Origin of the sequence: Streptomyces sp. NPDC087422 (assembly GCF_044744145.1) — a bacterium.
Classification (GTDB): Bacteria; Actinomycetota; Actinomycetes; order Streptomycetales; family Streptomycetaceae; genus Actinacidiphila.
Map to the genome: position 1 here is coordinate 112,756 of NZ_JBIUXT010000013.1, position 57,671 is coordinate 170,426.

Annotated in this window: 36 protein-coding genes, 1 tRNA gene, 1 other RNA gene and 2 pseudogenes (2 of these 40 only partly in view); 15 read left to right on the forward strand and 25 right to left on the reverse strand. The window is 73.2% G+C overall.

Annotated features, from left to right (window positions below; genetic code table 11):
• Positions 1–421, reverse strand: the start of a protein-coding gene (locus ACIO6U_RS31180) for an MFS transporter (RefSeq protein ID WP_401724283.1). The gene continues 1,004 nt to the left of window position 1, outside the view; 421 of the gene's 1,425 nt are visible here — the first part of the coding sequence; its start codon is at positions 419–421; its stop codon lies beyond the left edge, outside the window.
• A 312-nt stretch (positions 422–733) separates the two neighbouring features.
• Here ACIO6U_RS31180 and ACIO6U_RS31185 point away from each other — a divergent pair.
• Positions 734–808: transfer RNA gene (locus tag ACIO6U_RS31185), tRNA-Cys, on the forward strand.
• Positions 809–933: 125 nt separating this feature from the next.
• Here the strand turns inward: ACIO6U_RS31185 and ACIO6U_RS31190 are convergent.
• Positions 934–1,920, reverse strand: a complete 987-nt coding sequence (locus ACIO6U_RS31190) for a twin-arginine translocation signal domain-containing protein (RefSeq protein ID WP_401724177.1) — start codon at positions 1,918–1,920, stop codon at positions 934–936.
• Between the two features lie 201 nt (positions 1,921–2,121).
• Here ACIO6U_RS31190 and ACIO6U_RS31195 point away from each other — a divergent pair.
• The 4 genes and pseudogenes from ACIO6U_RS31195 to ACIO6U_RS31210 all read left to right on the forward strand — a co-directional run.
• Positions 2,122–2,277: pseudogene (locus ACIO6U_RS31195) on the forward strand (protein-L-isoaspartate(D-aspartate) O-methyltransferase); the annotation flags it as partial.
• Between the two features lie 231 nt (positions 2,278–2,508).
• Positions 2,509–3,192, forward strand: a complete 684-nt coding sequence (locus tag ACIO6U_RS31200; RefSeq protein WP_401724179.1) for an NADPH-dependent F420 reductase — start codon at positions 2,509–2,511, stop codon at positions 3,190–3,192.
• Between the two features lie 109 nt (positions 3,193–3,301).
• Positions 3,302–3,748 carry a carboxymuconolactone decarboxylase family protein gene (locus ACIO6U_RS31205; RefSeq protein WP_355343018.1) on the forward strand — a complete coding sequence of 149 codons (447 nt, stop codon included), beginning with the start codon at positions 3,302–3,304 and terminating at the stop codon, positions 3,746–3,748.
• Positions 3,749–3,792: 44 nt separating this feature from the next.
• Positions 3,793–4,548, forward strand: a complete 756-nt coding sequence (locus ACIO6U_RS31210) for an isocitrate lyase/phosphoenolpyruvate mutase family protein (protein WP_401724182.1) — start codon at positions 3,793–3,795, stop codon at positions 4,546–4,548.
• A gap of 194 nt (positions 4,549–4,742) precedes the next feature.
• Here the strand turns inward: ACIO6U_RS31210 and ACIO6U_RS31215 are convergent, their stop codons facing one another.
• From ACIO6U_RS31215 to ACIO6U_RS31245, 7 genes are all read right to left on the reverse strand, one after another.
• Entirely contained in the window at positions 4,743–7,052 is a 2,310-nt protein-coding gene (locus ACIO6U_RS31215) for a xanthine dehydrogenase family protein molybdopterin-binding subunit (protein WP_355343012.1), read from the reverse strand.
• Positions 7,049–8,803: a (2Fe-2S)-binding protein gene (locus ACIO6U_RS31220; RefSeq protein WP_401724186.1), complete on the reverse strand. Its 1,755-nt coding sequence runs from the start codon at positions 8,801–8,803 to the stop codon at positions 7,049–7,051. Before ACIO6U_RS31220 ends, ACIO6U_RS31215 begins: the two co-directional genes overlap by 4 nt.
• Positions 8,800–9,672 (reverse strand): FAD binding domain-containing protein, encoded by an 873-nt coding sequence (locus ACIO6U_RS31225; RefSeq protein ID WP_355343006.1) that lies wholly within the window; start codon positions 9,670–9,672, stop codon positions 8,800–8,802. The genes ACIO6U_RS31220 and ACIO6U_RS31225 overlap by 4 nt, the downstream gene beginning before the upstream one ends.
• A gap of 267 nt (positions 9,673–9,939) precedes the next feature.
• Positions 9,940–11,571, reverse strand: coding sequence for a beta-N-acetylhexosaminidase (locus ACIO6U_RS31230; protein ID WP_355343003.1), 1,632 nt, complete (start codon positions 11,569–11,571; stop codon positions 9,940–9,942).
• Positions 11,572–11,882: 311 nt separating this feature from the next.
• Positions 11,883–13,154, reverse strand: coding sequence for a hypothetical protein (locus ACIO6U_RS31235; RefSeq protein WP_355343000.1), 1,272 nt, complete (start codon positions 13,152–13,154; stop codon positions 11,883–11,885).
• A gap of 36 nt (positions 13,155–13,190) precedes the next feature.
• Positions 13,191–13,490 (reverse strand): DUF3039 domain-containing protein, encoded by a 300-nt coding sequence (locus ACIO6U_RS31240; protein ID WP_093716639.1) that lies wholly within the window; start codon positions 13,488–13,490, stop codon positions 13,191–13,193.
• Between the two features lie 11 nt (positions 13,491–13,501).
• Positions 13,502–14,080, reverse strand: a complete 579-nt coding sequence (locus ACIO6U_RS31245; RefSeq protein WP_188284071.1) for a YqgE/AlgH family protein — start codon at positions 14,078–14,080, stop codon at positions 13,502–13,504.
• A gap of 279 nt (positions 14,081–14,359) precedes the next feature.
• Between ACIO6U_RS31245 and murA the strand changes: the two genes are divergently transcribed.
• A complete protein-coding gene (murA, locus tag ACIO6U_RS31250) occupies positions 14,360–15,709 on the forward strand; it encodes a UDP-N-acetylglucosamine 1-carboxyvinyltransferase (RefSeq protein ID WP_391117355.1) in 1,350 nt (449 codons plus the stop codon).
• 101 nt (positions 15,710–15,810) lie between these two features.
• Here murA and ACIO6U_RS31255 read toward each other — a convergent pair whose 3' ends face one another.
• From ACIO6U_RS31255 to ACIO6U_RS31285, 7 genes are all read right to left on the reverse strand, one after another.
• Positions 15,811–16,092 (reverse strand): HU family DNA-binding protein, encoded by a 282-nt coding sequence (locus ACIO6U_RS31255; protein ID WP_355342991.1) that lies wholly within the window; start codon positions 16,090–16,092, stop codon positions 15,811–15,813.
• 222 nt (positions 16,093–16,314) lie between these two features.
• Positions 16,315–17,760, reverse strand: a complete 1,446-nt coding sequence (locus ACIO6U_RS31260) for a malic enzyme-like NAD(P)-binding protein (RefSeq protein ID WP_391047160.1) — start codon at positions 17,758–17,760, stop codon at positions 16,315–16,317.
• A 419-nt stretch (positions 17,761–18,179) separates the two neighbouring features.
• Positions 18,180–20,444: a UvrD-helicase domain-containing protein gene (locus tag ACIO6U_RS31265; protein ID WP_391047162.1), complete on the reverse strand. Its 2,265-nt coding sequence runs from the start codon at positions 20,442–20,444 to the stop codon at positions 18,180–18,182.
• A gap of 161 nt (positions 20,445–20,605) precedes the next feature.
• A complete protein-coding gene (locus ACIO6U_RS31270; RefSeq protein WP_355342982.1) occupies positions 20,606–21,223 on the reverse strand; it encodes an ABATE domain-containing protein in 618 nt (205 codons plus the stop codon).
• A 272-nt stretch (positions 21,224–21,495) separates the two neighbouring features.
• Complete coding sequence (locus ACIO6U_RS31275; RefSeq protein WP_401724194.1) at positions 21,496–22,671, reverse strand: uroporphyrinogen-III synthase; 1,176 nt, start codon at positions 22,669–22,671, stop codon at positions 21,496–21,498.
• 491 nt (positions 22,672–23,162) lie between these two features.
• Positions 23,163–24,167, reverse strand: coding sequence for a helix-turn-helix domain-containing protein (locus tag ACIO6U_RS31280; RefSeq protein ID WP_391117364.1), 1,005 nt, complete (start codon positions 24,165–24,167; stop codon positions 23,163–23,165).
• Between the two features lie 239 nt (positions 24,168–24,406).
• Positions 24,407–28,318 (reverse strand): S8 family serine peptidase, encoded by a 3,912-nt coding sequence (locus tag ACIO6U_RS31285; RefSeq protein ID WP_401724197.1) that lies wholly within the window; start codon positions 28,316–28,318, stop codon positions 24,407–24,409.
• Between the two features lie 277 nt (positions 28,319–28,595).
• On the opposite strand from ACIO6U_RS31285, the gene ssrA reads away from it, so the two are divergent.
• Positions 28,596–28,965: a transfer-messenger RNA gene (gene ssrA, locus ACIO6U_RS31290) on the forward strand.
• A gap of 126 nt (positions 28,966–29,091) precedes the next feature.
• Here the strand turns inward: ssrA and smpB are convergent.
• From smpB to ftsE, 4 genes are all read right to left on the reverse strand, one after another.
• A complete protein-coding gene (gene smpB / locus ACIO6U_RS31295) occupies positions 29,092–29,571 on the reverse strand; it encodes an SsrA-binding protein SmpB (RefSeq protein ID WP_355342970.1) in 480 nt (159 codons plus the stop codon).
• A gap of 18 nt (positions 29,572–29,589) precedes the next feature.
• On the reverse strand, positions 29,590–30,873 hold the full coding sequence (locus ACIO6U_RS31300) for a S41 family peptidase (RefSeq protein ID WP_391163982.1): 1,284 nt from the start codon (positions 30,871–30,873) through the stop codon (positions 29,590–29,592).
• A 159-nt stretch (positions 30,874–31,032) separates the two neighbouring features.
• Positions 31,033–31,950: a permease-like cell division protein FtsX gene (gene ftsX / locus ACIO6U_RS31305; RefSeq protein ID WP_188284085.1), complete on the reverse strand. Its 918-nt coding sequence runs from the start codon at positions 31,948–31,950 to the stop codon at positions 31,033–31,035.
• Positions 31,951–32,022: 72 nt separating this feature from the next.
• Positions 32,023–32,712 (reverse strand): cell division ATP-binding protein FtsE, encoded by a 690-nt coding sequence (ftsE, locus tag ACIO6U_RS31310; RefSeq protein ID WP_188284086.1) that lies wholly within the window; start codon positions 32,710–32,712, stop codon positions 32,023–32,025.
• Positions 32,713–33,043: 331 nt separating this feature from the next.
• Between ftsE and ACIO6U_RS31315 the strand changes: the two genes are divergently transcribed.
• The gene (locus ACIO6U_RS31315) at positions 33,044–33,235 is read left to right on the forward strand and encodes a hypothetical protein (protein WP_355342964.1); all 192 of its coding nucleotides are present in this window, start codon (positions 33,044–33,046) and stop codon (positions 33,233–33,235) included.
• 143 nt (positions 33,236–33,378) lie between these two features.
• On the opposite strand, the gene ACIO6U_RS31320 is transcribed toward ACIO6U_RS31315, so the two are convergent.
• From ACIO6U_RS31320 to ACIO6U_RS31335, 4 genes and pseudogenes are all read right to left on the reverse strand, one after another.
• Positions 33,379–34,020 carry a hypothetical protein gene (locus ACIO6U_RS31320; protein ID WP_401724203.1) on the reverse strand — a complete coding sequence of 214 codons (642 nt, stop codon included), beginning with the start codon at positions 34,018–34,020 and terminating at the stop codon, positions 33,379–33,381.
• A gap of 285 nt (positions 34,021–34,305) precedes the next feature.
• A complete protein-coding gene (prfB, locus tag ACIO6U_RS31325) occupies positions 34,306–35,424 on the reverse strand; it encodes a peptide chain release factor 2 (protein WP_355342958.1) in 1,119 nt (372 codons plus the stop codon).
• Between the two features lie 1,023 nt (positions 35,425–36,447).
• Positions 36,448–37,770 (reverse strand): annotated as a pseudogene (locus ACIO6U_RS31330) (serine/threonine-protein kinase); the annotation flags it as partial.
• 1,956 nt (positions 37,771–39,726) lie between these two features.
• On the reverse strand, positions 39,727–41,403 hold the full coding sequence (locus tag ACIO6U_RS31335; protein WP_401724206.1) for a serine/threonine-protein kinase: 1,677 nt from the start codon (positions 41,401–41,403) through the stop codon (positions 39,727–39,729).
• Between the two features lie 710 nt (positions 41,404–42,113).
• Between ACIO6U_RS31335 and ACIO6U_RS31340 the strand changes: the two genes are divergently transcribed.
• The 6 genes from ACIO6U_RS31340 to ACIO6U_RS31365 all read left to right on the forward strand — a co-directional run bounded on the left by ACIO6U_RS31340 (position 42,114) and on the right by ACIO6U_RS31365 (position 53,434).
• Positions 42,114–45,380 (forward strand): FtsK/SpoIIIE domain-containing protein, encoded by a 3,267-nt coding sequence (locus tag ACIO6U_RS31340; protein WP_401724209.1) that lies wholly within the window; start codon positions 42,114–42,116, stop codon positions 45,378–45,380.
• A 524-nt stretch (positions 45,381–45,904) separates the two neighbouring features.
• Entirely contained in the window at positions 45,905–47,305 is a 1,401-nt protein-coding gene (locus tag ACIO6U_RS31345) for an extracellular solute-binding protein (protein WP_355342949.1), read from the forward strand.
• A gap of 292 nt (positions 47,306–47,597) precedes the next feature.
• A complete protein-coding gene (locus tag ACIO6U_RS31350; RefSeq protein WP_355343277.1) occupies positions 47,598–48,878 on the forward strand; it encodes a sugar ABC transporter permease in 1,281 nt (426 codons plus the stop codon).
• A gap of 17 nt (positions 48,879–48,895) precedes the next feature.
• Entirely contained in the window at positions 48,896–49,819 is a 924-nt protein-coding gene (locus ACIO6U_RS31355; protein WP_355343274.1) for a carbohydrate ABC transporter permease, read from the forward strand.
• 172 nt (positions 49,820–49,991) lie between these two features.
• Entirely contained in the window at positions 49,992–51,020 is a 1,029-nt protein-coding gene (locus ACIO6U_RS31360; RefSeq protein WP_401724285.1) for a class I SAM-dependent methyltransferase, read from the forward strand.
• A 101-nt stretch (positions 51,021–51,121) separates the two neighbouring features.
• Positions 51,122–53,434, forward strand: coding sequence for a CDP-glycerol glycerophosphotransferase family protein (locus ACIO6U_RS31365; RefSeq protein WP_401304962.1), 2,313 nt, complete (start codon positions 51,122–51,124; stop codon positions 53,432–53,434).
• A 121-nt stretch (positions 53,435–53,555) separates the two neighbouring features.
• On the opposite strand, the gene ACIO6U_RS31370 is transcribed toward ACIO6U_RS31365, so the two are convergent.
• Entirely contained in the window at positions 53,556–55,847 is a 2,292-nt protein-coding gene (locus ACIO6U_RS31370; RefSeq protein ID WP_401724213.1) for a CDP-glycerol glycerophosphotransferase family protein, read from the reverse strand.
• A 225-nt stretch (positions 55,848–56,072) separates the two neighbouring features.
• On the opposite strand from ACIO6U_RS31370, the gene ACIO6U_RS31375 reads away from it, so the two are divergent.
• A protein-coding gene (locus tag ACIO6U_RS31375) for a CDP-glycerol glycerophosphotransferase family protein (protein WP_401724216.1) crosses the window boundary here: on the forward strand, positions 56,073–57,671 show its 5' portion. 2,103 nt of this gene lie beyond the right edge of the window; the window shows 1,599 of its 3,702 coding nt (coding positions 1–1,599); it begins with the start codon at positions 56,073–56,075; its stop codon lies off the right edge, out of view.

Consider the following 57,671-nt stretch of genomic DNA (forward strand, 5'->3'; position numbering starts at 1 on the left):
CCACCCACGAGGCCGCGAAGGCGGCCATCACCGAGGGCCGCAGCCGTTCCGGATACGCCCGGCCGACCACCACGTACAGCGCGACGATCACGAGCCCGCCGCCGAGCCCCTGCACGGCCCGGCCGAGCACGAACGGCCACATCGACTGCGCGGTCCCGCTGATCACCAGTCCCGCCGCGAAGCCGCCGATGCCCGCCGCCAGCGGCGGCAGCGGCCCCGACCGGTCGCACCACTGCCCGCTGACCACCATCGCGAGCAGCGACGTCGTGAAATACCCCGAGAACGCGAACGCGTACAGCCCGAGACCGTCCAGCTCCCGCGCCGCGATCGGCATCGCCGTCCCCACCGCGGTCGCCTCGAACGCGATCATCAGCACCACCGACACGATGCCCAGGGTCAGCGCGCGGTACGACCGCCCCATCACGCCTTCCGGCGCGTCCGGGGCGGTCTCGGGGTCGATTCCAGGAAGCCGCTGGTCACGGCGAGTGTCGGAGGCAGTCACCAGCCAAGGGTAAGGGGCATCAGCCCCTTTCACCCCTGCCCTGCGACCCCCTTTCCCTCCGCCTTTCGCCCTACGCCCCGCCCTCGTCCCACCTCCGTCCCGGCCGCGTTCCCGCCCCGGCCCGCGCCCCCGTTCATGAACGCCGTATGGCAGTCCCGTTGCACCCCCTCCCCCACCCTTGACCCACCCCCGCCCCACCCGCGAAGGTCGAACCACACCGCACACACACCTGGCCGTGTGCCCGAGTGGTTGAGGGACTCGCCTGCAAAGCGAGTTACGCCGGTTCGATTCCGGTCACGGCCTCCAGTCGCCTTTGACCAGGCAAACAGAAGGGCGGCACCCGATGAGGGTGCCGCCCTTCTGGTTGTCCGTTCCCGTCTCAGTCCCGGACCCGCCGAACGTCTCAGCCTCTCGGCCACGTCTCCCGGTCATCAGCTCGCGAGTGCTTCGCCGAGCCTGGCGTGGGCGGCGCCGGGAAGCACTTGGTGCAAGGTCTCGGCGCGGGCTCGGACGAGGCCGTCGCGGTACGCCTCGGGGAGCCGTTCCCAGACGGCGACCGCCTTGTCGGCTGCCCCGGTGGGGTCGCCGTCGGTGTGGAGGCAGAGCGCGGCGTCCATCTCCAGCAGGGCGCGGGTCATGACGGACGGGGTCCGGGTGAGGGCGAGGGCGGCCTCCTGCTCGGCGTACGCCTCCCGTGTGCGGCCGAGGAGGGTGAACGCCTGGGAGAGGTGGACGTGGTGCTTCTGGAGCGGGTAGCCGAACCAGGTGTCGGCGGCCTGGGTGCCGTCCAGGTGTTCCGCGATGAGGCGGGCGTCGGCGACGGAGCGGAGTGCTCCCTGCCGGTCGCCGATGGCGGCGAGGGCGCGGGCGCTGACGGCCGCCGCCAGGGCCGCAGCGGCGGACGGACTCTGCCCGGCCTCGGCGCGGGCACGACCCGCGAGATCGGCGGCGGCTTTCGGAGCACCGTAGTTGAGGGGCACCATCGCGTGCCGTGCCAGTGCCCAGGCGAGCATCTGCCGGTCGCCGGACTCGCGGGCGGCCTGCTCGGCGGTGCTGAACCAACCGTGCGCGTCGCGCTGATCGCTGCGGTCGTGCTGGATGATCGCCACAAGCCCGGTGATGCCAGCGGCCGTTCGGGCAAGGTCGGCTCGCGCGGCAGCCGCGTGCGGACGGCTCAGGACATCGCGCAACAGGTCGAGGTCGTCGCGCATCTGCGTCAGGACAACGGTGGGAGGACGGCCGCGATAGCCGCCGCGGTGCCGCTCGATAGCACCGTCGAGATAGGCGAGGTCACCGGCATCGGAGCCAGTCAGCGCCGCGTTGATGCCCTGGCGCGCTTCCGCGATGCCGGGCAGAGCCACCGCACCCGTCGCCGCCGCTGCCGCTGCCGCCGCGCCGAGGAACTTTCGTCGGTCCACCTCCGTGCCCTCCTCTCCCCCCTCACCACTATCCGGGCGGTTCCGAAGTCTGCGCCACTGCTTACTCGCCGCGACCGCCCGGACGATCTTCTCCACCGGCAGGCCGTACGCCTTCGCCAGCAGGGGGTGCCAGGCGGGGACGGGTAAACGGCGTTCGGTTTCCCAGCGTTTGAGGTTCTCCCGGTCGAACCAGCGGCCGTCCAGTACGGGCCGCGTCGGCTGTGGGACGAGGTGGAGGCCGCCTTCCGCTGGTGGACGGGCCGGGGAAAGCCGGGGGTCGAGCGCTTCGGGCTGACGGTCGACGCCGACGGGCAGTACGTGTGGCTGGACGATCCGGCCGAGTCCTGGGGTATCTGAGCGACATCACTCTCCAGGCACGAAGCGGGGAGAGGCTCCTGGACGGCTTCCGGGCCGGGCCGGAGCCCCTGCCGAAGACGCCGCCGAAGGCGAAAACCCTGCCCGCGCCACCCCTGACCGCCGCCCAGCTCGGCGACGTGCTCCTCGCACTCGGGCCGCACCGGCGCCGCTGACAGGGTGAACGACCGGACCGGCGGAAATACTGACGTGGCCGTGGCGGTTGCCGCCGGTATGGCGACTTTGGGACTGATCGGCAGCGGAAACATCGGCGGCACCCTGGCCCGGCTGGCGGTCGACAGCGGGCTCGATGTGGTGCTCAGCAACTCACGGGGGCCGGAAACCCTCGCGGACCTCGTCGCGGAGCTCGGTCCACGAGCCCGCGCGGGCACGGCGGCGGAGGCCGCCGCCGCCGGGGACTGGGTGGTGGTGACGGTCCCGGTCAAGGCGTACCCGCGGATTCCGCGGGAGCCGCTGGCGGGCAAGACCGTGATCGACACCGGCAACTACTACCCGCAGCGCGACGGCGACATCGCCGACCTGGTCGAGAAGAAGACCACGGACAGCGGGCTGCTCCAGGGGTATCTGGACGGTGCCCACGTGGTGAAGGCGTTCAACAACATCTTCTTCAAGCACCTGGCGGCGCTGCCGCGTCCGGCGGGAGCGGCCGACCGCAGCGCCCTGCCCATCGCCGGTGACGACGCCGACGCGAAGGCGCACGCCGCTGAGCTGCTCGATCTGCTCGGCTTCGACACGGTGGACGCCGGGCCGCTCGCCGAGGGCCGGCGGTTCCAGCCCGGCACGGCGGCGTACGGGCTGCCCTACGCGGACAAGTCGGTCGCCGACTTCATGGCCGAGCCCCCCGCGCCGGCCTCCGTCGCCGACATCGAGGCGGCCCTGGCGGCGGCGGAGAGCTGAAGCCGGGCCCGAAGCCGGGCCGCCCGTCCGCTCCCGCCGCGATTGGCCCAGGGATTTGGGGCGGGAGTGGTACAACGGCGCGGGGCGATCAGGCCGTAGCGTCGTCGGTATGAGTGAGCGAGTGGATTACGCGAAGCACGCGCCGGACGCGTTCCGGGCGATGCTGGGGTTCAGCCAGGCGGCGGCGAAGGGGCTCGACCCCGTGGTCGCGGAACTGGTGAAGATCAGGGCGTCGCAGATCAACCGGTGCGCGTTCTGCCTGGACATGCACATCAAGGACGCGCGGAAGGCCGGGGAGAGCGACCAGCGGATCTTCCTGCTGAGCGCGTGGGAAGAGGTCGACGGCGTCTACAGCGAGAAGGAGCGGGCGGCGCTGGCGCTGACGGAGGCGGTGACGCTGCTGACGGACGGGTTCGTGCCGGACGAGGTGTACGCGCGGGCGGCGGAGCACTTCGACGCGGACGAGTTGGCGCGCCTGGGGGCCGCGATCGTGGCGATCAACGCGTGGAACCGGTTCAACGTGACGTTCAGGACGCAGCCGGCGGCGAGCGCGTGAGCGGCGCGGGGGCCGGGGCCGAGGTCGGGGCCGGGGCGGGAGGCGTGGCCGGGGCGGGGGGCGTGGCCGGGGCCGGGGCGGGGGGCGCGAAGGCGCTGCTGGCGCTGCATCACGGGCGGGACGCCGCCGATCCGTTGGTGCTGCCCGGGCCGTGGGACGCGGCCAGCGCGCGGGTGTTCGCGGACGCGGGCTTCCCGGCGCTGGCGACGCCCAGCGCCGGGGTGTCGGCGTCGCTGGGGTACGAGGACGGCGAGGCGCCCGCCGACGAGATGTTCGCCGCGATCCGGCGGATCACCCGCGCCGTGGACGTCCCCGTGTCGGCCGACGTCGAGGCCGGATACGGGCTGGCGCCCGAGGAGTTGGTCGAGCGGCTGCTGGAGGCCGGGGCCGTCGGGTGCAATCTGGAGGACTCCGAGCCGGGGTCCAGGGGGCTGGTCGAGCCCCGGCGGCAGGCGGACCGGCTCGCGGCCGTACGCGCCGCCGCCGGGGACGCGTTGGTCGTCAACGCGCGCATCGACACGTTTCTGCGCGGCGACCGTACGACCGGCGCCGCCGTCGAGCGCGGGCTGCTCTACGCCGCCGCCGGAGCCGACTGCGTCTACCCGATCCTCGCCCCGCCCGCCCTCCTCGCCGAGATCGCCGAAGCCGTCCCGCTCCCCCTCAACGCCCTCTGCCGTCCCGGCGGGCCCTCCCCCCGCGAGCTGGCCTTCCTCGGCGCCACCCGCGTCACCTTCGGCGGCGGCCTCCAGCAACAAGCCCTGGAAGCCGTCCGCGACATGGCGACCGGCATGCGCCTGTGACCCGCCTGGCGTGCGCCGCGTAAAGGCGCCGGGCCACGTTGTCCAGGGCCGCGGTGGACCGGCACGCTCAGCCGCGGCCGCGCCCCTGACAAGCTCAACCCGCCCCGGATAGCTCCGCTACGAGGCCGCCCCGGCGCCTTGCGCTCGCACGTACCAGGCGCCGCCTGGACCGCCCATGATCCGCCGGACAGGCGCTAGTTCTGGGGTTTGACCACCGCGGCTTGGGGGCGGATGGGGAGGCGGGGGATGGGGCGGGCGGTGGCGGCGCGGACGGCGGCGGCCACCGCGGCGGGGGCGGTGACGACGGGGACCGCGGAGACGGCCTTGGCGCCGAAGGGGGCGAGGACGTCGCGCTCCTCGACCAGCCGGATGATGCGGACCGTGGGGGCGTCGAGGGCGGTCGGCAGGGAGTATCCGGTGAGGCTGGGGCGTTTGACGATGCCTCGGGGGGCGCGGAGGTCCTCCATCAGGGCGAGGCCGACGCCCTGGGTGATCCCGGCCTCGATGCGGGCGGCGAGCTGGCGGGGGTTGAGGATGCGGCCGACGTCCTGGGCGACGGCCATCTCGACCACGCGCACGGCGCCCAGTTCGATGTCGACGTCGACCACGGCGCGAATCGCGCAGAAGGTGAGGCCGACGAAGGCGTCGCCCTGGCCGGTGTCGTCGAGCCGGTCGGTCGGGTGCGGGCGGCACTGCGCGGTGGCCCACAGCTCCTTGCCGTCGAGGGTCTCGGCGACGGTGGTGGACAGCACACCGTCGTACGAGGTGATCTTGCCGTCGGCGATGGACAGCAGCTCCACGGACATGCCGAATTTGGCGGCGAGCGGCTGGAGCAGCTGGGTGCGGACCATCTTGGCCGCGCGCTCGACCGCGCCGCCGGACACCCAGGTGTGGCGTCCGCGCGCGGAGGGTCCCGACGGCGGCTGGTCGGTGTCGGACGGCAGCACCTGGACGTCGTCGATGCCGAGGACTTCCTGGACGATCTGCCGCGCCAGCGTGGTGAATCCCTGGCCGGTCTCGACGGCGGCGCAGATGACGGTGGCGCGGCCGTCGTGGACGCGTACGGTCGCGGTCGACACCTCGTCGGCGCCCTCGGCGCCGAGCACGTGGACCATGCCGAGCGCGTAGCCGACCCCGCGCCGTACCGCGCCCGGCTCGCCCGCGCCCGAGGTGCCGCCGGGCAGCAGCCACTGCGACTCGTCGTCGCCGTCGGGCAGCGGGGGCAGCTCGGCGTCGCGTACGGCCTTCAGCAGCTCGCCGACGGGCGCGGGGCAGGTGACGGTCTGGCCGGTGGGCAGCAGGTCGCCGGTGGCCAGGACGTTGCGCATCCGGATCTCGGCCGGATCCAGGCCGACCTTCGCGGCGAGCTTGTCCATCTGGCCCTCGTACGCGGCGCAGACCTGGAGCGCGCCCTCGCCGCGTACGTGGCCGGACGGCGGGTTGTTGGTGCGTACGGCCCAGCCCTCGACGAAGACGTGCGGGACGACGTAGGGACCGGCCGCGAAGGCCACGGCGGCGGCGAGCGCGTCGGAGGAGGCGTCGGCGTACGCGCCCGCGTCGAGCAGGATCTGCGCCTCGACCTTGACCAGGCGGCCCTCGGCGTCGGCGTGGTGCCGGTAGCGCAGCAGGGTGGGGTGGCGGTGGGCGTGGCCGAGGAAGGACTCCTCGCGGGTGGCCACGAATTTGACCGGGCAGCCGGTCTTGAGCGCGAGCAGGCCGAGCGGGAGCTGGACGCCGGAGTCCTCGCGGTCGCCCATCGCGCCGGGCACGCCGGTGACGACGACCTTGACGCGGTCGGGTTCGAGGCCGAAGCAGGCGGCGGCCAGGTCGCGGTCGGCGTGCGGGTCGGTGGAGGCGACGTACAGCTCGACGCCGCCGTCCGGGCGCGGGACGGCGAGTCCGGCCTCGGCGCCGATCGGGGCCGGGTCCTGGCGGCCGACCCGGTACAGGCCCTCCACGATGACGTCGCCGATCGCGTCGGGGTCGCCGAAGCGCAGCGGGATGTGCCGGATCAGATTGCCGTCGGGGTGCAGCGGCTCGGCGGCGAACGCCTTCTCGGGGTCGGTGACCGGCTCCAGCACCTCGTACTCGACGAGGATCGCGGCGGCGGCCAGCCGGGCGGTGTCGGGGTGGTCGGCGGCGACGGCGGCGATCGGCTCGCCGTGGTGCCGCACCAGGTCCTCGGCGAAGACCGGGCGGTCCGCGACCCGGCGGCCGTGCATCGCGTCGCCCGGCACGTCCTCGTGCGTGACGACGGCCCGCACGCCGGGCATCGCGACGGCCTCGCTGGTGTCGATCCGGGTGATCCGCGCGTGCGGGTACGGCGAGCGCAGCACGGCCGCCCACAGCAGCCCCTCGGCCCACAGATCCGCCGCGTACGGGTAGGTGCCCTGCGCCTTCTGGAGCGCGTCGGCCGAGGGCAGCGACGCGCCGATCCCCCGTACCGCCCCGGCGCCCGCCAGGGTCTCCGCGACGGGCCCCGGTCCGTCGATGATGCCGGTCATACGGCGCCTCCCGAGGGGCCGCCCTGGTGCGGGACGCGGGCGGCGGTGGAGGAGGCCGCGGACGCCGGGTTGTCGGGGTCGTCGGCGGCGGCCTCGCGGGCGGCGATGACCTGGTCGACGGCGTCGAGGACGCCGCGGTAGCCGGAGCAGCGGCAGAGGTTGCCGCACAGCGCCTGGCGGGTCTCCAGGTCGGTGGGTTTGTGGTTGCCCTCCAGCAGGTCGTGCACCGTCATCGCCATGCCGGGGATGCAGAAGCCGCACTGTACGGCGCCGGATTCGGCGAGCGCGCGCTGGACGTCGGAGGGGCGGCCGTCCACGGTCAGGCCCTCGACGGTACGGACCTCGCTGCCCGCCGCGGTGGCCGCGGGCACCAGGCAGGAGGCGACCAGACGGCCGTCGACCTGGACGGAGCAGGCCCCGCACTCGCCCTGTTCGCAGCCGTCCTTGGCGCCGGCGAGGCCGAGGCGTTCGCGCAGCACGTAGAGCAGCGACTCGCCGAGCCAGGCGTCGGTCACCGGGCGGTCGGCGCCGTTGACGCGCAGAACGTAGGAGGCGAGGGGGTGTTCGCTGTGGGTCTCCTCGACGGGTTCCGGCTCCGGCTCCCGCTCGGCCTCGTCGGCCGCGAGGTCGCCGTCCGCCTCCGCCGTACCGGAATCCGGGGCGAGGGGGTCGGGGGCGAGGCCGTCGGGCGCGGGGCCGTCCACGGCGTCGGGGAGCGGCCCGGCCGGGGGCAGTTCGCCCGGCGCGAGTCCGTCCGGTACGTGGCCGTCCGGTGCGAGGCCGTCCGGTACGTGGCCGTTCGCCACCAGTTCCTCGCCGCCGTCGAGCGCGGGCAGCGCGGACAGGCCGTCCAGGCCGCCCGGCAGGGCGTCGAGGCCGCTGAGACCGTCGAGCGCGGACAGGCCGTCGACGCCGTCGAGCGCGCCGATCCCGGTGAGCGGGGTGAGGCCGTCCGACAGGCCCTCGGGGTCGTGCAGCGCGCCCGCGCTGCCGGGGCTCTCGGGGTCGCCGGGGGCGCGCGTCCTGGCCGCCGGGTCGTGGCCGGTGCCGTAGTCGGCGTCGTGGCCGGTGTGCGTGAACGCGCTGTCGGCGGTGGCCTGGTGGCCCGCGCCGGGCGGCGGGCCCTCCGGGTCGTCGACGGCGGCGGACCAGGCGGCCTGGGTGGGCGGCCAGGGCAGCCCCTCGTCAACTCCCGCGCCCAGGCCCGTGCCCAGGCCCGTGCCGGGGTCGATGCCGGTGCCGACGCCGCTGAAGTCCCACTGCCCGGTGAGCTGGTCCTGCGGTGTGCCCTGCCCGGCCTGCGCCTGGGCGGCGGCCTGAGCGGCCGCCTGGGCCTGCGCGGCGGCCGCCGCGCCCTGCCCGAACATCCCGGCGGGGAAGGACTGCGTGGGCGCGGGCGACGGCGCCTGGTCCCACGGCGAGGCGAAGGAGCCGACGGAGAACTCCCCCGAGTCGCCGTCCGCGTCGTCCTTTATGACCGGGATCGACCACTGGGTGACCGGGTCGCCCTCACCGGTGACGGGCGGTCCCGCCGGGCCGTGCGCGCCGAGCGGGTCCTCGCCCGGCCGCGGCTCCGGCGGCAGTTGGGCCGCGAAGGAGACGTGCATGGTCTGGTCGGGGTCGTAGTCCCCGCCGCCGGGCACGGGCTGCCAGGTCCCCGACGTGCCGGGCGACGTGCCGGACCCGCCGGACGTGCCCGACCTGTCGTCGGTGCCGGGTGCGCCCGGCTGCGGCTGCGGCTGGTCGGTCATGCCAGTGCCCTCCCGAGCGCTCGACGGGACAGTGCGGCCACGGTACGGCGTAGCTGGACGGCGGCGGGCGGCAGTTCGACACCTTCCTGGTCCGGGATGCACGCGGCGGCCACGTACTCGCCGAAGGCCGTGCACGCCTCGGGGGCGAGATTGCGGTCGCCGTCCCAGTCGATGAGGCCAGCGACCCACTGCTCGGCCTCCAGGGGCCGCAGCGGCACCGGCGCGACCGCGCCCACCGAACAGCGCACCTGGCGGCGCGCGGGGTCGACCACGAGCGCGACGGAGGCCACCGCGCGCCCCGGCCCGGTGCGCCCGGTGGCCTTGAGGAAGGTCTGCGGCGCGTGCAGCAGCGGAATCCTCACGAAGGCGAGGAGTTCGCCGGGGCGCAGCGGGTCCATGCCGGTGAGCAGGTGGCTGACCGGGAGTTCGCGGTCGCCCTCGGGTCCGGCGACGATGACGCTGGCCTCCAGCGCGGCGAGCACCGGGAGGGCGTCGCCGGTCGGGGCCGCGGTCGCGATGTTGCCGCCGAGGGTGCCCGCGTTGCGGATCTGCGGCGGTCCCGCGGAGCGGGCGGCGGCGGCGAGCGCGGGGATGAGGGCGGCGAAGTCCGGCCGCCCCATCCGCGCGTGGGTCAGTCCGGCGCCGAGCAGCGCCGCGCCGTCCGCGTACTGCCAGCCGCGGATCTCACTGATCCGGCCGAGGCCGACCAGCGCGTCCGGGCGCAGCAGCCCGGAGTTCACCGCCGCCATCAGGTCGGTGCCGCCTGCGACGGGCACGGCGCTGGGCATGGCGGCGAGCGCCTCCACCGCCTCGTCGAGCGAGGACGGCAGCGTCACGTTCTCCGCCGTCCGCCGTGCATACGTGCTCACGCAGCCTGCCCCTTCCCGGCCTTCCTCCGTCGCGCGGTAGCCGTACCGTACGTGCTCACAGCCTGGACGTGGCAACTCTGGCACATGTTCCACGGTGGTCAACGCGAGGGTCCACGAAGTACCGATCCGTCCGTCACGGGCGCGATCGTACGGCTCTGACGGAATCAACCGCTGTGCCGGAATTGCCATCCTTCGGGTGTGTTGCGACGGTACGCCACTCCACCGTGCCAGCTCCGCCCGCGCCGGGTGCGGAAGTTGCGGAATCAGTCACACGATCGGGGGCGGACCGTCCTTGGGACGGCCGAGGACGCCGGGGCGGCGCTGCCACGGCAGCGGGCCGCCCGGCGGCCGGTACTCCACGCCCAGGGCGTCCAGTCGGGCGTAGTGGGTCCGCATCCGGGCTTCGAATTCCGGCCAGTCGCGCTCGTCGGCGGCGGGCAGGTCCGACCAGGCGACCTCGGCGAAGGCGGCGAGCCGCGGGAAGGCCATGTAGTCCAGCACCCGTACGGAGTCCATGACTTCGGTCCAGATGTTGGCCTGGGTGCCGATGACGTGCGCCGCCTCCTTCTCGGTGAGCTGCGGCGGAACCGGCTCGAAGCGGAAGACGTCCTCCAGGCCGCGGGCGTGCGCGATCGGCACCGGCTCCTCGGGGTCCTCCGACTGCCGCCAGTCCAGGTAGACATGGGTCTGGGGGCACATCACCACGTCGTGCCCGGCCTTGGCCGCCGCGATGCCGCCGGCGTATCCCTGCCACGACGACACGGCGGCGCCCTCGGCGAGGCCGCCCTCCAGGATCTCGTCCCAGCCGATCAGCCGCCGGCCGCGCTCGGTCAGCCAGTGGTCGAAGTGGCCGATCATCCAGCTCTGCAGCTCGTCCTCGTCCTCCAGGCCCAGCTCCTGCATCCGCTCCTGCGCCGAACGCGAGGCGCGCCACTGGTCCTTGGGGCACTCGTCGCCGCCGACGTGGAAGAACTCGCCGGGGAACAGCTCCAGCAGCTCGGCGAAGACGTTCTCGTAGAAGCGCAGGGTGCTCTCGGCGGGCGAGAGCACATTGGGGTTGACGCCCCACGTGGTCAGCACGGAGAGGGCCGAGGTGTCGACGACGTCGGTGTTGCCGAGCTCCGGGTACGCGGCGATGGCGGCCTGCGAGTGGCCGGGGATGTCGACCTCGGGGACGACGGTGATGTGCCGCTCGGCGGCGTACGCGACGATCTCGCGGATGTCGTCCTGGGTGTAGTAACCGCCGTGCGGGCGCTCGTCCCACAGCGGCGACTCGCGCAGCCCGACCTTCGTGCGCTCGCGCCACGCGCCGACCTCGGTCAGCTTCGGGTAGCGCTTGATCTCCACCCGCCAGCCCTGGTCGTCGGTGAGGTGGAAGTGCAGCACGTTCAGCTTGTGGGCGGCCATCAGGTCGAGGTACTTGAACACGACGTCCTTCGGCATGAAGTGCCGTGCCACGTCGAGCATGAAGCCGCGCCAGGCGAAGCGGGGGGCGTCCTGTATCTGGCAGGTCGGCACGCGCCACTCGCGCTCCCCCAGGGGCGCCCGGCGGAAGGCGTCGGCCCCCAGGAGCTGGCGCAGGGTCTGCGCGCCCCAGAAGACGCCGGCGGGGCTCCCGCCGAAGACGTGCACGCCGGAGTTGGGCGCGGCCATGATGCGGTAGCCCTCGGGGCCCAGGTCCCTGGCCACCGCGTCGTCCACCGCCAGCCGGATCACGTCCTTCCCGGACGGCTCCACCGGCGCCAGCGGCAGGCCCGTCGCTGCCGCGAGCACTCCGCGCAGCCAGCGCGCGGCGCCTTCGGCGCCGGGGGTCGCGGTGAGGGTCGTCTCGGGCCCGAGGACGAAGGCGTCGTCGGTGCCGTACGGGGTCTGATGGCGCGGGGCCGGAATGAGGTCCATGGGGGCCATCCTGACCCGTAATCCGCGATTGGCATAGACCAATCCCGCAGCTGCCTGGCCGAGGACCGTTCTCCGACCGCGGAAGCGTCATGCCTGGTCGCGCAGTTCCCGCGCCCCCGAAGAGCCCGGCTCACCCGCCCGCGGCAGACTTGCCCCGCCCGGGCGCGGGCAAAGACGACGGGCGCGGGCCCCGAGGGGCGCCGGGGGCACCTCCCAGCGGTAGCTGGGGGAGGAACCGCGCGGCCAGCCCCCACCGGCGGGGAGTGCGGGGGCTGCCGGAGCGGGGCACCGCGTACCCGGCCCGGGAAAGGCTAGAAGGCGGCAGCCGCCCTCTCGCGTTGGGCGCGCACGGCCAGCAGCACGGTGAGGGTCACACCGAGGAGCAGCCACGCCAAGTGGGCGATGGTGAGGGCCTGCCACGCGGAGTGGGGCACGTCGGGGGCGGAGGCCAGGGCGAGGGTGGCGCCCAGCAGCGCGAACACGGCCGCGAGCTGCACACGCCCGTTCCAGCTCCGCAGGAACGCGCGCTCGGCGAAGGGCCCGCCGTACCACCAGCGGACGGCGAGGCCGACGACGACCACGGCGGCCAGACCGGCCGCGGTCACGGCGGAGACCGCCCACAGCGGCCACGGCGCGCGCTGCCGTTCCTTGTCGCAGGGCAGCACGGTGGTGACCAGCGGCACCAGCGGGAGTACGGCGACGGCGTTGATCTCCCGGACCCGCCGCAGCCAGGGATCGGCGGCCAGCTCCGTACGGACGGTGGCACGGATGCCCCGCAGCCGGGCGGGCAGCGGCGTACCGGAGCGGCGCCCGGCCACCGTCAGCAGGACCACGATCAGGACCAGGGCCGCCGCGGCCCCGGCGGCGGTGGCGATGATCTGCCAGACGTCACCGGTCGCGATCCGGAAGAGCTGCACGCCCACCAGCAGGGCCACGGCGATGATCCCGGCCAGTGCCCCGCCGCGCGGCGCGGTGAGCTGGCTGGGGTCGGCGCCGAGCATCAGCGCCCGCTCCACCGCGCTCTGGTGCTCGGCGCGGTGCCGCTTGGGCACCCGGCCGAGCAGCCCGCGCCCCGAGGTCAGCGAACGGGCCAGCGCGACCTGCGCCTCGGCCTCCTGCGGGGCGAGCGCGACCGCGCGGCGGGCGGCGGCCACCGCGTCGGGCACCCGGCCGAGCCGCCGGTAGACGTCGGAGAGCAGCACCGACGGCTCCCAGCCGTCGGGGTCGGCGCCGGTGGCCCGCAGCGCGACGGTCAGCGCCGCGTGCGGCTCGTCCAGCGAGAGCAGCACGACCCCGGCCAGCACGAAGACGTCGGCCGCCTCCGCGGGCCCGGCGAGCGCCAGTGCCCAGTCGACCGACTCGCGGGCCTCGGGGCGCCGCTTCTCCTGCGCGAGGATCCAGGCGCGCAGCAGGTAGCCCGCGCTGCCGTTGCGCTCCACGAAGGCATCGCTGACGAGGGCGTGCGCCTCGGCGAACCGGCTCTGCGCGACGAGCGAGTGCACCCGCTCGCCGTCGCTCGCGTCGTCGTCGCCGGGCGCGTCCGCCGCGCCGAACGCGCCGTCGTCACCCTGACCGCTGTCCACGTCCGCCCCTGTTTCCGCCGGCGAGGAGCGCGGACGTCAGCTCTTGCCGCCGCTGCCCTTGCCGGACTTGTCCTTGTCCCCGCCGCCCAGCGGCATGCCCTCGTAGATCTCCTTGCACATCGGGCAGACCGGGTACTTCTTCGGATCGCGTCCCGGGACCCAGACCTTGCCGCAGAGCGCGACGACGGGCGTGCCTTCCAGCGCGCTCGCCATGATCTTGTCCTTCTGGACATAGTGCGCGTAGCGCTCGTGGTCGCCGTCACCATGGGAGAGCTGCGGGGTCGGCTCGACCAGAGTGCCGGTGCCCGCCCCGCGCTCGGGCTCAAGAGTGCTCATAAGACTCAAGACTAGTTGAGAGACGGATCGTCGGGATACGTGGCCACCATGGCCAGCTCATTGCGCTGCCTGCGCAGCACCGAGCGCCACAGTTGTTCGGGATCGGGCGAGGACACGTCGCCCGGCTCGGACTCGATCACGTACCAGGCGCCGTCGACCAGTTCCTTCTCCAGCTGGCCGGGCCCCCAGCCGGAATATCCGGCGAAGATCCGCAGCGAGCCCAGCTCGGCGGCGAGCAGTTCGGGCGGCGCCTCCAGGTCGACCAGGCCGATCGCGCCGTGCACCCGCCGCCAGCCCAGCGGGTCCGCGTCCTCGCCCTCGCGGACGTCGCCCGGCACCACGGCCAGGCCCAGCGCGGAGTCCAGCGAGACCGGGCCGCCCTGGAAGACCACCGGGGGCGCGCCCGCCAGCGGCGCCCAGGGCAGCAGGACGTCGCCGACGCCGACCGGCGTGGGCCGGTTCAGGACGACGCCGAGCGACCCCTCCGCGTCGTGGTCGAGGAGGAGCACCACCGCCCGGTCGAAGTTGGGGTCGGCGAGCGCCGGCGTGGCGACGAGCAGTCTTCCGGTGAGCGAGGACACCTCGGTCATGGGACACATGATCCCGCACAAACCCGCTGGGCGGAGCGGCAACCGCCACTCCCGGACATCCGCCGCTACGGCGCGACACGCGGTACGGCGCGCGCGGCAGCGGACGGTGTGCGGTCCGCCACGCACCGCGCTGTAGCGAAGTCATGACACTGGCCGAGGTTCACGGCAGCCGGGACGGGTCAGTAGGCGCATTACCATTTCTTCCTGCGCTCCGCGCGGCGAGCACCCCGGCCGCGCCCGGCCTCCCCCGTACCAACCGTTCCGAAGATCGCGAGATCCATGACCGACATCGCCGATGTACTGCTTGTTCATGGCGGAACCCCCCTCGAGGGCGAGATCCGTGTCCGCGGTGCGAAGAACCTCGTGCCCAAGGCCATGGTCGCCGCCCTGCTCGGCAGCGGACCGAGCAGACTCCGCAATGTCCCCGACATCCGTGACGTACGCGTCGTACGCGGGCTGCTCCAGCTCCACGGCGTGACGGTGCAGAGCGGTGAGGAACCGGGCGAGCTGGTCCTCGACCCGACGCGCGTCGAGAGCGCCAACGTGGCCGACATCGACGCCCACGCGGGCTCCTCCCGGATCCCGATCCTGTTCTGCGGCCCGCTGCTGCACCGGCTCGGCCACGCCTTCATCCCGGGCCTGGGCGGCTGCGACATCGGCGGCCGGCCGATCGACTTCCACTTCGACGTGCTGCGGCAGTTCGGCGCCACGATCGAGAAGCGCGCCGACGGCCAGTACCTGGAGGCGCCGCAGCGGCTGCGCGGCTGCAAGATCCGGCTGCCGTACCCGTCGGTCGGCTCGACCGAACAGGTGCTGCTCACCGCGGTGCTGGCCGAGGGCGTCACGGAGCTGTCCAACGCGGCGGTCGAGCCGGAGATCGAGGACCTGATCTGCGTCCTGCAGAAAATGGGCGCGATCATCTCGATGGACACCGACCGGACGATCCGGATCACCGGCGTCGACAAGCTCGGCGGCTACAACCACCGGGCGCTCCCCGACCGCCTCGAAGCCGCCTCCTGGGCGAGCGCGGCGCTGGCCACCGAGGGCAACATCTACGTCCGCGGCGCCCAGCAGCGGTCGATGATGACCTTCCTCAACACCTTCCGCCGGGTCGGCGGGGCCTTCGAGGTGGACGACGACGGCATCCGCTTCTGGCACCCGGGCGGCCCGCTCAACGCCATCGCGCTGGAGACCGACGTGCACCCCGGTTTCCAGACCGACTGGCAGCAGCCGCTGGTGGTGGCGCTCACCCAGGCGTCGGGCCTGTCCATCGTGCACGAGACGGTGTACGAGTCCCGGCTCGGCTTCACCTCCGCGCTCAACCAGATGGGCGCGCACATCCAGCTCTACCGCGAGTGCCTGGGCGGTTCCGCCTGCCGCTTCGGGCAGCGCAATTTCCTGCACTCCGCGGTCGTGTCGGGCCCGACCAAGCTCCAGGGCTCCGACCTGGTCATCCCCGACCTGCGCGGCGGCTTCTCGTACCTGATCGCGGCGCTGGCCGCGCAGGGCACCTCGCGCGTGCACGGCATCGACCTGATCAACCGGGGCTACGAGAACTTCCTCGCCAAGCTGGAGAGCCTGGGCGCCCACATCGAGCTGCCCCAGCCCGCGGGCGCGGTCGCTTCCTGAGCGGTACGGCGGGAGTACGGCAGCCGTACGCCCGCCGTGCGGCCCGCCCCATGCGAAAGGGCGGCTTCTCCCCCGGGAGAAGCCGCCCTTTGGCGATGTGATTACTTGCCCTTGGCGGCTTCCTTGAGCTTGGAGCCCGCCGAAACCTTCACGCTGTAGCCGGCCGCGATGTTGATCGGCTCACCGGTCTGCGGGTTACGCGCGGTCCGAGCGGCACGGTGGGTGCGCTCGAAGGTCAGGAAGCCGGGGATGGTGACCTTCTCGTCGCCCTTGGCCACGATCTCACCGACGGTCTCAGCGAACGCGGCCAGTACGGCGTCGGCGTCCTTGCGGGTCACCTCGGCGCGCTCGGACAGAGCGGCCACCAGCTCACTGCGGTTCATATCTGTACTCCCGTGTTCTTTCTGCCATGGGGGCGCGAGCTCGAAGCTGTTGCTGTGTGCCTCACTGCCCAGGTGTGCATCCTGCCCCCATATATGGGGGGAAAGCCAATCCACCGACCGCGCGAGTCGCACAAAAAACGATGCGATTGCACGGGGACACCACGGGGATGACGGATTGTCGTCACATGGTCGACGCATCGAATCCGTTTGTCGGACGGATTGTCAGACCGCCCCCGGCGCGGTCGCCGCGGCGGCCACCGCCGGTCCCTGCGCCTTGGCCGCGTCGCGTACGGCGTCGGCGACCGCGCCCGCGACCTTGTCGTTGAAGACGCTGGGGACGATGTAGTTGGCGTTCAGCTCGCCCTCCCCCACCACGTCCGCGAGGGCGTGCGCGGCGGCCAGCATCATCTCGGTGTTCACAGTGCGGGACTGGGCGTCCAGCAGGCCGCGGAAGACGCCGGGGAAGACCAGGACGTTGTTGATCTGGTTGGGGAAGTCGCTGCGCCCGGTGGCGACCACGGCGGCGGTCTCGCGGGCCACGCCCGGGTCCACCTCGGGGTCGGGGTTGGCGAGCGCGAAGACGATCGCGCCGTCCGCCATCCGCGCCACGTCCGTACCGTCCAGGACGTTGGGCGCGGAGACGCCGATGAAGACGTCGGCGCCGGTCACGGCCTCCTTCAGGGTGCCGCTGACGCCCTCGGGGTTGGTGTTGTCGGCGATCCAGCGCAGCGGCGAGTCCGGCGACGCCTCCACCAGGTCGTCGCGGTCGCAGTGCACCACGCCGTGGATGTCGGCGACCACCGCGTGCTTCACTCCGGCGGCCAGCAGCAGCTTGAGGATGGCCGTACCGGCCGCGCCCGCGCCGGACATGACGACGCGTACGTCGCCGATCTGTTTGCCGACCACGCGCAGCGCGTTGGTGAGCGCGGCGAGCACCACGATGGCGGTGCCGTGCTGGTCGTCGTGGAAGACCGGGATGTCCAGCGCCTCGCGCAGCCGGGCCTCGATCTCGAAGCAGCGCGGCGCGGAGATGTCCTCCAGGTTGATGCCCGCGAAGCCGGGGGCGATGGCCTTGACGATCGCCACGATCTCGTCGGTGTCCTGGGTGTCGAGGCACAGCGGCCAGGCGTCGATGCCGGCGAAGCGCTTGAAGAGGGCCGCCTTGCCCTCCATGACCGGCAGCGCGGCCTTCGGGCCGATGTTGCCGAGGCCGAGGACGGCGGAGCCGTCGGTGACGACGGCCACGCTGTTGCGCTTGATGGTCAGGCGGCGCGCGTCCTCGGGGTTCTCCGCGATGGCCATGCAGACCCGGGCGACGCCGGGGGTGTAGATCATGGAGAGGTCGTCACGGTTGCGGATCGGGTGCTTGGACTGCATCTCGATCTTGCCGCCGAGGTGCATGAGGAACGTACGGTCGGAGACCTTGCTCACGGCGACGCCCTCGATGCCGCGGAGCTTGCCGACGATCTCGTCGGCGTGCGCGGTGGAGCTGGCGGCGACGGTGACGTCGATGCGGAGCATGTCGTGGCCCGACGCGGTGACGTCCAGGCCGGTGACCGAACCGCCCGAGGACTCCACCGCGGTGGTGAGCTGGCTGACCGCGGTCCCGCTGGCGGGGACCTCCAGCCGTACCGTGATCGAGTACGAGACGCTTGGCGCCGTTGCCATGACGGACCTTCTTCCGGTTCCTCTGCTGCTGGTGGTGCTGCCCGTCGATCGTTGCACCTACCGACGGGTACGCGTAAACCCGCGTGGGGTGAAGATTGGAAGAATACTTCCGCGATGCGGGAGCGGCGCAACCGGGTGGACCGAAGAAGAGATTTTCGTCCGCCGGGAAGAGGTTCCCGTAGCCGTTTGTTAGCCTGAGTACGGCACCGGTTCGATCCAAGCCCCCGGGCCCAACCTTAGGCGCTTCGAGCGCCCACTTGCCGCGAGGCGAGCATGGCGGGCCGGTGTCGTGAACGTCACGTGGGCGCCCCCTCTTCCGGAGGGGGCGCCCACGGCGTTTTCGGACCCGTGCCAGGACCCGTTGCCGGGCCCGTGCCAGGACCCGCTTCTCGGACCCGTTGTCGGACCCCGGCGCCCGGTCAGGGGCGCAGCAGGTCCGGCACTCCCTCGGCGTCCGGCAGATCGCCCTCGGCCGCGAGGACCATCAGGCGTTGCGTCGCCCGCGTCAGGGCCACGTACAGCACCCTCAGCCCCGCGGGCGACTCCTCCGCGATCTCGGCGGGGGACACCACGAGCGTGGCGTCGTACTCCAGGCCCTTGGCCTCCAGGCTGCCGAGCGCCACGACGCGCTCGCCGAGCCCTTCGAGCCAACCGCGGGCCTGGGCGCGGCGGTTCATGGCGACGACGACGCCGACCGTGCCGTCCACCTCCTCCAACAGCCGCGCGGCGCACCGGCGTACGTCCGCGCCGAGGTCGTCGCCCGCGACCGCGTACTGCGGCAGGACACCGGTGGAGCGCACGGCGCGCGGCGACTGCATGCCGGGCATGGCGAGCGCCAGCACGGTGGCGGCGACCTCCGCGATCTCGGCGGGGTTGCGGTAGTTGACGGTGAGGGTGAAGCGCCGCCGGGGCCGGGTGCCGAGCGCCTCGTCGCGCGCCCGCGCCGCCTCGTCCACGTCCGTCCAGGAACTCTGCGCCGGGTCGCCGACGATCGTCCAGGTGGCCGTACGGCCGCGGCGCCCGACCATCCGCCACTGCATCGGCGTCAGGTCCTGCGCCTCGTCCACGATGACGTGCGCGTACTCGGTGCGCTCCTCGTCCAGCCGCTCGGCCCGGCTGCGGCGGCCCGCGTCGTGCCGGTCGGCGAAGGTCGTCACCTCGTCCAGGCCGGTGAGCTGGTCCAGCGGGTCCGCCTCGCGGCGCTTGGGGCGCGGCACCGGGCCGAGCAGCGTGTCGAGTTCGTCCAGCAGCGCCACGTCGTGCGCGGTGGCGCCGGTCCTGCGCAGCGAGCGCGCCACCCGGCGGACCTCCGGCGGGGACAGCACCCGGCGCGCCCAGCGGGCCAGCCGCTTCTCGTCGGCGAGCGCGGCCAGCACGGCGCGCGGCTGGAGCACCGGCCACCAGGCGTCGAGGAAGTCGGTGAAGTCCTGCTCGGTGCTGATGTCCTCGTCGAAGCCCTGGCGTTCCTCCGCGGCCAGCTCCGGATCGTCGAAGCGGCGGCCGGTCTTGCGCCACAGCGCGTCCAGCAGCAGGCGGCGGGCGCGCGGGCGCAGCAGATTGACGGGCGCGGTGCCGCCGAGGGTGTTGTGGCGGATGCCCGCCAGTTCCTGCTCGGACAGCTCCACGCGGCGGCCGAAGGCGACCACGCGCAGCGTCGCCGGGCGGCCGGGCGTCAGGTCGAGCGCGCCGCGGGCCGCGTTGCGCAGCACCTTCTGCATCCGCAGCGAGCCCTTGATCCGGGCGACCGCGGGCTCGTCGTACAGATCGGCGGAGACGCCGTCGACCAGCGAGCCGACGGCGCGGATCGCGACCTGGCCCTCCTCGCCGAGCGACGGCAGCACGCCCTCGGTGTACGACACCAGCAGCGGGGTCGGGCTGACGCACAGGATGCCGCCCGCGTACCGCCGCCGGTCCTGGTAGAGCAGGTACGCGGCCCGGTGCAGGGCGACCGCGGTCTTGCCGGTGCCGGGGCCGCCGGTCACCTCGGTGACGGACGCGGCGGGCGCCCTGATCACCATGTCCTGCTCGGCCTGGATGCTCGCCACGATGTCCCGCATGGTGTGGCTGCGGGCCTGGCCGAGGGCCGCCATCAGGGCGCCGTCGCCGACGACCGGCAGCCCGGTGGTCAGCTCGGGTCGCAGCAGGTCGTCCTCGACGCCGAGCACCTTGCGGCCCTTGGAGCGGATCACCCGGCGGCGCACCACCCGCCCCGGCGCGACCGGGGTGGAGCGGTAGAAGGGCGCGGCGGCCGGGGCCCGCCAGTCGATGACCAGCGGCGCGTACTCGCTGTCCAGGACGCCGATCCGGCCGATGTGCAGGGTCTCGGCGATGTCGGCGGTCCGGTCCTCGCGGACGGCGTCGTCGGCGGGTTCGACGGAGGTGAAGGCGCCGTCGGCGCCCTTCTTGCCGTCCTTGCCCCGCAGCAGGTCGATCCGGCCGAAGAGGAAGTCCTCGAACTCGCTGTTCAGCCGGTTGAGGTGGACCCCCGCGCGGAAGACCTGCGCGTCGCGTTCGGCGAGCGCGCCCGGCGTGCCGACGTGGCCGCGCTGGGCGGCGTCCTTCATCAGGAACTCGGCTTCGTCGATCTTCTCTTCGAGGCGGTGGTACACCCGGTCCAGATGCGCCTGCTCGACGGCGATCTCCTGATCCCGGACCCCCAGGTGGGCTGTGGTCTGCGCGGCCACGCAGGACCCCCTTCTTCATTGCGTCATGCGCCGCCCACGTACGTGACGGGGCACGTGGGGCAGCCTGCAACCGTACGCGACCTGCGGGCTTCTGCACACTCCGCCGTGCGGTCGGGTCTGAGGCGCGGTCAGTTTTCCGGCGGGCCGGGGACCCCGGCGGGTCAGCCCTGGGGCGAGGTGAGAGTCCCGCGCGTGGTGGTGCGACGGCGGTGCCGGGCGACGCGCTCGCGGTTTCCGCAGATCTCGCTGCTGCACCAGCGGCGGCGCCGGCCGCGGGAGGTGTCGAGGTAGACCAGCGAGCAGTTCTCGCCCTCGCAGCGGCGCAGTTGCGTACGGGCCAGCGGGTCGGTCAGCAGCGCGACGGCGTCGCGGGCGACGGCCGCGAGCAGTCCGGCGGGCTCCGGGGGCGCGGCCAGCGTACGGATCAGGGCGCCGCCCTCGCCGGTGACCGCGCGCGGGGCGGGCGGGGCGGCCAGCGCCGTCGCGTTCAGCTCGGCGATGTCGGCGGCGGCGGGCCGCTCACCGGCCACCTCGGCGGTCACGACCCGGCAGACGACGGCGCGCAGGCCGCGGAATCCGCTCAGCCAGCCGTCGTCCACGGCGAGGTCCGGCCGCGCCGCCTCCCCGGGCGCGCGCGGCACCAGGCCGGTCCCGTACAGCCACGCCGCCAGCCGGTCGGGCGTGCCGAGCCGCTCCCGCTCGGGGCGGCCGGTGCGGGTGGCGACGAGATCGAGACACAGCCGGCCGGTGTCGAACCGTAGCGGGCTCGTTCCACTCATGGTCAGCCGCCTTCCCGCCCGCCCGTCACCTTCCCCCCAGGGTGCCCGGCGGCCGTCGCGGGGTCTAGGGCGTGTCCGGCGGATCATGGGCGGTCCAGGCGGCGCCTGGCGCGTGCGAGCGCAAGGCGCCGGGATGGCCTCATAGCGGAGCTATTCGGGTATTCCGGCAACGCGGCGGGCGTGCGTGCCAGGGGTCGAAGGGGCCGTTCGTGATCCGCCGGACAGGCCCTCGGGCGTGTCAGGACCGCTGTGGCCGCGCTTGCCTGACCGGCTTACGGCGCCGAGCCGTATTTGTCGTCCGCGTGCGGGTCGAGGGAGAGCCGGTAGCCGCGCTTGACGACGGTCTGGATCAGCTGGGGGGCGCCGAGTGCGGTACGGAGCCGGGCCATGGCGGTCTCGACGGCGTGTTCGTCGCGGCCGGAGCCGGGCAGGGCGCGCAGCAGGTCGCCGCGGGCGACGACCCAGCCGGGGCGGCGGGCCAGCGCCCGCAGCAGGGCCATGCCCGCGGGCGGCACCGGCCGCAGCGTCCCGTCCACGACGACGGCGTGCCCGCGGATCTCGACGTGGTGCCCGGCGACGGGCAACGGCCTTACGCGGCAAGGCAGTTCGCTGGCGATGAGCTGCACCAGCGGTCCGAGCCTGAAGCGTTCGGGGTGCCGGGTGGGCACGTCGTGGCCCTGGAGCGGCAGCGCGGTGACCGGGCCGACGCAGGCGGTCATGACGTCGTGGCGGAGCGCCGCGAGGAGTGCGTCGCAACGGCCGCGCTGCCGGGCCCGGTCGAGGAAGGAGGCGGCGGCCGGGGCGCTGGTGAAGCTCAGCGCGTCGACCGACCGGGACAGGACGGCGTCGAGCAACCGGTCGACGGGCCCGAGGTCTTCGGGCGGCATCCAGCGGTAGACCGGCACCGCCACGACGGTCGCCCCTGCCGCCCGCAGCGACTCGATGAAGCCGGGCAGCGGCTCGCCGTGCAGCTGGACGGCGACGGTGCGGCCCTCGACTCCCTGCTCCAGCAGGCGTTCCAGGACCTCGGCCATCGATTCCGAGGCCGGTGACCACGCCTCGCGCAGCCCGGCCGCGCGCACCGCGCCGCGCACCTTGGGCCCGCGGGCGAGAAGTTCGACCTCACCGAGCCTGCGCAGCAGCGCCTCGCCCAGGCCCCAGCCGTCGGCGGCCTCGATCCAGCCGCGGAAGCCGATCGCGGTGGTGGCGACCACGATGTCGGGTGCGTCGGCGACGAGTCGCCTGGTGGTCTCCAGCAGTTCGGTGTCGTCGGGCAGCGGCAGGATGCGCAGGACGGGCGCCCGCAGCACGACCGCGCCGCGCCGCTCCAGCAGCGCGGCCAGCTCGTCGGCTCTGCGGGCCGCCGTCACCCCGACGGTGAACCCGGCCAGGGGCGGCACCCCGCCGCCCCGGCCCGGATCGCTGTTCCTGGTCGCCTGCGCCTGCATGGCTCCGCCCCACTTTTGCTGGAGTTACGCGTGCCGGACGGCGGGCGGACCGTCCCTGATCCGCCGCCGCCCTCCCGGCCACCCCGCCGGAGCCGCATCGTCCCAAGACGGGGTGACGGGGTCGATTCACCGGGATGACCCGGATGTTACGGACGCTTCCGCCGCTCACACCCGCGCGCGGACGGCGGTCCCGGCAGGCGCCGTCCGCCCGGCCCCGCCCGCCGCCCGCGCCGGTCGCCGCAGGTATACGGCCCATGTGACGGCGTAACAGAGCGCGGAGGAGGCGAGGAAGGAGAACGAAGGCGGGGAAGGAGACAAGGCGGGGGTGGACTGTCGGGCCCGACCCTGGAAACGGCCGCATGACCGCCCCGCGCCCCGAGGTGACACGAGCGCAACCATGCGCTCACCCGCGTCCGCACCCGGCTGTGCGCCGGCCCTCGTGGGGGGGGGAGTCGGGGCTGGGTGCCAGGGCTTGGTGCCGGGGCCGGGTCTCAGAGCCAGCCGCGGCGGGCCGCCTGCCAGGCGAGCTGGGTGCGGGTGGTGGCGCCCGCCAGTTCCATCATGCTCTGCACGCGCCGCTGGAGGGTGCGGCGGCTGAGGTTCATCTGGGTGGCTATCGCCTTGTCCGCGACCCCGGCGACCATCAGCGACAGCAGCCGCCGGTCGGTGGACGACAACGGGTCCGCGGGGCCGACGTCGGCCGCGCCGGTGACCGCGCCCGAGGCGTCGACGTGCAGCGGTACGGCGTCCTCCCAGTAACGCTCGAAGAGCGCGATGAGCGCGTCGAGGAGGCTGCTGTCGCGGACCAGCGCGGTGGACGGTTCCTCGGGGCTGCCGTGCGGGCCGCCGGGGACCAGCGGGAAGATCGCCACCGAGCGGTCGGCGACGGCCAGCCGCAGCGGGAGGTGCGGGACGGCGCGGGCGATCTCGCCCTTCCGCACAGCCGCCGCGATGTTGCCGACGGCGCTCTCGTCGTCGAAGAAGTCCCGTTCGTAGAGCACCCGGTAGCGGACCCCGCGCTCCAGCGCGTCGAACTCGGCGGTGTTGCTGCCCGACGGCATCGCCACGTACTGCGCCTTGCAGAACCACAGCATCTCGTCGCGCGCGTCCGCCTGGATCTGCCGCAGCCGCTGGCGCAGCGCCTCCGCCCCGGTGATGACCTCGATCAGCAGCCCGGCGTCCCGGCGGCGCGCGGTGGCCCGGTAGCTCTCCAGCAGGTCGGCCGCCGCCGAGCGCGCCAGGTCCAGGGCGTCGGCCCGGTGCTTGAGCTGCGGCAGCAGCGCCACATCCGGCGGGTAGGCCCGGTAGCGCGGCGGCCGGCCGTCGGAGGCGCTGGCCATGGCCTTGGCGACGAGACCGGTCAGCGCCGACAGCGCGGTGTCCGGGCTCAGGCCCGAGTACTCCGCGATCTCCCGCGCCGAGGCGCTGTCCATCGTCACCAGCAGCCGGTACGCGGCCTCTTCGGCGTCGGTGATCCCGGCGGCCTCCAGGGCCATGGCACCCTCCTCGCGGGTACGGGGGCTGGGTGAGCAGCCACCGTACTACGAGCGGAGATCACCACCGCGGCCCGGCGAAGCCCGTGCCGGGAGCACGCGCCGGAACCACGTACCGGAACCACGGGCGCCGGAACCACGCGCGCCGGAACCACGCGCCGGGGCGAGCGGGCACCCCACTGGCCCGCTCGCCCCGGCTGTCGAGGTGGCGTCGGATCAGCGCCACCGGCTCACGTGCCCGTTCACCCCCGCCACAGATACGCGCGGCGTACGGTCTGCCGCACCTGGTCGCCCGCGGCGTCGCGCGCGGTGACCCGCAGCGTCACGTACGCATCGCCCCTGGAGTGGGCCGACTTGGTGAGCCGGGCGTCGAAGGTGTTGTGACCTCGGGCGTCCACGCGCGCGCCGGTCCAGGTCCGCCCGTCGTCGTACGACGCCTGGACCTCGACCTTCACGCCGGTCGGCACGGCCGCCCCGTCCTGGGCGCGGACGGTGAGACCCACGGTGTGCGAACTGCCCTTGCGCACCGCGTTCCAGGCGTCGACCGGTACCGCGTAGTCGACCTGGAGCAGCGGCAGCAGCGTCGGTCGCGCCGCGGTGCCGGAGCGGAACCACCACGAGGTGCTGGTGTCGGTGGCGTAGCGCCACTCCGGGGAGACCCGTGAAGTCGCCACGTCCAGGCGGTAGTCGGCGGTGCCCGCGGGCACTTCGAGGTCGGCCCACGGGGAGTCGGCGGCGGCGATCCGCCGGCCGTCGCGGAAGAGGGTGGCCTTGGCGGAGTCGCCCTCGACGGGGGCGTCCCGCCCGCCGCTCGTGCCGGAGGCCGTACGCGTACCGGAGGCCGGGCTCGTACCGGCCGCCGTGCCGAAGCCGCCGAAGTCGCCGCCGACCGCCGCGCGTGCCCAGTGTCCGGCGCCGGAGTCGGTGAACTCCGGTATGCGCAGGTCGAGTACGTCGCCGTTGCGCACGCTCGGGTTGCGCGTGCCGCGCGGGATCGAGGGCCGCACCACGGCCTGCTGCCACGCCTGGTCGGGCTGCTTGCCCGCCCGGTAGGTGGTGGTCGTGTCGACCATGCCGGCCAGCAGCGGCTGGTCGATGTCGAAGGTCGTCTCCTGGTTGACCCGGTGCATCCACCAGGTGCCGTTGGCGCTGACGTACTCGGTACGGGTCACGCCCGTCGGCACGTTCCGCGTCGCCTCCCACGCGAAGTTCTGGTACGGCCGCCACGCGAAGCGCTGCTCGGCGGCCCACGGGGCGCCGCCGTTCTCGGCGTACGTCGTCCTGATCACCGCGCTGTTGGCGGCGGTGACGGTGTGGACGACGCGCTGCGGGATCTGCTGCGCGGACGTCTGGAACACGTCGTACAGATACGGGCTGACCGCCGTGCCGCCGATCCGTACGGTGACGGTCTTCACCGGCTTCTTCGCCAGTCGCGCCAGCAGCGCGTCACCGGCCGCCTTCCCGATCCGTATCGTCGGCACCGCGTTGCGCTCGCCGGTCGGGTACCAGCGGGTCCAGCCGAAGTCGGAGAAGTGCACGATCATCAGTCCGCGCACGCCCGCCTTGGCCGCGGCTGCCGCCAACTCCCTTTCTCCCTCGCCGGATTCGTTGCGGATGACGGCCAGCTTGCCGCGCGCCCCGCTGAAGTCCGGCGCTTCCAGGGAGCCCGCGTCGACCGCCGTCAGATTCACGCCCTTGCTGTCGAAGAGCGGTGAGTACGAGGTGTAGTAGCTCTTCAGCCTCAGTCCCGTGCCCGGCGCCTCGGTGGTGAGCTGCGGCGCGGCGAGCTGCCAGCGGGAGGAGAACTCGAAGTCGCCGTCGGTGACCTTCGTCGTGGGGCTGACGTAGAGCTTGCTGAGGATGCCGGTGAAGAACTCCTCGCTCTCGGTGAGGCCCCTGCCCTCGATCTGACGGTACGTCTGGTAGTAGGGGGTGCCGCTCTGTTCGGCGGGCCGCGGCGTACGGATCTCGACCTGCGTGGTCCTGCGGGCGTCCACGGTCACGGCCGTGTCCTTGGTGAGCCTCACCTCGGGCAGCACGACCAGCCGTTCCTCCATGCCGTCGTCCGTCATCTCCTGGAAAGACGCGCGGACTTGGTACGTGCCCTCTTCGAGGTCGGAGGCGGAGGTGCCCTTGCTGTCGCCCGACGGGTACAGCAGACCGCTCGCGCCCCAGATGCTGATGGTGGGGTGGGCCGGAGCGCCGTGCGCGTCGTAGGCGGTGACGGTCAGGGTGTGCAGCGGGCCGTGGGCGACCAGGCCGAGCGTGGTGTGGACGGGTGCTCCCGCCGTGCCCCCGGCCGGTGTCGCCGTCAGATAGCCGTAGTAGGAGCCGTACGTCACCTTGGCCGGGTCGAGGGTGAGGTCGGCGCGGGCGGTGCCGTGGGCGGGGACGGTGACCTTCGTCGCGGCGGCGGAACCGTCGCCGATCCGTACCGCGCCCGCGTTCACCGCCCGGCCGCCCGACGTCCTGAGCGCCAGGCCCAGCGTCAACGTGACCGGCGCGGCGGAGGTGTTGGTGTACGTGACCGGGTAGGTGGCCTTCGGGTCGGTCGCGTGGATGTCGCCGAGGAAGACGGTGCCGGTCGCGGTGAGCGTGCCGAGCGCCGCCGCCGACACGTCGATCCGGCCGCCGCCCTGGTCGGTCACGGCCTGCCCGTCCACGGTGTGCGCGGTGCTGATCAGCGCGTCCTTGAGTTGGCGCGCGGTCCAGTCCGGGTGCCGCTGCGCCAACAGGGCCGCGGCGCCCGCCACATGCGGGGTCGCCATCGACGTCCCCGAAAGGCTGACGTAGTACGGGTCGACCGGGTCGCCGAGCGTCGTGCCGCTCGCGCGGGCCGCCACGATGTCCACGCCGGGCGCGGTGACATCGGGCTTGACGGCGCCGTCGCCGTAGCGCGGGCCGCGGCTGGAGAAGTTCGCCAGCGCGTCCTTGCCGTCGACCGCGCCGACGGTCAGCGCGTCGTCGGCGACGCCCGGGATGCCCACGGTCCGCTGCCCGTTCTCGCCGTTGTTGCCCGCCGCGACGACGAAGAGGGTGCCGCTGGCCTCGCTGATCTCGTTCAGCGCCAGGCTCATCGGGTCGGTGCCGTCGCTCTCGTCGTCGGCGCCCAGGCTCATGTTGACGACCTTGGCGCCCTGGTCGGCCGCCCACTGCATGCCCGCGATGACCTGCGAGTCGTAGCCGTAGCCGTCGTCCCCGAGGACCTTGCCGACCAGCAGGTTCGCGGCTTTGGCGACGCCCTTGCGGGCACCGCCAGAGGCCGCTCCCGTACCGCCGACGATGGACGCCACGTGCGTACCGTGTCCGAAGTGGTCGCCGGTGCCGGTCGGGCTCCCGGTGAAGTCCTCGGCCTTCGCGACGCGGTCCTTGAGGTCGGGGTGGGTCTGGTCGACGCCGGTGTCCAGCACCGCGACCTTGACGCCCGCGCCCTCGTATCCCGCCTTCCACAGCGGCGGCGCGCCGATCTGGTCCATGCTGTCCGCCGCCGCCCGGACCCGGCCGTCGAGCCAGATCTTCGGGACGGCGGCGGCCTTCACGGTGTCGGCCGGCCCGGTGCCGGCCGCCGCGGTGCCGGTCTTCCCGGTGTCCGTTCCCGCGGGCACGATCTGCTGCCAGAAGGCGGCGAGCTTCGCGTCGGGGACGGTGAGGGAGTGGGCCCCGATGCTGCCCAGGTCATGGGTGGGGGCGCCGGGCGCGGCCAGCGCGGTCAGCCGGTCGGCCGCCGCTCCCCCGGACCCCGCGACGATCAGCGGCAGCGAGGCCCGGTGCTCCTCGTCGTACCGCTGCTCCACCAGCGCCGTCACGTCGAACAGCCGCCGGTCAAGCCGCCCCGACCGTACGAGGGGGTCGGCGTCCGACGGCAGCACGGTCAGCCGCCCGTCGGCGTCCGAGGTGTGGAAGACGACGCGCTCCCGTCCGGCGCCCGGCTCGACGGAGGCGGTGTGCCGGCCGTCCGCGGTCGTCGTCACCCGCACCCGGTCGCCGGTGATCAGCCGAACCGTGGCGGTGCTGTCGGGGGTTGTCCCCGGCTGTGCGCCCGACGTCGGTACGGGTTCGGCGCCGGGTACGGCGACGGCCGCGGTGGGTACGGCGGCGGAGACGGCCAGGATCAGCCCTGTCGACACGACCGCCGCGAAGCGGGTTCGTCTCATCGGTCCAGCCCCTTTCCATGCATGTGCACGCGATGCTGGAAAGAATCCGGTGGGGCCGGAGGGTGTGTCACCCGTTTCCGGTGGCACGGATGTGACGTGGCACAACGGCGCCACCCGCGCCGCCGCCCCCTCCCCGGTGACGGCCGGGTGGCCGCGCGCTTGCTCCCGGGCGTGCGCCGGGCCACCCACGGGGGAATGCGCTGGCCCGTGTGACCGTTGATCCCGTACGATGGAAGCAGCCGCCACCCTCGGGTGGTGCACCTTGAAAAATCAACATGGGGATGATCGGTTTCGACTGGGGATGTCGAAGCAGGGGAAGCGAGCCGAGGAAGCGGCAATGATCTCGTTAACCATATGTCGCAACCAATAATCGCCAACACCAAGCGCGATTCCTTCGCCCTCGCTGCCTAAGTAGCGACTTGCGAAGTGTCAGCCCGGGGGTGATCCCGACCCGGATCCTGGCATCATCAAGGGATCTAAACTTCTAGGGCCGGTCACGGGCCCCAGAAGGAAATCAAACAGTGACTGAGCCCGTCGGCAGCTTGTCCGCGTGACAGCCGGGGCCGAGAAAAGCACAGCGGACTGCGCTCGGAGAAGCCCTGATTCCGCACCACAGGACGCGGGTTCGATTCCCGCCATCTCCACCACCCCATGTGACAACGGCACCCTCCTTCGGGAGGGTGCCGTTTCGTCGTTTCAGGGCAAGCCGACGTCGTGACGTCGTGTCACCCGCGTCTCCCCCGGGCGCGTCGAGGCCGGCGGCCGGGGGCGGCTCAGCCGCGCTGTTTGCGGCGCACGGCCGAGATGGCGCGGTCGGACTCGCGGCGGTCCTGCTTCTCGCGCAGGGTCTGCCGCTTGTCGTACTCCTTCTTGCCCTTGGCCAGGGCGATTTCGACCTTGGCGCGGCCGTCCTTGAAGTACAGGGCGAGCGGCACGATCGTGTGCCCGGTCTCCTGGGTCTTGTGGACCAGCTTCTCGATCTCGGCGCGGTGCAGCAGCATCTTGCGGCGGCGGCGCGCGGAGTGGTTGGTCCAGGTGCCCTGGGTGTACTCCGGGATGTGCACGTTGTGCAGCCACGCCTCGCCGCCGTCGAGCTGCGCGAAGCCGTCCACCAGGGAGGCGCGTCCCTGGCGCAGGGACTTGACCTCGGTGCCGGTCAGCACGAGCCCGGCCTCGAAGGTGTCCAGGATGAGGTAATCGTGCCGCGCCTTCTTGTTCTGCGCGATCAGTTTGCGACCCGTCTCTTTTGCCATAACCGGGCCATTGTCCCACTAGGAGGGGGGTCCGAGGCCAGCGAATACCTCGTGACTCTCGGCGAGCGGGTCCTCACCGGAGGGGACGGTCACATCGGGGTCGATGCCACGTCCGTCCACACTGCGCCCGTCCGGCAGCCGGTAGTGGCCGACGGTCAGCTCGGCGACCGACCCGTCGGGCAGCGTGCTGGGCATCTGGACCGAGCCCTTGCCGAAGGTGCGCGAGCCGATGACGACGGCCCTGCCGCGGTCCTGGAGGGCGCCGGTGAGCAGTTCCGCGGCGCTCATCGTGCCGCCGTCGACCAGGATGACCAGCGGGACGGTGGTGTCGCCGCCCTCGGCCGCGTAGAGGGCCTGCTGCTCGCCGTGGACGTCGTAGGTGGCGACGAGGCCGCCGTCGAGGAAGGCGGAGGCCACCGCGACCGCCTCGGTGACCAGCCCGCCGGAGTTGCCGCGCAGGTCGAGCAGCACGCCGTGCTCGGAGTCCCGTACCGCGTCGCGTACCTGGTCGCCGACGCCGAGCGTGAAGGCGTCGATCTTGACGACCGTGGGCGCGTCGGCGCTCCGCGTCACGGTGACGGCGTCGGTGTCGAGCGTGGCGCGACGTACCGTGACCGTCCAACTACGCTGCGCCCGCTGGACTCCCAGCTGTACGACGCTGCCGGGGACGTTGTCGCCGCGCAGGTCCGCGACGACCTCGGTGACCGCGAGGCCGGTGCACTTGACCGGGCCGATGGTGGCCAGCAGGTCGCCCTCGCGCAGGCCCGCGCGGTCGGCGGGGCTGCCGGGCTGGACGCGGGCGATCTGGATCCGGCCGTCGTCGATTCGCCGCACGGACAGGCCGACGCCGACGTAGCGGCCGTCGAGCGCTTGTTGGAGGCCCGCGTACTCGCGGGCGGTGTAGAAGGACGACCAGCGGTCGCCGCTGCGGCTGACGAGCTTCGCGGCGGCGAGCGGGCCGACCTTGCCGTCCTGGATCTCCTCGGCGATCCGGCCGGTGTCGACGTGGTCGCCGTTCGTCCCGTCCGGCTTCGCCCGCGAGCCCGTGGGGGTCTCGGAGGCCGCGGGGGACGACGGTGCGGGCTCGCCGCCGTGGGGCGGGGCCGGCGGCTTGCCGTCGTCCTGCCGCCCGTCGGCGACCGGCGCGGCGGCGATACGGGTGGCGCGGGCGGCGGTCCGCGCGTCCGGCGCGGTGAGTCCGCTGGCCGCCGCACCGGTGGCCAGCAGAGTGCTGAACACCAACGTCAGAGTGGCCCCGCGGCGCAAGCGGCGGGGCGTCCCGAACAGCGACGGGCCGGACATGGCCGGAAGTCTAGGACAGAAACGGGCGGCATACGGATAGTTGCCGCTACCTCGGCGGGGCATGATCCGCAACCCGGTACACCGCCCCCCTGGGACCCGTCCCCCGCCGTACGGCCCCGCGAAGGGCCCGGCGCGACGGCCGGGCCCGGCCCGCGGGCGTCAGACCTTCAGATACCTGCGCAGCGCGATGAAGGCGGCGATCGACGGCATCACGACGCCGATCAGCAGCACCAGCGGCAGCACCGCGACGACCGAGTCCCAGCCGAGGAAGGAGACCAGCGGGATCTTCTCCTGGAGCTTCAGACCCGCGTCGATCATGAAGTACCGGCCGCCGAGCAGCATTCCGCACGCCAGCCCCGCGCCCACGAGTCCGGCGAAGGCCGCCTCCATGATGAACGGCATCTGGATGTAGAAGCTGGAGGCGCCGACCAGCCGCATGATGCCGGTCTCTCTGCGGCGGCTGAAGGCGGACACGCGCACGGTGTTCACGATCAGCAGCATCGCGACGGTGAGCATGAAGGCCAGCACCACCCAGGCGGCCAGCGTCATACCGTTCAGCAGCGAGAAGAGGTTCTTCAGCACGGCCCGTTGATCCTCAACGGACTGCACCCCCGGACGCCCGTCGAAGGCGCTCGCGACGACGGTGAACTTCGTCGGGTCCCTGAGTTTGACCCGGTAGTTCTCCTGCATCTGGTCCGGGGTGATCGAGGCCGCGAGCGGGGAGCTCTTGAACTGCTCCTGGTAGTGCTTGTACGCCTGCTCGGCGTTCTCGAAGTAGACCTTCTCCACGATCGGGAGCTTTTCCAGGTCGGCCTTGATCTGGGCCTTCTGGTCGTCGGTGACGGCGCCCTTGGCGCAACTGGGCGTCGTCGACGCGTCGCCCTTGTTGCACATGTAGATGGTGACCTGGACCTTGTCGTACCAGTAGCCCTTCATGGACTTGACCTGCTTGTTGGCCAGCAGGGCGCCACCGGTCAGGGCGAGGGAGAGCGCGACGGAGATGATCACCGCGAAGGTCATGGTGAGATTGCGGCGGAGTCCTACGCCGATCTCCGACAGGACGAACTGGGCGCGCATGGTCTCTGGTTGTCCTTTCAGGGGGGTGGTGACTACTGCTGTACGGCAGTACGTACGCCGTACGCGCGGCTCTCAGTGTTGGTAGCCGTAGACACCGCGCGACTGGTCGCGCACCAGCCGCCCCTTCTCCAACTCGATGACGCGCTTGCGCATCTGGTCGACGATGTTCTGGTCGTGGGTCGCCATCACCACGGTCGTGCCGGTCCTGTTGATCCGGTCCAGCAGGCGCATGATGCCGACCGAGGTCTGCGGGTCGAGGTTTCCGGTCGGCTCGTCCGCGATCAGCAGCATGGGCCGGTTGACGAAGGCGCGGGCGATGGCGACGCGCTGCTGCTCACCGCCGGACAGCTCGCCGGGCATCCGGTCCTCCTTGCCCGCGAGGCCGACCAGGTCGAGCACTTCGGGCACGGTCTTGCGGATGGTGCCGCGGGCCTTGCCGATCACTTCGAGGGCGAACGCCACGTTCTCCGCGACCGTCTTGTTGGGCAGCAGCCGGAAGTCCTGGAACACGGTGCCGAGTTGGCGCCGCATCTGCGGCACCTTCCAGTTCGACAGCCGGTTGAGGTCCTTGCCGAGGACGTGCACCATTCCCGTGTCCGTGCGCTCTTCGCGCAGGATCAGCCGCAGGAAGGTCGACTTTCCCGAGCCGGACGAGCCCACCAGGAAGACGAACTCACCCTTCTCGATCTCCAGCGAGACGTCCCGAAGTGCAGGACGGTTCTGCTTGGGGTAGGTCTTGGTGACGCTGTCGAATCGGATCACGTTCGCACCAGGTTTGCGGGGACGGGTGGACAGGGGATGTGGGGGCGACACTACGCGACCGAGCCAGGGGTGCGCAGTCGCCGGGGAGGGTTGGTGGGCTTGCCCACAGGGCACACGCGGACAAACCCGTCATTGACCCCTTACACCTCAGCGCGGCCGGCCGCCACCGGAGGTCCGCTCCCCCGCCCGCGCCGCTCTCGCGGACCCCGCCGGAGCCGCCGTACGGGCCGCCGGTCCACCGGGGGCCGCGCCGAATCCGGCGGAAGCTGGCACAGTGGAACAAGGAACACTTCGGCCTCCCGGGGCGTTCACCGGACGAGGAGGAGATCGCATGACGTGCGACCGGCTGGTGTGCGCCAACTGCGCGGGTCCGGTGAGCGAGGGCCGCTGCCCCGTCTGCCGGGCGAACCGCGCCCGCCTGGAGCGGGAGAATCCCTGGTCCAACATCTCCCCCGCGACCTTGATAGCCCTGCTCGTGGCCCTGCTGACGGTGGTGCTCGTGGTGGAGCACGCGACCGCGTAGAGCAGTCCCGCGGGCGGCACGTGAGAAATACGTGAGAAGTACGTCACATTCACGGGTGGGCGAGCTGAGACATCACGAAGGGCCCGGAACGCATCGCGTTCCGGGCCCTTCGTCGTGCGCGTCAGGTGCGGTCGCGCGGCGCCTCAGGAGGCGTCGCGGCGCTCCTTCAGTCGCGGGGCCAGCTTGAAGCCGACGCCGCCCGCCACGAGGGCTGCGGCGCCGATGAGCATGTACGTGGTGCCGTCGGAGCCGGTCTCGGCGAGCTGCTGCGTCGTCTGGCTCTGCGGGACCTGCTGGGTGTTGTCGGTGCCGGGGTTGTTGTTCCCGCAGTCGACGCTGTCACCGGTCAGGGTGCAGGTGTTGTTGTTGCCCGTCGCGCTCGGGCTGACGCTGGGGCTCGGCGAACCGCTCGGACCGCCGTCGTCGCTGCCGCCGCTGACACCGGCGATGGAGCCGGGCGCGGTCGTCGGAGGCGTGGTGGGCGGAGTGGTCGGCGGCGTCGTGGGAGGCGTCGTCGGCGGGGTGGTGGGGGGCGTGGTCGGCGGCGTCGTGGGAGGCGTCGTCGGGGGCGTGGTGGGCGGGTCGGTCGGCTCGTCGGTCGGCGGCGTGGTCGGCTCGTCCGTCGGGTCCGTCGTGGGCGGGTCCACCACCGCGGCGGCCGACGGCGGCGCGTCGCTGCTCACCGCCGCCTGAGCAGCCCCCGCCACGGTCAGGGACGCACCGGCCGCGATCACCGCGACGGCCGCCACGCGCGTGACGCGTACCCTCGTGCTCTGCTTGGTCATGTCTCAACTACCCCCGGTAGACGTCGGCTTGAAGCACGCGCCGCTGCGGGCACGGTCGATTACGCCGCTTTCGCGCGCATGCCGGACATCACCTTTGTGGCATTCACCGGGAGCGTCAAGGTCATTAAGCGCAAAGTGCCCCAACTGTCCCGTCTTGCCCGGCACTTCAGCACACGTCTGTGACACGGCAGACAGATGGGATCAAGGCAACGGCCGTACGGCGGGGCCGTATCGCCCTCTCAGCCGTACGGCGCGGGGCCGTATCACGCGGTGATCCGATCCCGATTACGCGGTGGCCTTCTCGCGGGACTTGCGCCAGCGGATGCCCGCCTCGATGAAGCCGTCGATGTCGCCGTCCAGGACGCCCTGCGGGTTGCCGACCTCGTACTCGGTGCGCAGGTCCTTGACCATCTGGTACGGGTGCAGGACGTACGAACGCATCTGGTTGCCCCAGGAGTTGCCGCCGTCGGACTTGCCGAGGGAGTCCATCAGGGCCTGCTCCTCCTGGCGGCGCCGCTCCAGCAGCTTGGCCTGGAGGACGTTCATCGCGCTCGCCTTGTTCTGGATCTGCGAGCGCTCGTTCTGACAGGAGACGACGATGCCGGTCGGGATGTGGGTGATCCGGACCGCGGAGTCGGTGGTGTTGACGCCCTGGCCGCCGGGGCCCGAGGCGCGGTAGACGTCCACGCGCAGCTCGGACTCGTCGATCTCGACGTGGTCGGACTGCTCCACGACCGGCAGCACCTCGACGCCCGCGAAGGACGTCTGGCGGCGGCCCTGGTTGTCGAAGGGCGAGATCCGCACCATGCGGTGGGTGCCCTGCTCGACGGAGAGGGTGCCGTAGGCGTAGGGGACCTTGACGGTGAAGGTGGTCGACTTGATGCCGGCCTCCTCCGCGTACGAGGTCTCGTAGACCTCCGTCGGGTAGCCGTGCCGCTCGGCCCAGCGCAGATACATCCGCTGGAGCTGCTCCGCGAAGTCGGCGGCGTCGACACCGCCCGCCTCGGCGCGGATGTTGACCAGCGCCTCACGGGCGTCGTACTCGCCGGACAGCAGGGTGCGGACCTCCATCTCGTCCAGCGCCTTGCGCACCGACTCCAGCTCGGCCTCGGCCTCGGTCTGCGCGTCGGCGTCGTCCTCGCTCTCGGCCAGCTCGAAGAGGATGGACAGGTCGTCGATCCGGCCGCGCAGCGCCTCGACCTTGCGCAGCTCCGCCTGGAGGTGGGAGAGCCGGCTGGTGATCTTCTGCGCGTTCTCCGGGTCGTCCCACAGGGACGGCACCGCGGCCTGCTCCTCCAGCGCGGCGATGTCGGCCCGCATCCGGTCGAGGTCGAGGACGGCCTCGATCGACCCCATGGTCGAGGACAGGGACTTCAGCTCTTCGGAAACATCGACGATCGCCACGGCTCCAGCCTACCGGCTGGTCGAGCGGACCCGCCCCGGCCGGGAGCCCGCCGGCCGCCGGGAGGGCCCGCGATCCGGTGCCGGGCGGGCCGGATCGCGTCAGATGTGGGCCGTGGTGCGGGTGAGGGTGCCCGACGGCGTCCTGGAGTACAGCTCCAGGGTGTGCGCGGAGGCGGCGGCGCCCAGGGCCGCGTCGGTGGGCGCGGTGAAGGGCGCGGTGGCCCAGTCGCCCTCCAGCGAGGCGGCGTCGCCGTCGAGCGCGGCGGCGGCCTGGGTGCCGGGCGTGAAGGCGAAGAGCCGGCCCGAGGCGGCGACCGCGTCGGGGCGCGCGGAGGTGTCCAGGCCCTTGATGACCTCGCTGGGCCGCCAGGCGCCGCCGGAGTACGGCAGCCGCAGCACGGCGCCGTCGGCCTTGCGGACCACGAAGGCGTCCAGGGAGCCGCGGGACCGGGAGATCAGCGCGGGGGCCGAGGTGATCCGGCCCGCGGTGGGCACCAGCGCCCAGGCGTTCCAGCGGTCGCCGACCAGCGAGGCGGTCACCAGGTCGCCGCCGACCCGTCCGACCAGGTCGATCCGGCCGGGCTCCGAGGACGCGGCGGCGGGCGCCGCGTCGAAGCGGGTCCGCTCGTCCACCTGCGACCAGGCGTTCCAGTAGCCGTCGGTCAGCGTGCGGCGGTAGAGCAGCCCGTCGGTGCCGAGCCCGAACAGGTCGATCCGCCCGGCGTGCGCGGACGCCACCGCCGGGTCGTCGTCCACGCTTATCCCGGTGAGCTTGTGCCACGCGCCGTAGCCGGAGCCGTCCCGGATCACGTACCAGACGTTCTTGTCGGCGCCGCGGGCGAAGACGTACGTGGCGCCGTCCATGGTCAGGGCGCGCGGGCCGCCGAGCAGCTTGACGCCCGCGGCCGGTACGTCCTTGTACGACGACCACTGCGGGAGCGTGACGGGCGCGCCGGTGCGGCCCTGCGGGGAGGCGGCGCCCGCGGTGGGCGCGGTCGGGGTGCCGCGGGTGGCGGTCGGCGTCGGGCTGGGCGGGGCGTCGTCCCGCGAGGTGCCGCCGGAGTCGTTGCCCGAGCCGGAGCCCGCGGTGGCGATCCCCCAGCCGCCGATGCCCGCGACGGCGAGCGCGGCGGCGGCCGCGGCGGCGAACTTGATCCGGCGCTGGCGCACGGCGTCGGAGACCGCGCGGTGCCGGGGGCTGGCCGGGCGGCCCGGCGCCGAGGCGCGGCGCTGGCTGTCGCGGGCCGCCTTGCTGCCCTTGCCGTTGCGGGAGGCGGCGCCGTAACCGGCCAGCTCCTCCGCCGTGGGCAGCTTGATGCTGGTGTGGGTGTCCCGGCTGGAGTCCGGCGCGGCGCCCCTGACCAGCGGTACGGCGCCGCGCGGGCGGTCGGCGCCGGGGCCGCGGGGCGGTTCCGGGGCACCGGGCGGCAGGTCGGCGAAGCCGTCGTCGTACGCGTCCTGGTCGTCCGCGCCCGGTCCGCCGTCGTCGGTGCCGGGGGCGGCGACGTCGAGCGCGGGCAGGCCCGCGAGGTGCGGCAGCAGGTCCCTCAGCCGGGTGGCCAGCTCGCCCGCGGTCAGCCGCGAGGCGGGGGCCTTGGCCAGGCAGGCCGCGAGAATCCGCCACAGGTCGTCGGTCAGACCGGGCAGCGGCGCGACGGTCTCGGTGACGTGCCGGCGCAGCACCGCGCCGGGGTGGCCGCCGCCGAACGGCGTGAACCCCGCGAGGAGTTCGTACAGCACGGTGGCCAGCGCGTAGATGTCGACCGACGCGCGCGGCGGCAGGCCCTCGATGATCTCCGGGGCCAGGTAGTCGGGGGTGCCGATGATCCGGGTGGCACGGGTGCGGCGCGGGGTGTCGACCAGCCGCGCGATGCCGAAGTCGGTGAGCAGCGCGGGCGGCGCGCCGCCGGGGCCCGTGGCCACGGCCGAGTCCAGCAGCACGTTCTCCGGCTTCACGTCGCGGTGGACCACGCCCGCCGCGTGCGCGGCGGCCAGCCCGTCCGCCACGTCCGCGGCGATCGCGACGGCGGCCTCCGGCACCAGGCGCCGCTCGCGTTCCAGCCGCGAGCGCAGGTCGGTGCCGCGGACCAGGTCCATCACCAGGGCGAGGTCGGTGCCGTCCACCACGAGGTCGCGGATGCCGACGATGTGCGGATGGTCCAGGGAGAGCAGCGCCGTGCGCTCCTGCACGAAGCGGCCGACGAGGTCCTGGTCGGAGGCGAGGTCCTCGCGCAGCAGCTTGATGGCGACCGGGCCCTCGGGGCCCTCGCCGAGCCACACCGTGCCCGCGGACCCCCGCCCGAGCACCTGGTGCGCGGTGTACCGGCTGCCGATCTTCCTGGCCAAGGCTTGCTCCGACTCCTCCGACAGTCCGTCGTGTTGGCGACAAAGCTACGCGGATCAGGGGCCGTTCGGGGTACGCGAGCCCCCTCACGCGCCGTTCCGCCACAGAAATCACCCTCCAGAAGTCGACAAATCCCCACCCCAAGCACCCCACCGGTGCAAGGGTGCCTCGCCGAGAGGGCACCGCCTTCGGGGGTGGGTGCGGGGGGTGCCGGGGGGTGCGGCGGGGGTGGGTGCGCAGGGGGGTCGCCGCTGGGGCGCGGGTGCGGGTGCGGGGTGAGGGTTCGCCGCCTGGGTGCGGCTGCGCAGGAGGGTTCGCCGCCAGGTCACCGCCACGCAGGGCGGTTCGCCGCTGGGGGCCGGTTGCGCGAGGGGCTGCGCCCCAAGGTCGCCGCTACGCAGGAGGGTTCGCCGCTGGGGCGCGAGTGCGGGGTGGGGGTTCGCCGCCTGGGTGCGGCTGCGCAGGAGGGTTCGCCGCCAGGTCACCGCCGCGCAGGGCGGTTCGCCGCTGGGATCCGGTTGCACGAGGGGCTGCGCCCCAAGGTCGCTGCTACGCAGGAGGGTTCGCCGCTGGGGTCCGGTTGCGCGAGAGGCTGCGCCCCTGCGGTACGGCTGCGCAGGTGGGTTCGCCGGTAGCCATGGAGCCGAAGGGCGCGCCGGTGTTGAAAAGGAGAACGCGCACAGTGACCGAGGAACGAGGGAACGAGCACGATCGACTGTCGACACCGGGTCTAAGCGCCCGGAGGCGGAAGGGCGGCAAAAAAAGGGGATCGGGGTGCGCATAGAAAGGACGGCTCCCCCGCAGGGTGAGGATGCGCGAGACGGTTCGCACGACGGTGACCTCACGCGGGACGGCACCCGCGCAGGGTGAACTGGCACGAGACGGTTCGCACCACGGTGAGCCCACACAAGACGGCACCCACCTACCCTCACCCGCAACGCTGAGCCGACGGTAAGGGGTTCGCGCGGACGGTGAGCCCGCGCGAGACGACACCCACCCACCTTCACCCGCAACGCTCAGCCGCCCGAGACGGCACCCACCCACGTTCACCCGCAACGCTCAGCCGCGCGAGAGGGCACCCACGCACGGCGAACTGGTACGAGTCGGCACCCACCATGGTGGCCCCACAGGAGACGACACCCCCAGGGTGAGCTTGCGCGAGACGGTTCGCACCACGGTGAGTTCACGCAGGACGGCACCCGCGCAGGGTGAGCTTGCGCGAGACGGCACCCACCCACGTTCACCCGCAACGCTCAGGCGCCCGAGAGGGCACCCACGCACGATGAACTGGTACGAGACGGCACCCACCACGGTCAACTGACCCGGGAGGGCACGCACCCCTCGGCGACCTCACGCGAGACGGACCCACCCACGGTGAACCGCGCGTGGGAGCCCTCTCACGTCGGCGCACCGCGCGGGGGAACCGCCTCGCGTCAACTCACCCTGCGCCGTGCCCCCTCGCGCGAGCTCACCGTGGTGCGCGCCGCCTCGCGCATGCCCACCGCGCGGGGAACCGCCTCGCGCATCCTCACCGTGCGTGCGAGCCCTCTTGCGTCAGCTCACCGCGATCCCCTTTTTTTGCCGCCCTCTCGCCTCCGGCGGCTTAAATCCGGTGTCGACGGTCGATCGTGCTCGCTCCCTCGTTCCTCGGTCGCTGTGCGCGTTCTCCCTTTCAACACCGGCGCCGCCTTCGGCTCGCTGGCTACCGGCGAACCCACCTGCGTAAACGCACCCGAGCGGCGAACCCCACCGCGCAGCGGTACCGGAGGGGCGCAGCCCCTGCGCAACCGCGCCCCAGCGGCGCACCCTCCCCCGCAGCCGCACCGAGCAGCGAACCCCACCCCGTAGCGCTGACCTCGTGGCGCACCCTCCCCCGCAGCCGCACCCAGCGGCGGACCGCCCTGTCCCACGGGGCCGTCGTGCGGCGCACACCGGCGTCAACCGGCGGGCGGAGCCCGTTAGTTGCCGTTGGAGTCGCCCGTGATCGAGGAGATTTTGTCGTAGACGGTGCTGACCCAGCCGGAGGAGGCGTCCCAGAGGTTGCGGGTGCTGTTGACCCAGTCGGGGAGGGGGGTGGTGTACCAGACGACGACGAAGATGACGACGATCACGAGGATGACGGTGAGGCAGCCCTTGAGGCAGCCGAGGCCCGGGATCTTCATGGGGTTGGCGCTGCGCTGGCGGGGCTCGCGTTGGCGGGGCTCGGGCGCGGGGGCGGGCGGGCGCTGGGGCTCGTAGCGTTGCGGCTGCGGCTGTTGGTAGCGCGGCTGCGGGGGCTGAGGGCGCTGCTGCTGGGGCTGCTGGTACGGCTGCGCGTACCCCTGTCCGCCCTGCTGCCCCCGACCTTGGCCCTGCCCCTGCCCCTGCCCCTGGTGCGGCTGGCGCGGGGGCTGTTGGGGCTGGGGGCGGCGGCGCGGCTCGCGGCGCAGGGGGTCCTGTTCGGGGGAAAGGTAGCGCAGCTCGGTCTGCTCGTTGCGGTGCCGCAGGGCGCTGAGCTGGGATTCCCACGGGTGCGGGCCCTGGGGGGTGCCGGGGCCCTCGTCCGGGATGGGCGGCAGGACGCGGGTGCCCTCGGCGGCGGCACCGCCGGGGCCGGGGTCGCCGGGCAGTTCGGTGGTGGAGGCGTTCGGGTCGTAGGTGGAAGGCGTCGCGCCCTGGCGGGAGGGCAGCACCTGGGTCGGCTCCGCGTCTCCGGAGGCGGAGGCGGAGCCCTGGCCGGTGCCGGGGACCAGCGTCGGCGTCGCGTCGGGCGCCAGGAGGCCGCCGACGGCGAAGGCCGCCTCGGCCGCGGCGGGCGAGGAGTGCACGCCGATGCCCGCGGCGACCACGCGCAGCGCGCGGGCCAGGTTCTCGGCGCTGGGCCGCTGCCCCGGCTCCTTGCGCAGGCAGCGCTCTATCACCGTCCACAGCGGTTCCGGCACGGTCGTGGGGCGGCGCGGCTCCTGGTTGAGGTGCGCCTGGAGCACTTCGATGGCGCTGTCGCCGCGGAACGGCGGACGCCCGGTGACCAGCTCGTACAGCAGGATGCCCGCGCCGTAGACGTCCACGGCCGAGGTCTGCGGGCGGCCCTGCGCGGACTCCGGCGCGATGTAGGCGGGGGTGCCGACGAATTCGTGGGTACGGGTGAGGCCCGGCGAGTCCGCGAGCCGCGCGATGCCGAAGTCGGTCAGCATCGGGTGCATCTGCGGATTGCCGTCCTCGCCGGTGACCGTGGCGAGCAGCACATTGGCGGGCTTGAGGTCGCGGTGCACGACGCCGTCGGCGTGGCTGGCGGCAAGCGCGTCGGCGACGGCCGCGGTGAGCAGTGCGGCGCCGACCGGGCTGAACGGCCCGTTCTCCCGCAGGTAGCGGTGCAGGTCGGGGCCGTCGATCAGGTCCATCACCAGGGCGAGCAGATCGCCCTCGACGACCAGGTCGCGGACCCGGACGATGTGCGGGTGGCGCAGCCGGACCAGCACGGAACGCTCGCGCAGGAAGCGCATCACCACGTCCGGGTCGCCGGCCAGCTCTTCCTTGAGCACCTTGACGGCGACGGCGCTGCCCTGCTCGCCGCGCACCTGGCCACGCCAGACGGTGCCCGTGGCGCCGCGTCCCAGCGGTTCCTCCAGGAGGTACTTGCTGCCTACCGGCCGCACGTCATGCGCTCCCTGCTCCGTAGTGTGTCCGCCCTGACCATGCGCGCCGCCGGCACGTGCGCGGCGGTGCTCATGGCCGTACTCATGGCGGGCTCGCCCTGATTCCGGCCAAGCGTAGTGCCGCCGGGCGGACCCGCGTCCTGGCCGCGCCACGGGAATCGGCCCGTGCCGCGTTCCGTCCGGCGTTCCGTCCGGCGTTCCGTCCGGCGTTCCGTGCCGTGCCCGGTGTCACGCCCACGACCCGCCGCCGGCCCGCCGTCGGCCGGACGACGGCCCGGCGAGGGCCCGCGGAGGGTCCGGGAACGCCCGAGAACGTCCGAGAACAGTTGTCCGACCTAGGACGCGAGGACCAGGCTGTTGGTTGCGTCACGTGGTGTCACGGGCATGTGCCGTGGCGCGCGGTGAATCGCGTGCGGAGGGCCCGCGCCCGGTTTGTGGCGGCGATCGGCCGCGAGCGGCGGCTTTCCGGTCGGATGCGGCGCTCTTTCCGGACGGTTTCCGTCGCGGGATGATCATCTGCCGTACTTTCAAGATCACTCGGGGCGGGACCGGGGACGGGGTGTCAGTGGCGGGTGGGAGGATGCACCCGTACGGTCCGGTTGGGGCAACGGGGGCTCCACCGCTCGTGCTTGTACGTGTCGACGCGCCCGCGCGCGGCCGGGGAGGGGACTTCCCGCCGCGGGTCAGGGCAGAAGGGGAGCGCGGACGAGATGCAGATCCGGCTGACCGTCCTCGGGCCGCGCAGCGGTCGGGCCGTGCGCGCCTGCGACGTGCTCATCACCGCGCCCGCGGGGACCACGCTGGGCGCGGTGGCCGGTGCCCTCGCCTCCGCGGCCGGGTCCGGGCAGCCGGGCAGGTCCGCCGGGTCGTCCGTCGCGCTCTTCGCCGGGACGCTGCGGCTCGCGCCGACCACGCCGCTGGGCGTGCCGCCCCTGGTGGACGGCGCCCTGCTCTCGCTGCACGCGCCCGCGGAGCAGCGCGGCGGCCATGTCGCGGACCACGGTCAGTACGGCCGGTTCGGGCAGTACGGGCAGCCGCCCGCCGAGACGGCCAGGCTGCATGTGGTCGGCGGCCCCGACGCGGGCGGTGTGCACCTGCTCCAGGGCGGCCAGGCCAGGATCGGCCGCTCGGCCGACGCCGACGTGCCGCTCGACGACCCGGACGTCTCGCGTCTGCACTGCGAGGTCGCCTTCGGCGCGGACGGGCTCATCACCGTCGCCGACCTCGACTCGACCAACGGCACCACCCTCGCCGGGCGGCCCGTCGGCCCCCGCCCCCTCGCGCTGCCCCCGGGCGCCCTGCTCCGGATCGGCGAGTCGACGCTCCGCCTGGAGTCGGGAAGCCCCACCGGGCCCTCCGCGCTCGCCGCCGAGCCCGACGCCGACGGGCACCTGCGCGTCTCGCTGCGCGAGCCCTCCGCGCCGCTCCCGGTCACCGACCCCTCGTCCACCGTCACGCACGGCGCGGGCCTGGCCCTGGGCGCGGCCGTCGACGCAGGCGCGGGTGCCGCCACCGGCCCCGGTGCCTTCGGCGGTGCGCGGCCGGACGGCCTCCCCAGCGCGGGTACGTCCGGCACGGCGCACAGCCGTCCCCCGGCGGCGCCCGAGGCCGACGCCTACGGCCGTACGCCCGGCGCCCCGTACGACGCGCCCGGCGCCCCCGCCGACGTGTACGGCGACGACGGCGACGAGGACGACGCCCCCCTGGGCAGTGGCCGCCGGGCCACCGGTGAGCGCCGGGCGCCCGGATTCGACAGCGCGCGGCGCCCCGGTGGCGGCGGCGTCGTCGGGTCGATAGGGGCTTGGGCGCGGCGGCGGCTCGGCGCGGCGAAGGGCGTCGCGGACGACGGGGACGGCGGGGAGGCCGAGGCGCTGCGGGAGCGGTGGCCCGATCCCGCGGCCGTCCTGCTGACGGCGCTGGGCCCGGGACGGCGGCTGTGGGAGCGCGGTCCCGGCCATCCGGACGCGCTGACCGTACGGCTGGGGACGGCGGATCTGCCGTCCGAGGACGGGACGCGGCTGCTGACGGCCGTGCCGTTCACCGTGGATCTGCTGGCGCCGCGGACGGCCGCGCTGACCCTGACCGGGCCCCGGCCGCGGCTGGCGGGTCTGGCGCGCGCCGTCCTGGCACAGCTGTGCGCGCTGCACTCCCCCGCCGCTCTTGAGCTGGTGATGCTGAGCGCCGACCGCGCCCGCACCGCCGACCAGCGCGCCGAGGAGTGGTCCTGGCTGAACTGGCTGCCGCATCTGCGCCCCGCGCACGGCCAGGACTGCCGGCTGCTGCTGGCCTTCGACCGGGACCAGGCGGACGCGCGCACCGGCGAGCTGGCGCGTCGTCTGGAGGCGGGTCCGCTGGGCGCGGGCTGGGCCGCCGCGACCCCCGAGGCGGCTTCGGCGGCGGCGGCCTCGTACGAAGGGCCCTTCACGCTCCTGGTGGTGGACGGCGATCCGGGGTCCACGACGCTGCGGCAGACCGTGGCGCGGATCGCCGTCGCCGGCCCCTCGGTCGGGGTGCATGTGCTGTGCCTGGCCGAGAGCGGTGAGCGGCCCGCTGTGGACACCGGGGTGGTGGCCCGGCTTTCGGGCGACGTGGCGACGACGCTGCGGATCGAGCCCGCGGGCCCGGCCGCCGCGAGCGCGCCGCCGGAACCGGCCGCCGACGAGATCGTGCTGGACGCCGTGTCGGCCGCGTGGGCCGAGCATTTCGCGCGCGCCCTGGCGCCGCTGCGCGAGGCCGACGGCGAGGTGTCCGGCGCCCGTTCGCGGCACGCGCTGCCCGGCACCGTACGGCTGCTCGACGAGCTGGACCTGGCGCTGGCCACGCCCGCGAAGATCGCCGACCGGTGGGCGGCGGCCCCCGCGGCGGTCGGGGCGGCGACGGCCGTCCTGGGCGTCGGCGCGGGCGGCCGGGTCGCGGTGGACCTGGTGACCGAGGGGCCGCACGCGATGGTCGGCGGCGCGCCGGGCTCGGGCAAGACGGAGCTGCTGCGGTCGGTCGCGGCGGCGCTCGCGGCGGGCGACCGCCCCGAGCGGCTGTCCCTGGTGCTGGTGGACGGGGCGGGGCAGGACCGCGGCGAGGGCCTGCGCGCCTGCGCCGACCTGCCGCATGTGAGCACGCATCTGGTGGCCTCGGACCCGTTGCGGATGCGGGAGTTCGCGCAGGCGCTCGGCGCGGAGCTGAAGCGGCGCGCGGAGCTGCTCGACGGGCAGGACTTCGCGGCCTGGCACGGGGACCGGCTGGTCGCCGCGACCGTGCCGCACCAGGGCGGGCCGCACCAAGGCGGCCGGTCCGACGGGCGGAACGAGGCGCGCGCCGGTGAGACGGGGGCGCGCAAGCCCACCGGTCAGGGCGCGGTGACGGCGCGGACCCAGCCCGTGCTGCCCCGGCTCGTGGTGGTCGTGGACGACTTCGACGAGCTGGTCGCGCCCGGTCTCGGCAGCACCGGCAGACCGGCGGCGGGCAGTGTCGTCCGGGCGTTGGAGGCGGTCGCCAGGGAGGGCGCGCGGCTCGGTGTGCACCTCATCGCGTCGACCGGCCGCCCGGAGCGTACGGCGGCCACCGAGGCCGACGAGCGGTCCCGGCTGCGGATCGCGCTGCGCATGCCGGACGCGGAGTCCGCGGCGCTGCTGGTGCATGTCGAGGACCCGGCGGGGCTCGACGACACGGTGCCGGGGCGCGGCTATCTGCGGCGGCCCGGCGGCGCGGTGACGGCGTTCCAGGCGGGCCGGGTCAGCGGCCGTATCCCGCGTACGGCGACGCTCCGGCCGACCGTCGTGGCGCTGGAGTGGGAGCGGATGGGCGATCCTCCGGCCCGCCGCCAGGTCCGCGAGCTGGGCAACGGCCCGACCGATCTCGCCCTGCTGGCCAGTGCCTTGCAGCGGGCGGCGGAGTCGGCGCCCGAGGAGGCGGGCGCGCGCGCCGCGGAAGGCGCCGCGTCCGCGAGCGCGCCGGGTTCCGCCCCCGGCCCGCTGATCTGACGTCGCGCGCCCGCCGGACGGCCCGTCGGACGGGCATCCCGCCGATTCCGCCCGTACCGACGCGTCGGAAGCGTCCGAAGCGTCCGCGCGCGGATTTCACGCGGATGCCCTGATCCTGCCCCGTCCGCCAATTCGTACCCGCACGGCGATCCGATTCCGTCCGGCGGGCGGAAACCGTCATTGGTCTGAACCGGTCAGGTGGCGGACGGCGGTCAACTGGCCCGCGTCAGACGGCTGATCTGCGATGTTCCGACGGTCATCGCGCACGATGTCCGTCGATTCCCGTGCGGATAGGCCGATTTGACAGGGCGTTGGCCAACGCCCCGTCATGCGGCACACCCGTGCCCCGGCATTCGGGAGGCGCGTGACGGACAAGCGGCGATATTCCAACAGCCGTCCCTGTTAAAGCGTTTGGCTCAAGATCACGTCATGGTCACGATAGCTGTCACGGAGCCCCGTACTCCCTTGCGGCTGGGGTTCGCGAAGGCATAGGACAGACGCCACGGGACTGAGGGGATGGCCAGATGCGTACGCTGAAGAATCCGCGCACCAGCCGAAACAACCGCACTACGCGCATAGCGCTCGCCACAGTGACGGCGACCGCGCTGGCGTTGACCGCCGCCGCGTGCGGCGGTGACAGCGACAAGAAGGACGACGGCGGGAAATCGCCGAGCGCGTCCGCCACGAGTTCCGCCTCGGGGGTCAAGCTGCCCGATCTGCACGGGCAGAAGCTCGAAGTGGCCGCCGTGTGGACGGGGCCGGAGCAGAAGAACTTCCAGAAGGTGCTGGACGAGTTCGACAAGCTCACCGGAGCGAAATCGACGTTCGTCCCGACCGGCGACAGCCAGTCCACCTTCCTCGGCACGAAGATCGAGGGCGGCGCCCCGCCGGATGTCGCCTTCCTCGCGCAGAACGGCGTACTGCACCAATTCGCCGACAAGGGCTGGCTGAAGCCGCTGGGCCCCGAGGCGACCGCGCAACTCCAGAAGAACTTCTCGCCCGGATGGCAGAAGCTCGGGGCGTGGAAGGACAAGCAGTACGGCATCTACGCGAAGGTCTCCAACAAGTCGCTGATCTGGTACAACAGCGCGGCTTTCGAGACCGCGGGCGCATCGGTGCCCAAGACCTGGGACGACTTCCTGAAGACCGCGGAGACCGTCTTCGAGTCGGGCACCGCGCCGGTCTCGGTGGGCGGCGCTGACGGCTGGACGCTCACCGACTGGTTCGAGAACATCTACCTCTCGCAGGCCGGACCCGAGAAGTACGACCAGCTCGCCGCGCACACCATCAAGTGGACCGACCCGTCGGTGAAGGACGCGCTCACCACGCTCGGGCAGCTCTTCGGCAAGAAGGACCTGCTCGCGGGCGGCAACAGCGGCGCACTCGCCGCCGACTTCCCGAAGTCGGTGACGCAGGTCTTCACCGGCAACCCGCCGGCCGGCGCGATGGTCTACGAGGGCGACTTCGTCTCCGCGTTCATCGCCGCCAACACCAAGGCGAAGGTGGGCACGGACGCGAAGGTCTTCCCGTTCCCCGCGGTGGGCAGCGGCAAGGCGCCGGTGGTCAGCGGCGGTGACGTGGGCGTGGCGCTGAAGGACAGCCCGGCCGCGCAGGCGCTGCTGACGTACATCGCGACGCCGGAGGCGGCCAAGATCTGGGCGCAGGGCGGCGGTTACCTGTCGCCGAACAAGTCGCTGGACTTCGCGGCGTACCCGGACGACGTGCAGCGGTCCATCGCGCAGGCGCTGATCGCGGCGGGCGACGACTTCCGCTTCGACATGTCGGACCAGGCTCCGGCCGCCTTCGGCGGGACCAAGGGCCAGGGCGAGTGGAAGGACCTCCAGGACTTCCTCTCCAAGCCGTCCGATGTCGCGGGCGTGCAGGCCAAGCTCGAAGCGGACGCCGCCAAGGCGTACGGGAACTGAGGCGAGATGCCCCCGATGGCTGACTCCGCCGCGGGGGCGGGAGGCGGGGGGGCCCCCCGGGGGGGGGGGCGGCCCCCCCCCCCCCCCGCCCCCCCCCCCCCCCCCCCCCCCCCCGCCCCCCCCCCCCCCGGCGGGGCCCCCCCCCCCGGGGGGGGCGCGGGGGGGCGCCCCCCCCGGGGGGGGGCCCCCGGGGGGGGGGGGGGGGGGGGGCGCCCGGGGGGGGCGGGCCCCCCCCCCGCCCGGCCCTCTGCCCGGCCCGCCCGCCAAGGGACCGGGCCGCCGCAGGAGCCTGATGGGCACCCGTCCCTGGGTGGCCGCGCTCTTCCTGCTGCCCGCCCTGATCCTGCTGGGCGCGCTCGTGGTGTACCCGATCGTCTACACCGTCCAGCGCAGCCTCTTCGACGCCGACGGCAGCGCCTTCGTCGGTCTCAAGAACTTCGGCACGGTCTTCACCGACCACGGCATCCTCACCGCCGTGCGCAACAACGCGATCTGGGTGGTGGTCGCGCCGACCGTGGCGACCGCCCTCGGTCTGGTCTTCGCCGTACTCACCGAACGGGTGCGCTGGAGCACGGCGTTCAAGCTGGTCATCTTCATGCCGATGGCCATCTCGATGCTGGCGGCCGGGATCATCTTCCGGCTGGTGTACGAGCAGGACCCGGGGCGCGGCGTCGCGAACGCCGTGGTGGTCGCGGTCCATGACACGTTCACCGACAACGCGGCCTATCCGGGCGCCCGGCCGCGGCCCGGCGGCGATCTCGCGCCGAGCGCGGGTGGCTCCTTCACCACCAAGTCCACGGCCCGGCAGGGCAGTCCCGCGGATCTGCCGCTGATCGGCATCCCGCAGAACAAGCTGCCCTCGAACGCCGTGGACGCCAAGCCCGCGCCCTCGCAGCCGGATTCGGTGACCGGCACCGTATGGCTGGACTTCAGGCCCGGCGGCACCGGGAAGCCCGGTGTGATCGATCCGGGCGAGAAGGCGCTGTCCGGTGTGAAGGTGCAGGCGGTCAAGGACGGCAAGGTGGTGGCGACGGCGAAGTCCGGGAAGGACGGCACGTACAAGCTGCCCGCGTCCGCCGCCGGGGCCCAACTGCGGCTGCCCGCCTCGAACTTCTCCGGCAAGTACAACGGCGTCAACTGGCTCGGCCCGAATCTGATCACGCCGTCGATCATCGGCAGCTACATCTGGATGTGGGCGGGCTTCGCGATGGTGCTGATCGCGGCCGGTCTGGCCGGGGTGCCGCGGGAGCTGATGGAACAGGCGCGGGTGGACGGCGCCAACGAGTGGCAGGTGTTCCGCCGGATCACCGTGCCGCTGCTGGCCCCGGTCCTGGTGGTCGTCACGGTCACGCTGATGATCAACGTGCTGAAGATCTTCGACCTCGTGTACATCATCGCGCCCGGCAACACCCAGTCGGACGCGAACGTCCTGGCCCTCCAGCTCTATCTGTCGTCCTTCGGCGGCGGCGACAACCAGGGGGTGGGCAGCGCGATCGGTGTGATCCTGCTGCTGCTGGTCCTGCCGGTCATGATCTTCAACATCCGGCGGCTGCGCAGGGAGGGACGGCGATGAGCGCGGAATCGGCCGCCATGGCGGGCGGTCCTGAGACGGGCGGCCAGGCGGCGAAGGGCGACGCGGTGCCCGAGGCCGCGCCGAGGCCGAAGGAGAGTGTGGCCGCGCGGATCGCGGCCCGCGCGAGCGGCGGCCTGGTACGGGTCTTCCTGCTGGTGGTGGCGCTGTTCTGGCTGATGCCGACGATCGGGCTGCTGCTGTCGTCGCTGCGTACGCCGAGCGACATCTCGGCCAGCGGCTGGTGGAAGGTCTTCACCTCGCCGTCGGAGCTGACGGTCTCCAACTACCGCACGCTGCTGGACAATCACGCGATCACCGACTCGCTGGTGAACACCGCGCTGATCACCGTGCCCGCGACGCTGCTGGTCGTGGTGATCGGCTCGCTCGCCGGTTACGCCTTCGCCTGGATGGAGTTCCCGGGCCGCGACTGGTGGTTCATCGCCGTAGTGGCGATGCTGGTGGTGCCGGTGCAGGTGGCGCTGATCCCGGTCGCGCGGCTCTTCGGCGACATCGGGATCTTCGGTGACATCTCCGGTGTGGTGCTCTTCCACACCGCGTTCGGACTGCCCTTCGCGATCTTCCTGCTCCGCAACTTCTTCGCGGAGATCCCGCGCGAGCTGCTGGAGGCCGCGCGGCTGGACGGCGCGGGCGAGATCCGGCTGTTCGTGCGGGTGGTCATGCCGCTGGGCGGCCCGGCCATCGCGTCGCTGGGCATCTTCCAGTTCCTGTGGGTGTGGAACGACATGCTGGTCGCGCTGATCTTCGCCAACAGCGACGCGCAGCCGATCACGGTCGCCCTCCAGCAGCAGGTACGGCAGTTCGGCAACAACATCGACATCCTGGCGCCCGGCGCCTTCGTGTCGATGGTGGTCCCGCTGGTGGTCTTCTTCGCCTTCCAGCGGCAGTTCGTGTCCGGTGTGATGGCGGGCGCCGTCAAGTAGCCGCCACGGAGCCGTCCAGCGGCCGTCCAACAGCCGCCCGGAAGCCACCGGGTGGCCACCGGGGAGCGGCGCACGCGCGGGGCGGCGGGATATTCGGTACGAAACGGGGGGCGTCGGGCGCTTTACACTGACGCCCCCCACACCCGTACCGAACGGACATCCCCCCATGACCATGACCTCCGCCGAGGACCGGCTTCCCGCGCCCACCGAACTGGCCCAGGTCGAGGGCTGGTTCTTCCCCGTCGACCAGGTCCTCTTCGACTGGTTCCTGACCCGGCAGGTCAGCCGCACCGAGCCCGGCGACCTGCTGGAGGTGGGCGCCTATCTCGGCAAGAGCGCCATCTTCATGGGGAGTTACCTGCGCGAGGGCGACACCTTCACCGTCTGCGACCTGTTCGACGCCCCGGCCGAGGACAACGCCAACTCCGCCGAGATGAAGAAGTCGTACCCGACCTTGACCCGTCACTCGTTCGAGGCCAATTACCTCTCCTTCCACGACGAGCTGCCCGAGGTCGTCCAGGGCATGTCCTCGACGGTCAGGGACCGGGTCCAGCCAGTGTCGTGCCGGTTCGCGCACATCGACGCCTCGCACCTGTACGAGCACGTGCACGCCGACATCGAGACCTCGCGCGAGCTGCTGCACCCGCACGGCGTGGTCGCGCTGGACGACTACCGCTCGGCGCACTGTCCCGGCGTGGCCGCCGCCGTCTGGCAGGCGGTCACCTCCGGCGGGCTGCACGCGATCTGCGTGACCGAGAGCAAGATGTACGCCACCTGGGGGGATCCGGCCGAGATCCGCGCGGAGCTGCTGGCGTACGTGTCGGGCCGCGCCGACCTGTGGCACGAGGTGCAGACGGTGGCGGGCGCGCCGCTGCTGCGGGTCAAGGGCGACCGGGACCGTACGGTGTCGCCGTCGCAGCCGCCGTCCCGGCACGCGCCCGCCGCCGCACAGGCCCCTGATCAGACCGCAGGCCAGACCGCGGCCCAGACAGCGGCGCAGACCGCGGAGCACGCCGAATCCGCCGCCGCGCGGACCGCGGGGCCCGCCGGGCGGCCCGAGTCGCAGGCCCCGACGGCCGCCTCCCCCGCCGCCCCCGCGCCGCGCCGCTCCCGGGCGCGCCGTCTGCTGGTCAACGTCCTGCCGCCGATCATCACCAAAGCACTTGTACGGATCCGCGACTCGCGACGCGCCGGAGCGTAACCAGCGGCGCGGCCACGCGTTCCCTGGATATAACGGGCACTCCGCGCGAAAGCCATGGGCGCCCGTGCGCCCCTCGCCCCCGTGTCGAACCTGGATGTGCTGTGCCCCGCTTCAGCGTCGTCGTCCCCGTCTACCAGGTGCAGGCGTATCTGCACGCCTGTCTGAAATCCGTGCTCGACCAGTCCTTCGCCGATGTCGAACTGATCGTCGTGGACGACTGCTCCCCCGACGGCAGCGGCGCCATCGCCGACTCGTTCGCGGCCAGGGACGCCCGCGTCGAGGTGCTGCACCTGCCGGAGAACATCGGCCTCGGCCGGGCCCGCAACGCGGGTCTCGCCCGCGCCACCGGCGACTACGTCCTGTTCCTCGACTCCGACGACACCATGGTCCCCGGCTCGCTGGAGGCCGTCGCCGCCCGGATCGAGCGGACCGGCGAGCCGGACGTGCTGGTCTTCGACTACGCCCGCACGTACTGGAACGGCGATGTCCACCGCAATCAGTTCGCGGCGATCCTCAGCGAGACCGGCCCCGAGGTCTGCACGCTGGACGACCGGCCCGAGCTGCTGCGGCTGATCATGGTGGCCTGGAACAAGGCGTACCGCCGCGACTTCATCGAGAAGTCCGACATCGCCTTCCCCTCGGGCTACTACGAGGACACCCCGTGGACGTACCCGGTGCTGATGGCCGCCGGGTCGATCGCGCTGCTCGACCGGGTCTGCGTGCACTACCGGCAGCGGCGCGGCAGCGGCATCCTGCACACCACCAGCCGGCGGCACTTCGACATCTTCAAGCAGTACGACCTGCTGTTCGCGTTCCTCGACAGCCACCCGGAGCTGGAGCGGTGGCGGCCGGTACTCTTCCGCCGGATACTGGATCACCTCACCACCGTCTTCAACTTCCCCGACCGGCTGCCGAATTCGTCGCGCCCGGAGTACTTCCGCCGCTGCCGTGCCCAGTACCGGCGGCTGCGGCCGAGCGGTTTCCGGGCCAGTCCCACCGGCCGCAGCGGGGTGCGGTACCTGCTGGTCGCGCTGGGCGCGCGGCGCACCTTCCAGGCGCTCGGCCGGGCGCACCGGCTACGGCTGCGCGCCACCCACCGGGCGAGGGCGCTGTACGGCAGGCTGCGGACGACGGCGCTGCACGCGCACTACCGGGTGCAGCGGCGGCGCGCGCTCGACCCGGACCTGGCGGTGTTCTCCGCGTACTGGGACCGCGGCTACTCCTGCAATCCGGCGGCCGTCGAGGAGCGGCTGCGCGAACTGGCGCCGCACATGCGGACCGCGTGGGTGACCACCGCGGAGCACGCGCACACCCTGCCGCCGGGCGTACGGCGCCTGGAGCCGGGCTCCGCCGCGTACTGGACGGCGCTGGCCCGCGCCTCGTACCTGGTCAGCAACGTCAACTTCCACCGCAGGTACGCCAAGCGGCCCGGCCAGATCAATGTGCAGACCCACCACGGCACGCCGCTCAAGCACATGGGCATCGACCTCCAGGAGCACCCGGCCGCCGCGGGCACCACCGACTTCGAGCGGATGCTGCGGCACGTCGACCGCTGGGACTACAGCCTCTCGGCGAGCCGCCACTCCACGCTGGTCTGGGAGCGCGCCTACCCGTCGGGCTTCACGGCCCTGGAGTACGGCCAGCCGCGCACCGACATCTTCCACCGGGCCACCGCGCGCGACGTGCTGCGGCTGCGCGACGAACTCGGCATCCCGCGCGAGAGCACCGCCTTCCTCTACGCGCCCACGCACCGCGACTACCAGCGCGGTTACCGGCCCGCGCTCGACCTGGCGCGGATGGCCGACGCGCTGGGCCCCGACGTGGTGCTGCTGCGCCGCACCCACCACTTCTACCCGCCGGGCGACCCGCGCGACGGTCTGGACGACCGGGCCCCGCACCCGCGGGTCATCGACGTGTCGGGGCACCCGTCGGCGGAGGAGCTGTGCCTGGCCTCGGACGGCCTGATCACCGACTACTCGTCGCTGATGTTCGACTACGCGGGCCTCGACCGGCCGATCGTGCTGCACGCCGCGGACTGGGAGACCTACCGGGCCACCCGCGGCGCGTACTTCGACATCACCGCGCACCCGCCGGGCCTGGTGGCGCGCGGCGAGGACGAGTTGACCGACATCCTCGCCACGGGGGCCTGGCGCGGCCCGCGTTCGGCCGAACTGCGGGCCGCCTTCCGGCGCCGGTTCTGTCCCTACGACGACGGGCTCGCCGCCGAGCGCGTGGTGCGCCGGGTGTTCCTGCGCGAGGACGGCGGGCTGCCGCCCGTGATCCCGCCGGAGGACCGGCACCTGGCCCCGCCGCCGTCCCGCGCCCGCGCGCTGGCCCCGCTCGCGGCGGACGCCTCCGATCCGTCCGGCCCGCCGCCGCTGGAGCCCTCGGGTCCCGACCCGCGCAGCCTGTAGCGGCCCCAAGGGCCCCGGCGGCGCGGGCGGTTCACCCGGTCGGGCCGCTCCCGCGGGCCGGGCGGTTCACGCGGGCCCGGCGGTTCACGCGATCGGCCTTGGCTCCAGCGGCTCCCGCGCCTCAGCCGAGCGGGACCGCCGGGCGCTCCCCCGCCGGTCCCGCCGTCGGGTCGGCGTCCCGCGCACCGGCCGGGGCCGGGGCGGGACGGCGGTCCTGGAGCGGGCGGTACGGCAGCAGCGAGGGCTCGCCGAGCAGCACCCGGCGCACCACGCGCTCGGCGGCGAGCCCGTCGTCGTACGCGCAGAACCGCTGCCGGAAGGCGGTCCGCAGCGCCGCCGCCTCGGGGCCGCGCCACGCCCCCGAGCGGAAAGCGCGGGCCAGTCCCGCCTCGTCGCCCGCCACCACGCCCGGCGTCTCGCCGTGCCGCCCGGACAGCAGGTCGAAGTAGACGCCGCGGGCGGCGCGGTACGCCTCCCAGTCGGCGGCGTGCACGACGATCGGCCGGTCGAGGTTGGCGTAGTCGAACATCAGCGAGGAGAAGTCGCAGAGCAACGCGTCGGAGGCGAGGCTCAGTTCCTCGACGGACGGGTGCTGCGAGACGTCCATGATGGTGCCCGCCGCGTGCAGCGCCTCGAGCGCGTCGTTCTGCCCGTAGAAGTAGTGGGCGCGGACCATCAGCGTGTAGCCGGGGCCCAGTTCGCGGCAGAGCCGTTCCAGGTCGAGCGGGACGACGAAGGTCCGCTGGTAGTCGCGGTGGGTGGGCGCGTAGAGGATCGCGGTGGTGCCGGGGGCCAGGCCCAGGCTCTCGCGGGCGCGGCGGACCTCGTCGGCGCCCGCGGTGTGGAACACGTCGTTGCGCGGATAGCCGCTGGGCAGCGTCTCGTAGCCGCTGGGGTAGACCCGCTCCCAGACCTCCGCGGAGTGCTGGTTGGCGGCCAGCGAGAAGTCCCACTGGTCGGCGTGGTCGAGCAGGCGGCCGAAGCTCATGCCCTTGCCGACGGCCGGGCGGGCGCGCAGGTCCATGCCCATGTGCTTGAGCGGTGTGCCGTGGTGGGTCTGGAGGTAGACCTGCTCGGGGCGCTTGACGACCTGGCCGGTGAAGTTGGCGTTGTTCACCAGGTACTTGGCGCGGGCCAGCACGTCCCAGTAGCGGCGGGAGTTGACCACGACGTGGTCGACGCCGGGCGGCATCGCCTCGCGGTCCTTCTTGTTGACCACCCACACCCCGCGCAGGTGCGGGGCGATCTCCTGGGCCTTGTAGTAGACGGCCGCCGGGTTGCAGGACACCCCGCGGTTCCAATAGGCCGCGTAGACCACAAGGTTGGGGGCGACGGGGCGGCGCAGCCGCAGCCGGTAGTAGCGCTGGTAGACCGCGCGGCCCAGCGCGTTCTTGCGTGCCCTGATCCGGCGGGCCAGTTTGCGCGTCCACGCCTGGCCGCCGAGCGCCGCGCGGTAGCGGCCGTAGCTGCCGGTGCCCGCGGCCCGCAGCCAGCGGCCCTCGTTGCTGTCGGGCGCGGTCCAGCCCGCGGGCCGGTAGCGGCCCAGCAGCCGTCCCGCGCGGCGCACGTACTCAGGCCGGGCGTCGGGCGTCAGCGGCGAGCCGTCCTCGCCGACGGCCGCGAGCAGGACGGCCATCCGCCCGTACAGCGCGGCGCGTTGCTCCCGCTTGCGGTCCTCGGCCTCGTCACCGCCGTCGATCTCGGCGAACAGCGCCTCGTACCGGTCGAGTACGGCCAGGTGGTGGCGGCCGGGCGTGGTGCCGACGCTGATCCCGCGCCGCTTGCGCCAGCGCACGCCGACCCGGTCCAGGCACGCGATGCCGGTGGCGGCGAGCAGGACGCGGGAGGCGACGGCGACGTCCTCGTACGCGCCCTCGCCGAAGCGGAAGCCGCGCTCCTCCCAGAAGGCGCGGCGCAGCAGCCGGTTCCAGACCGCGGGGTAGGTGCCCAGGCACTCGGGGCGGTCGGACGCGGTGAAGACGGAGTCGCCCGCCTCGCCGAGGAAGTCGGCGTCGTCGCTCTCCTGGATGTTCTCCCAGACGGTGAAGCGCTCGTGGTCGAAGAGCAGCACATCGGGGTCGCCGGTGGCGCGCAGCCGGGCGTCCGCGGCGGCCAGCGTGCCGGGCGTCATCAGGTCGTCGGCGTCCAGGAAGAGCAGGTAGTCGCCGGTCGCGAGGGCCGCGCCCGCGTCGCGCGCCGGTCCCGTGCCGCCGGTGCGATCCAGCCGCAGCGGCTTGACCCGCGGGTCGGCGGCGGCGAATTCGGCGATGATCGCGCCGCTCGCGTCCGGTGAGGCGTCGTCGACGGCGACGACCTCGACGTCGGTGAAGGACTGCCCGAGCACCGACTCCAGACAGGCGCGCAGGAAGCCCTGGGCGCGGTGGACGGGGACGACGACGGTGATTCGGGGCATGACCATCCTGGACAGATCGAGACGTACCGGTACGGGATAGCGTCCGAGCGTACCAACCGGACACCCTGCGGCGGTTCACCCTTTCGCTCGTTCGGCTCACTCGCGGTGACCGCAAGGCCCTTCGGCGAGTTGAAGGAACGGCATTCGCATGCCGTCGTGCATGTGCCGTCGCGCGCGTGCCGTCATCCGTATGCCGTCGCCGTCCCGGAAGGACCGTTGCCCGCCATGACGCCCCGCCTCACTGTCGTCGTCCCCGTCTACAACGTCGAGCAGTATCTGGAGGAGTGCCTGCGGTCGATCGCGGCGCAGACCTTCACCGACCTCGATGTGGTGATGGTCGACGACGGATCGACGGACTCGGGCCCCGAGCTGGCCCAGGCGTTCGCCGACCGCGACCCGCGCTTCCGGCTGGTCGCGCAGCCCAACGGCGGCCTCGGCCACGCCCGCAACACCGGGGCGCGGAACGCGGCGCCGCAGACGTCGTACCTGACCTTCGTGGACAGCGACGACGTGCTGCCGCCGCGCGCGTACGAGAAGCTGGTCGGCCTGCTCGACCAGTCGGGCTCCGACTTCGCGACCGGCAACGTCTACCGGCTCACCACGCAGGGCCGCAGCCAGGCGTGGCAGCACCGGGGCATGGACAAGACCGTGCGGCGCACGCACATCACCCGTGACCTGGGCCTGCTGTCCGACCGGGTGGCGTGGAACAAGGTCTTCCGCCGCTCCTTCTGGGATAAGCACCAACTGGCCTTCCCCGAGGGCGTGCTGTACGAGGACACGCCGCTGACCATTCCGGCGCACTTCCTCGCCGACGCCGTGGACGTGCTGCACGAGCACGTCTACTACTGGCGGATCCGCGAGGGCTCGATCACCCGCCGCCGCACCGACGTCAAGGGCGTACGCGACCGGATCGCGGCGGTCGACGGGGTCTCGCGGTTCCTGGCCGACCCGGCCAACACCCGCTGGAGCAAGCACAAGCGGGACTACGACCGGTCGGTGCTCACCGACGACCTGCTGTACTTCATCGAGGCCCTGCCGATGGCGGGACCGGAATACCACCAGGTCTTCCTCGACCGCGTCCGCGACTACCTCGGCCGCGTCGACCCGACGCTCTTCCCCGCGCTGCCCGCCGAACTGCGCATCCGCTGGGAGCTGATCAGGGAAGGGCGGCTGGCGGACCTGCTGGAGGTGCTGGCGCACGAACAGCACGGCGGGCGCACCGTGTTCGACATCGCGGGGCCGCCGCTGCGCAAGCGCGCGGTGGTCGTGCGCGGCGACGGTTCGCCCGTGCCGCTGCCGCGCGCGGTGACCGCCATCGGCACGAAGGACCTGCCGGTGGTCGCCCGGCTCAGCCAACTGGAGTGGTGCGACGGCAAGTTGATCCTCCGGGGCCACGCGTATGTGCGCAATGTGGACGCGGGCGCGCGCCGTACCTCGCTCAAGACGGCCGTGCTGATGTCCGGGCGCCGCAAGCTGCTGCTGCCGGTGCGGACCGTGCGGGTCCCCGAAGTGACCGACGGCGGACCGCAGGAGCGGCACTCGTACGACTGGTCCGGCTTCGAGATCACCGTCGACCCCAAGCGGCTGCGGGGCAAGGAGGGCTGGACGGCCGGGCAGTGGCGGCTCGGGATCGTCGTGGCGGCGGGCTCGGTGGTCCGCCCCGCCGCGCCGCGCGCCGACGACGCGGGCGCCGGGTCCTCGCCCGTCCCCTTCCCGCTGGACGACGACACCCGGCTCGTGCCCTGGTACAAGGACGGCCGGCTGCACCTGTCGGTCGAGCCGGTCACCCGCCGGATCACCGGTCACCGGGCGGACGGCGACGGC

What these genes read in the sequence shown, in the direction of transcription:
- ACIO6U_RS31200 (WP_401724179.1), top strand. Translation starts at nt 2,509, where the DNA reads ATGGCGACTTTGGGACTGATCGGCAGCGGAAACATCGGCGGCACCCTG.
- ACIO6U_RS31205 (WP_355343018.1), top strand. Translation starts at nt 3,302, where the DNA reads ATGAGTGAGCGAGTGGATTACGCGAAGCACGCGCCGGACGCGTTCCGG.
- ACIO6U_RS31215 (WP_355343012.1), bottom strand. Translation starts at nt 7,052, where the DNA reads ATGACCGGCATCATCGACGGACCGGGGCCCGTCGCGGAGACCCTGGCG.
- ACIO6U_RS31220 (WP_401724186.1), bottom strand. Translation starts at nt 8,803, where the DNA reads ATGACCGACCAGCCGCAGCCGCAGCCGGGCGCACCCGGCACCGACGAC.
- ACIO6U_RS31230 (WP_355343003.1), bottom strand. Translation starts at nt 11,571, where the DNA reads ATGGACCTCATTCCGGCCCCGCGCCATCAGACCCCGTACGGCACCGAC.
- ACIO6U_RS31240 (WP_093716639.1), bottom strand. Translation starts at nt 13,490, where the DNA reads ATGAGCACTCTTGAGCCCGAGCGCGGGGCGGGCACCGGCACTCTGGTC.
- ACIO6U_RS31245 (WP_188284071.1), bottom strand. Translation starts at nt 14,080, where the DNA reads ATGACCGAGGTGTCCTCGCTCACCGGAAGACTGCTCGTCGCCACGCCG.
- murA (WP_391117355.1), top strand. Translation starts at nt 14,360, where the DNA reads ATGACCGACATCGCCGATGTACTGCTTGTTCATGGCGGAACCCCCCTC.
- ACIO6U_RS31255 (WP_355342991.1), bottom strand. Translation starts at nt 16,092, where the DNA reads ATGAACCGCAGTGAGCTGGTGGCCGCTCTGTCCGAGCGCGCCGAGGTG.
- ACIO6U_RS31260 (WP_391047160.1), bottom strand. Translation starts at nt 17,760, where the DNA reads ATGGCAACGGCGCCAAGCGTCTCGTACTCGATCACGGTACGGCTGGAG.
- ACIO6U_RS31270 (WP_355342982.1), bottom strand. Translation starts at nt 21,223, where the DNA reads ATGAGTGGAACGAGCCCGCTACGGTTCGACACCGGCCGGCTGTGTCTC.
- ACIO6U_RS31275 (WP_401724194.1), bottom strand. Translation starts at nt 22,671, where the DNA reads ATGCAGGCGCAGGCGACCAGGAACAGCGATCCGGGCCGGGGCGGCGGG.
- ACIO6U_RS31280 (WP_391117364.1), bottom strand. Translation starts at nt 24,167, where the DNA reads ATGGCCCTGGAGGCCGCCGGGATCACCGACGCCGAAGAGGCCGCGTAC.
- ACIO6U_RS31285 (WP_401724197.1), bottom strand. Translation starts at nt 28,318, where the DNA reads ATGAGACGAACCCGCTTCGCGGCGGTCGTGTCGACAGGGCTGATCCTG.
- smpB (WP_355342970.1), bottom strand. Translation starts at nt 29,571, where the DNA reads ATGGCAAAAGAGACGGGTCGCAAACTGATCGCGCAGAACAAGAAGGCG.
- ACIO6U_RS31300 (WP_391163982.1), bottom strand. Translation starts at nt 30,873, where the DNA reads ATGTCCGGCCCGTCGCTGTTCGGGACGCCCCGCCGCTTGCGCCGCGGG.
- ftsX (WP_188284085.1), bottom strand. Translation starts at nt 31,950, where the DNA reads ATGCGCGCCCAGTTCGTCCTGTCGGAGATCGGCGTAGGACTCCGCCGC.
- ACIO6U_RS31315 (WP_355342964.1), top strand. Translation starts at nt 33,044, where the DNA reads ATGACGTGCGACCGGCTGGTGTGCGCCAACTGCGCGGGTCCGGTGAGC.
- ACIO6U_RS31320 (WP_401724203.1), bottom strand. Translation starts at nt 34,020, where the DNA reads ATGACCAAGCAGAGCACGAGGGTACGCGTCACGCGCGTGGCGGCCGTC.
- ACIO6U_RS31340 (WP_401724209.1), top strand. Translation starts at nt 42,114, where the DNA reads ATGCAGATCCGGCTGACCGTCCTCGGGCCGCGCAGCGGTCGGGCCGTG.
- ACIO6U_RS31345 (WP_355342949.1), top strand. Translation starts at nt 45,905, where the DNA reads ATGCGTACGCTGAAGAATCCGCGCACCAGCCGAAACAACCGCACTACG.
- ACIO6U_RS31350 (WP_355343277.1), top strand. Translation starts at nt 47,598, where the DNA reads ATGGGCACCCGTCCCTGGGTGGCCGCGCTCTTCCTGCTGCCCGCCCTG.
- ACIO6U_RS31355 (WP_355343274.1), top strand. Translation starts at nt 48,896, where the DNA reads ATGGCGGGCGGTCCTGAGACGGGCGGCCAGGCGGCGAAGGGCGACGCG.
- ACIO6U_RS31360 (WP_401724285.1), top strand. Translation starts at nt 49,992, where the DNA reads ATGACCTCCGCCGAGGACCGGCTTCCCGCGCCCACCGAACTGGCCCAG.
- ACIO6U_RS31370 (WP_401724213.1), bottom strand. Translation starts at nt 55,847, where the DNA reads ATGCCCCGAATCACCGTCGTCGTCCCCGTCCACCGCGCCCAGGGCTTC.